This is a genomic window from Kribbella jejuensis, assembly GCF_006715085.1.
GTDB classification, from domain to species: domain Bacteria; phylum Actinomycetota; class Actinomycetes; order Propionibacteriales; family Kribbellaceae; genus Kribbella; species Kribbella jejuensis.
Genome location: NZ_VFMM01000002.1, coordinates 1348041 through 1402121 on the forward strand (window position 1 = coordinate 1348041; position 54081 = coordinate 1402121).

Consider the following 54081-nt stretch of genomic DNA (forward strand, 5'->3'; position numbering starts at 1 on the left):
GACGCGTCCGGGCGACCGGACAGCACGGCGGCTTCGGCGCGCAGAGCGACGTACCAGTGGTGCCAGATCCAGGTGATCCACTTCCACACCTCCTCCGGCCGCGGGCCGAGCCGCTGCATCGCCTCCGCCGCGTGCCCGTGGTGCAGCAGGACGATCGCGTCGAAGATCGCCTTGTAGCCGTGGACGAAGTCCGGGCGGTCGAGTTGCCCGACGATCTCCAGCCACTCGCGGCGCGCCTCGTCCTCGCCGCGGAGGCCGTGGATCATCGCCACCGCCGCCGCGGACGGACCGAGGTGGTTGCGGCTCGGGCTGCCTGCCCGCCGCCAGGCGTCGATGAACCGGAGGCTGCCGTCGAGTACGGCGTCGGCGTTGCCGGCCAGCGCGTCGACCATGAGCGGCACCCGGTGCCCGACCTCGGTCAGCGCCGGGTGCGTGGCCAGCCGGTGTACGGCGTCGCGCGCCCCGGCGATGTCGCCCGCGCCGAGGCTGGTCTCGACCGCGATCCCCAACGCGTCGATCAGCTCGTGGGTCGCGGCGGGCGAGCTCGGGACCGAGGCCAGCAGCCTCAGCCGCCGCTGCGTCAGCGCGGCGGGCGCGAAGGTGTCGCCACCCCAGCTGTGCGCGCAGGTGAGGGCGTCGAGCGCGGCCGACTCGGCGAGCGGGTCACCGGTCCGGTGGGCGAGCTCGACGGCGCGTTCGGCCCGCGCGATCGTCTCGGAGACGTCGTTCTCCTCCGGTCCCTGGACGGCTCCGAACGCGTCGGTGAGAACGGCTGCCTCGGCCAGCGCCAGCGCGGCCCCGGCCGCTGGGTCGCTCCCGGCCAGAGGCCGTGCCCGGTCGATCAGCTCGACGGCCTCCGCGCGGGAGGGCGGATGCACGAACGTGCTGGAGAAGCGGAACGCAACGGTCGCCGCGGTGGCCAGGCCGACCGCCGGGGCATCGCCGGTCTCGGCCGCGGCGAGGTGCAGGCGGTACATCTCCTCGCCGACGGTCCGGCAGCCCGCCACACCCGCCGCGAACCGCAGCATCGACGCCTTGCTCGCCGTGTCGGGCGCAAGCTCCGCGGCCTGTTCCGCGCGTTGCTGCGACTCACGGGTCAGATTCCGCCTCAAAGTCAGCTCGGCAAGCCGACGGGCAAGCTCGTACGCCGTTGCCGGCCGGTCCGTGGCCGCCCAGGTCAGGGCGGCGCGCAGATCGTTGGCGACCAGGTCGAAGCGGGCGCGCCACTCCGGGTCCGAACTGCTCAGGGCGGCGGCCTGGCCCAGGCACCAGCGCGCGTGGCGAAGCCGCGTCTCGGCCTCTTCGCCGGCCTCGCAGAGCTTCTCCACGGCGTACTGCCGGATGCTTTCCAGCGCCCGGTACTTCGTCGTTCCGTGCGTCGGCGTCGCCGTCAGCAGGCTGTGCTCGGTGAGCTTGGCCAGGCTGTCGACGACGTCAGGTAGGCCCGTGACCTGCTGCGCAGCGGCCGCGGTGAAAGGGGCGACGAAGACCGAGACGCGACGCAGCAGCACCTGGTCGTCCGGCTCGAGCAGGGCGTGGCTCCAGTCGAGTGTCGCCCGTACCGAGCGGTGCCGTTCGTCGGTGCGGGACCCACCGGTGAGCATCCGGAGTGGATGGGACAGGGCGGCGGTGATGCCGTCCAGGCCGAGTGCCGGGTACCGGGCCGCGGCCAGTTCGATCGCGAGCGCCATACCGCCCAGCCGCTCGCAGATGCCGGCGACCTGGTCCCGCAGCGGCGCGTCGAGGGGCCAGCCGACGGCCGCGGCGCGCTCCAGGAACAGCGCGACGGCGTCGCCGGTCAGCGAGAGGGCGGGCACCTGATAGACGCGTTCGAACGGCACCATCAGTCGCACGCGGCTGGTCGCGAGCACCGTGATCCGCGGGCACTGCGACAGCAGCCGCTCGAGCAGCGGCGTCACGCCGTCGAGGACGTGCTCGCAGTTGTCCAGCACGAGCAACGCCTGCCGGTCCGCCATCGTCTGCACGATCGAGGTGACCAGATCGCGACCGGGCTGCTCGCCGAGACCGAGGGCCTCGGCAAGCGCCGCCGGCACCAGCGCGGCGTCGGTGACCGGTACGAGGTCGACGAACCGGACCCCGTCGCGATAGTTGCCGGCGGCATCCGCTGCGACGGCCAGCGCGAGCCGGGTCTTGCCGACGCCGCCGGGGCCGGCCGCGGTCACCTGGCGGTTGGTCGTGAGCAGCCCGGCCAGCTCGGCGCGTTCGGCCGACCGCCCGACGAACGACGTCAGCGGCGCGGGCAGCACCGGCGCCGTACCGGGCGTTCGGGTGACGCGGCGCGCGAGGGAGCGGCGGTCCGGTGCGTCCAGTTTGCGCAGCAGCGCGGCCACGTGGCTTTCCACCGTACGGACCGAGATGGTCAGCTGCGCGGCGATCTCGGCGTTGCTGAGCCGGGCCGCGAGCAGGTCGAGCACCTCACTCTCCCGACGCGAGATCTCCACCACGCCGGCCATTCTGCCGCACCCGGCCGACAGCAGAATCAGTAGTTTCCACGGATGTGCCGCTGCCTCGTCCACAGCGAGGCTGTGAGGGTCGATCAACCCAAGGAGTGATCATGAACGACGGAGTGAAGACCCTGCTGCACCCGGTAGCAGACCTGGACCGTTCCAAGGCCGTCTACGCGGCCCTGCTCGGAACCCAGCCGCAGAACGACTCGCAGTACTACGTCGGCTTCGACGTGGCCGGTCAGCACGTCGGCCTCGTCCCCGGCGGCGGCCCGCAGAAGATGACGTCGCCGGTCGCGTACTGGCACGTCGGCGACCTCGAGTCGAAGCTCACCGAGCTGACCGCCGCGGGAGCGGCCGTGCTCGAACCTGCCCACGACGTCGGCGGCGGCCGGTTGGTTGCCACCGTCACCGATCCCGACGGCAACGTCCTCGGTCTCCTGGAGGACCGGTCATGACCACCATCACCCTCGACGTGTCCGACCCGACGGCCGCCACGGCCTTCTACGAGTCCTTCGGCATCGCGCACTACCTGACCGTTCGGGCAGCCGACGTACCGGCGTCGTACGGTCGCAGTTTCATCCTGTCCCTCGTCGTTCCGCAGCCGAACACGGTCGACCGCTACGTCGCGGCGGCGGTGGCGGCCGGTGCCACCACGCTCAAACCCGCGACCAAGAGCTTCTGGGGTTACGGCGCCGTCATCCGCACCCCTGACGGCGCCATCTGCAAGATCGCGTCGTCGGCCAAGAAGGACACCGAGCCGCCGACGGACCGCATCGACCAGGTCGCGCTCCTGCTGGGGGTGTCCGACGTGAAGGCCAGCAAGCGGTTCTACGTCGAGCAGGGGCTGACGGTGGCCAAGAGCTTCGGCGGCAAGTACGTCGAGTTCGAGGGCTCGTCCGGCGTAACGCTGGCCCTCTATCCCCTCCGCGCCCTCGCCAAGGACGCCGGCACCACGCCGACCGGCCCTAAGGGCCTCGCGCTGGGGACCGAGGCCACGCCCTTCACCGACCCGGACGGGTTCACCTGGGAGACGGTCTCCGCACCGCATCCAGCCGTCTGACAGCCCGCGGCTGCTTCTGAGTCGTGCTGACATGGGGATGCGCCGTGGTGACATGTTCGTGCGAGTCGGGGCGCTCCAGACTGTCCAGCGCGGGGAGGTCCCGCCGTACTGGAGGAGTGAGATGAACGGACTGCGCGTAGCGTCCTTGCTGGTTGCCACCCTGCTGACCGGGCTGATGGCCGGGGTGTACGCGATCTATGCGAATGCCTTCATGCCCGGTCTGGCCAAGACCGACGACAAGACCTTCGTCAGCGCCTTCACGGCGGTCGACCGGGCGATCGTGAACCCGGTGTTTCTCGGGCTCGGGTTCCTCGGCGCGCTGGTCGTCACGTTGCTGGCCGGCGTCCTGAGCCTGAAGGAGAAGGCGCTGCCGTGGGTCGCGGCCGCGTTCGTGCTGACCCTGGCCGCGGTGATCGTCACGATGGCGGTGAACGTGCCGCTCAACGACGCGATGAAGGCGGCCGGCGACCCGGCAACGATCGACGTGCACGCGGTCCGGGCCGCGTTCGACGAGGCGCGCTGGCGCACCTTCAACCTGGTCCGGACCTGGCTCCAGCTCGGCGCCTTCGGCCTCCTCGCCTGGGCGCTCTACCTGACCGGCAGGTCGGCCGCCCAACCGTGACCTGAGCCAGGCCTGCGAGAATGCGGGTGTGCCACCAGTACAAGCGCCGCCGTCGCAGCAGTTGCCCGCCGTTCAGAAGTTGCGGGTGCGCTTCGCCAAGCGTGGGCGGTTGCGATTCACCTCACACCGCGACTTCCAGCGGGCGTTCGAGCGGGCCGTCCGGCGGGCCGGTCTGCCGGTCGCGTTCTCGCACGGGTTCAGCCCGCATCCGAAGATCTCGTACGCCGGTGCCGCGCCGACCGGGGCCGCCTCCGAGGCGGAGTACTTGGAGATCTCGCTCACACACGAGCGGGACGCCGAACAGGTCCGGGCCGCCCTCGACGAGGCGCTGCCGCCCGGGCTCGACGTACTCGAGGTGGTCGTCGCCGGGCCGGGCGCGCTGGCCGAGCGGCTGGAGGCCAGCGAGTGGCGGATCGCGTTGCCGGGCGCGGATCCCGCGGCGGCCGAGGCCGCGGTCGAGGCGTTCCTCGCCCGGGACGAAATTCTGGTCGAGCGCATGACCAAGCGCGGTCTTCGCTCGTTCGACTGTCGGGCTGCCGTTCTCCGACTCACCGTCGCGAGTGAACCGGGGCCGGTTGAGACGTGTGCGATACTGCAAGTGGTGTTACGGCACGGAACCCCGGCCGTGAGACCCGACGACGTTCTCGCCGGTGTGCTCGAGGTAGCGACGCTGACGGTGACGGGCCCGGCGCTGTTGACCAGGCTCGCCCAGGGCCCGCTCACCGCGGACACCGGCACGGTGGAAGACCCGCTCGCTCGTGACCGCGACGCCAACCAGGCGACCGCGACCGGCCAGGCAGGTCCCCGCCAGACGCACACAGCGGAGGGCGACGCCGCCGCTCCCTCTGTGCCCTGAGCGCGGGGCGGGGCGGATCCAGCAGGCTTCCGCTACACCGCCGGCACTGGTGCCGGGTGTGGCGAACCGTGACCGCCTTACGGCCGGCGCCCGGGACCCGTGACAGGGGTCGGGGATGCGCCGCAGGGCTTGAGGAGACCGCACTACATGCTCGACAACGAGCCGACCAACGAAGCAGCCGGCACGGCTGCCCCCGCCCGCAAGACTGCCAAGAAGACCGCAGCTGCGAAGAAGACCACCGCCAAGAAGGCCGCCACCACGCGCAAGCGCACAGTGCAGCAGGCCGACGTCACCCCGACCCAGTCGGACGACCTCGCCGCCGACCCGGTGCCCGCGAAGAAGGCTGCGGCCAAGAAGACGGCCGCCAAGAAGACCACGGTCAAGAAGGCGGCCGCGAAGGCGCCGGCCAAGAAGACCGCCAAGCGCGCCACCAAGCAGGCCGACATCTTCCCCCAGGCCTCCGACGAGCCGACCTCCGTCGCGGACGCCGGCCCGGTCGTCGAGAGCGCGCCCCCGGTGAAGAAGACCACCCGCAAGCGCGCCACCAAGAAGACCGCGAACACCGGCCTGACCGCCTCCGACACCCCAGTAACCGACGGCCCAGTCGCCGACGCCGTCAGCACCCCCGCAGACGCCCCACGCGCCGCTGCCGGTGCCGTCGCTGACGTAGACGCCCCCGCGTCCACCGCCGGTGCAAACGCCGGTGCGTCGACCGCTGGGACGGACGCCGCCGGTGCGGACGCTGGAGCCCCGGCCCGCAAGCGCACCTCCCGCCGCCGCACCGCAAAGACGGCCGAGGCCGACAACACCACCCCGGCAGACGCTTCCGCAGCCACCGGCACCGCGGGCGCCGACCAGCCGGGTGGATCCGCTTCCGCGGGCGCCGGCCGGACCGGTGGGTCCGCATCCGCGGATGGCTCCAGCGCGTCCGACGGTGCGGGCACGGCTGGCGACCCGGTCGCGGAGGCGTCAGGTACGCGTCGTAGTCGGCGGCGGCCTGCTCCGGCGGCGGTGTTGTTCCAGGCGCCCGACGTACCGAGCGCGCAGGCGCCGGCCGCGGAAGCCGAAGTACAGACTGCATCCCCGTCCGTTCCGGAGCCGGGCGCCGACGAGCAGCCGTCCGGCACCCGTCGCCGCCGTAACCGCCGCACTCGCGACGCCGAGCCCACCGAGGACGCCCGGCCGACCGCGAACGCGACCGACGAGACCGACACGACGGCGGACGCCGAACCTACATCAGGCACCCGCAGCCGCCGCTCCCGTTCCAACCGGACCGCCGACCGGCAGGCCGCCCACACCGACGCCACCGCCCCCGTCGAAGCCGACTCAGCGGCCGACGATCGCGCCGGATCCGACGGCCGCATCGCGGCAGACGCCGACGGTACTTCGAGCACCCGCAGCCGCCGCTCCCGGTCCAACCGGACCGCCGACCGGCAGGTCGCACAGACCGACACCACCGCCGCCGCCCTCGGCGAAGCCGACTCGGCGACCGACGCCCATGCCGGGCTTGACGTGAGTGAGTTGGTCGACGAGGACAGTGAGCTCGACGGCGAGGGTGTTGAGGCTCACGGTGACGACGGTGAGGAAGGCGGCGAGGGGACTCGGCGCCGCCGCCGGCGTCGGGGTGGGCGTCGCCGTCGTAAGAGCGGTGATGTCGACGGTGCGGACGACAGCGCCGACGAGCAGTCCGACGACGAGCAGGACGAGGACGCCGACGCGCACGCGGACGACGCCGACACCGACGGTGCGGCGGACTCCGATGACGACGAGGCCGCGGGCGGTTCGTCCCGCCGGCGCCGGCGCAGGCGCCGCCGCAAGGGCGAGGAGAGCTCCGGGTCCGCGGACGACCCCGACGAGATCGTCGTACGGGTCCGGGAACCCCGCAGCAAGAACACCGCGAACGAGATCACCGCGGTCGAGGGCTCGACGCGCCTCGAGGCGAAGAAGCAGCGCCGCCGTGAGGGTCGCGCCGCCGGCCGCCGCCGCGCGCCGATCGTCACCGAGGCGGAGTTCCTGGCCCGCCGCGAGTCGGTCGAGCGGACGATGGTGATCCGGTCCCGCGAGGACGTAACCCAGATCGCGGTGTCCGAGGACAACGTCCTGGTCGAGCACTACGTGACCACCGCGGAGCAGACCTCGCTGATCGGCAACGTGTACCTCGGCCGCGTGCAGAACGTACTGCCCAGCATGGAGGCCGCGTTCATCGACATCGGCAAGGGCCGCAACGCGGTGCTGTACGCCGGTGAGGTGGACTGGGCGACCCTTGGTGGTGCCAACGGTCCGCGCAAGATCGAGCAGGTGCTGAAGTCCGGCCAGTCGGTCCTGGTCCAGGTGACCAAGGACCCGATCGGCCACAAGGGCGCCCGCCTGACGAACCAGATCAGCCTGCCCGGCCGGTACGTCGTGTACGTACCGCGCGGTGGCAACGGCGGCATCAGCCGCAAGCTCCCCGACACCGAGCGGAACCGGCTGAAGACGATCCTGAAGGACATCGTCCCTGATGAAGCCGGCGTAATCGTGAGGACCGCGGCCGAGGGCGCCTCGGAGGAGGAGCTGACGTCGGACGTCAGCCGCCTGCAGGCCGCCTGGGAGGAGATCGACAAGAAATCCAAGAACGGCCAGGCGCCGCAGCTGCTGTACGGCGAGCCCGACCTGCTGATCCGCGTCGTCCGCGACCTGTTCACCGAGGACTTCGCCAAGCTGGTGATCTCCGGTGACCGTGCGTACGACCAGGTCCGGGAGTACGTCGAGGGTGTCGCGCCGCACCTGGCCGACCGGGTCGAGAAGTGGACCGGCGACGGCGACGTCTTCGCGAACTTCCGGATCGACGAGCAGATCAAGAAGGCACTGGACCGCAAGGTCTGGCTGCCGTCAGGTGGCTCGCTGATCATCGACCGGACCGAGGCGATGACGGTCGTCGACGTGAACACCGGCAAGTTCACCGGTTCCGGCGGCAACCTCGAGGAGACCGTCACCAAGAACAACCTGGAGGCGGCCGAGGAGATCGTCCGGCAGCTCCGGCTCCGCGATATCGGCGGCATCATCGTGATCGACTTCATTGACATGGTGCTGGAGTCGAACCGGGACCTGGTGCTGCGCCGGCTGGTCGAGTGCCTGGGCCGCGACCGCACCAAGCACCAGGTCGCCGAGGTAACGTCGCTGGGCCTGGTCCAGATGACCCGCAAGCGGATCGGTACCGGTCTGCTCGAGGCGTTCAGCGAGAACTGCGACCACTGCGGTGGCCGTGGGCTGATCCTGCACGACGAGCCGAAGGAGTCCCGCCGCAACGGCCGCAACGGCCAGCAGAGCGGGAACGGGCAGCAGAACGGGCAGCAGAACGAGCACGACCACGCCAAGCCCGCCGCCCAGGCGGAGGACAGCGGCCGGAAGAGCTCGCGCCGCCGCCGCGGCCGCGGCCGGGGTGACGACGAGCAGGCCCACGAGCCGGAGGCGCCGCACCACAACGGCGACGCCGCTCAGAAGCTGGCCCAGATCGCCGCCGCCACGGTCAAGAAGGACGAGGAGACGGGTACGCCGGAACCGACCGGCTACCCGATCTCCGCCGAGACCGAGGACCACGTCAGCCCCGAGGCCACCGGCTTCCCGGCCCCGCCCGCGGAGGTGGCGGCCGAGGCGGTCGTGGAGGTCGACGCGGCGGAGGACGGCCAGAACGACGCCCCGAAGACCCGGCGGCGGCGCAGCGCCCGCAGCCGGAACAAGACAGCGACGGAGGGTGACGCGACGGCTCCGGCCGATCTCGTCACCACCGGCAGCTAAGCCGATTTCAACTTTGCAGGCTCAACCCTGTAAAGTTGAGCGGGTGCGCTTGGCGCACCCCACTCGTGTCGGTGTGTAAGTGTGTGAGGAGTTGTCCTCGCGACGACCTCACACCATCACACCCGTAAAGTTTTCCGATCCAGCAGAGAGTGAGATCCACGGTGTACGCGATCGTGCGCAGTGGCGGCACCCAGCAGAAGGTCGCCGTCGGCGATGTCATCGAGATCGACAGCCTGACCGACCAGGTCGGCGACACTGTGTCGCTGCCCGCGGTCCTCGTCGTCGATGGCGACACCGTGACGGCCGACGCTGCGGCGCTGGCCAACGTGGCCGTGTCGGCCGAGGTCCTCGGCCGCACCAAGGGCCCGAAGATCACCATCCTCAAGTACAAGAACAAGACCGGTTACCGCAAGCGCCAGGGTCACCGTCAGCACTACACCCAGGTCAAGGTCACCGCGATCGACGCGAAGAAGTGAGCTGATTACCAAATGGCACACAAAAAGGGAGCGGCCTCGACCCGCAACGGTCGTGACTCCAACGCCCAGCGCCTCGGCGTGAAGCGGTACGGCGGTCAGCTGGTCAACGCCGGCGAGATCATCGTCCGGCAGCGCGGCACGCACTTCCACCCGGGCAACCTGGTCGGTCGTGGCGGCGACGACACGCTGTTCGCGCTGGCCGAGGGCCACGTGGAGTTCGGCACCCGGCGCGGTCGCCGCGTCGTCAACATCGTCCCGGCCCCGGCGGAGTAACACCGCCACCCGGTTCACGAAGCTCTGCACAAGGGCGGGTCGCGGAATACCGCGTACCCGCCCTTTTGCTGTCTCAGTAGTAGTAGTTGGCTCCTCCAGGAAGTAGAGAACACCGATGGCTATCCCCAGTTTCGTCGACCGCGTCACGGTGCATGTCGCCGCGGGCCGCGGCGGGAACGGGTGCGCCTCGGTGCACCGCGAGAAGTTCAAGCCGCTCGGTGGCCCCGACGGCGGCAACGGCGGCGACGGCGGCAGTGTGATCCTGCGCGTCGACCCCGACGTCACCACGCTGGTCGACTACCACCGTTCCAGCCACCGCACCGCCACGAACGGTGCCCAGGGCAAGGGTGACCACCAGGCCGGCAGCAACGGCAGTGACGTGGTCCTCGGCGTCCCGGACGGCACCGTGATCAGCACGCCGAGCGGCGAGGTGCTCGCGGACCTGGTCGGTCCGGGCGCGGAGTTCGTCGCGGCGCAGGGCGGCAAGGGCGGCCTCGGCAACGCGGCGCTGGCAAGCAGTACCCGCAGGGCGCCCGGGTTCGCGCTGCTCGGTGAGGACGGCGAGGAACGTACTCTCGTCCTCGAGTTGAAGGTCGTCGCGGACGTCGGCCTGGTCGGGTTCCCGAGCGCGGGCAAGTCGTCGCTGGTCGCCTCGATCAGCCGCGCCCGCCCGAAGATCGCCGACTACCCGTTCACCACGCTCGTCCCGAACCTGGGCGTCGTCGTTGCCGGTGACACCACGTTCACCGTGGCCGACGTACCAGGGCTGATCGAAGGTGCCAGCGAGGGACGCGGGCTCGGTCACGACTTCCTCCGGCACGTGGAGCGGTGCGCGGCGCTCGTACACGTCATCGACTGCGCGACGTACGAGCCGGGCCGTGACCCGGCCAGTGACCTCGACACGATCGAGGCGGAGCTGGCGGCGCACGGCGGGCTCGAGGACCGGCCGCGACTCGTTGCCCTGAACAAGATCGACGTACCGGACGCCCGGGAGATCGCGGACATGGTGCAGACCGAGCTGGAGCAGCGTGGGTACCGCGTGTTCCCGATCTCGACCGCGTCGCACGAGGGTCTCGAGGCGCTCAAGTTCGCGATGGCCGACATCGTCGTCCGGCGGCGCGCGGAGCAGGAGAAGCCCGACACCACGCGGATCGTGATCCGGCCGCAGGTACAGGGCGGGCCCGAGTTCAAGGTGAAGCAGCTGCCGGACGAGGGCGGCTGGCTGGTGCAGGGCCAGAAGCCTGAGCGCTGGGTGAAGCAGACCGACTTCGCGAACGCGGAGGCGACCGGCTACCTCGCCGACCGGCTGAACCGGCTCGGCGTCGAGGAGGAGCTGCTCAAGCTCGGTGCGAAACCGGGCGACGCGGTCGTGATCGGCGACGGTCCGAACGCGATCGTCTTCGACTTCGCGCCCGACGTCCAGTCCGGTGCGGAGATCCTCGCCCGGCGCGGTGAGGACCACCGGCTCGAGGAGGTCCGCCCGGCGGCGCAGCGGCGGCAGAAGAAGGACTCGGAGTACCACGCCTTCCGCGAGGGGGAGCGGGCCGAGGACTGGTCGGAGTACGGCCAGAACTGGGACAGCGACGAGGTCGACCTGTCCCCGGCCGAGGCGAAGCGGGCGGCACAGGCGGCGGCGAAGCAGGCGCGCAAGGAAGCGCGCGAGCTGGCCGCGGCGGAGGATCTCGACCAGAACGGTTGATTTCATGAAAGATCGCGCGGAGGCCACCCAGGCCACGCGAATCGTCGTGAAGGTCGGCTCGTCGTCGCTGACCCAGCGGGGCAAGATCGACCTGGAACGGCTGCGGCTGCTCGTCGACGCGATCGCCGCGCGCCGGGTCGAGGGCACCGAGGTCGTCCTGGTGTCCTCCGGCGCGATCGCGGCCGGCCTGTCGCCGATGGGCCTGCGTTCGCGACCGCGTGACCTCGCGACGCAGCAGGCGGCGGCGTCCGTCGGTCAGGGCTTGTTGATGGCCCGGTACAGCGATGCCTTTGCCGCACACGGTTTGCGAGTCGGGCAGGTGCTGCTGACGGTCGACGACGTCACGCGCCGCTCGCACTACCGCAATGCGTACCGCACGTTCGCGCGGTTGCTCGAGCTCGGCGTCGTACCGATCGTGAACGAGAACGACACGGTCGCGACCACCGAGATCCGCTTCGGTGACAACGACCGGCTGGCCGCGCTGACCAGCCACCTCGTCCACGCCGACCTACTGTTGCTGCTGTCCGACGTGGACGGCCTGTACGACGGGGATCCGCGCAAACCCGGTACGTCGATGGTGACCGAGATCCGCGGCGCCGCCGATCTCGAACCGCTGGCGATCGGGAAGACCGGGGCGTCCGGCGTCGGTACGGGCGGCATGCACACGAAGGTCGAAGCGGCCGCAATCGCTACGGAGGCAGGGATCCCGGTGATCCTGACGTCGGCCGCGCGGGTCGGCTCGGCACTCCGCGGCGAACCGGTCGGCACGCTCTTCCATCCGACCGGCCGCCGGCGGAAGACCCGGCTGCTATGGCTGGCCCACGCGACGTCCGGCCAGGGCATCCTGCACTTGGACGAGGGCGCCGTCCGGGCGCTGACCCAGCGCCGCGCCTCCCTCCTCCCCGCCGGCATCACCAGCGTCGAAGGCACTTTCTCCGCCGGCGACCCCGTCGATTTAGTTTCGCCGTCGGGGGTGACCATCGCTCGCGGCCTGGTCAACTACGACGCCGCCGAACTACCCGGCCTGCTGGGCCGTTCCACGCGGGACCTCGCCCGCGAGCTCGGTTCGGCGTACGAGCGCGAGGTCGTCCATCGGGACGATCTGGTGCTCCTGTAGGAAACCTCGCCCGGCTGAGACGGCGGGTCGGGGGTAAGTGTGGTGCGCATTACGATGATGGGGTGAGCGAGATCATCGAGTTGGCGCGGCGGGCGCGTGAGGCGTCGTACGCCCTGGCGGAGGCTTCCCGGGCGACCAAGGACGCGGCGTTGCACGCGATGGCGGCGGCGCTGCGCGCGAACACGGATGCGATCGTCGCGGCGAACGCCGTCGACGTCGCCGCGGCCCGCGAGGCCGGTACGCCGGAATCCACCGTCGACCGGCTCGCGCTCACCCCGGCGCGCGTCGACGGGATGGCGGCCGGGCTGGAGCAGCTCGCGGGGCTGACCGATCCGGTCGGCGAGGTCGTCCGCGGGTACACACTGCCCAACGGTCTCGAGCTCCGGCAGGTCCGCGTCCCGTTCGGGGTCGTCGGGATCATCTACGAGGCCCGCCCGAACGTGACCGCCGACGCCGCCGGCATCTGCCTGAAGTCCGGCAACGCCGTGCTGCTGCGCGGTTCGTCCTCGGCGGCATCCTCCAACGAGGCGATCATCGCCGTACTGCGGGACGCCGCGGAGTCGGCAGGCCTACCGGCGGACGTCGTACAGGGCGTACCGACCGACCGAGCCGCGGTCAAGGAACTGATGCAGGCCCGCGGTCTGGTCGACGTACTGATCCCGCGCGGCGGCGCCGGGCTGATCAAGACCGTGGTGGGGGAGTCGTCGGTGCCGGTCATCGAGACCGGTGTCGGCAACTGCCACGTGTATGTGGACGCGGACGCCGATCTCGACCTCGCGCTCGACATCCTCCTGAACGCCAAGACCCAGCGCCCCAGCGTCTGCAACGCCGCCGAGTCCCTTCTGGTCCACGCGTCCGTCGCCGACGAATTCCTGCCCCGCGCGCTTTCCGCTCTCGCCGAAGCCGGCGTCACAGTCCACGGCGACCCCGCGGTGGTTGCTGCAGGCAAGGATGTCGTCGCCGCAACCGAGGACGACTACGCGGCGGAGTACAACTCGCTCGACCTCTCCGCAGCGGTCGTCGACTCGCTGGAGGCGGCGGTCCAGCACATCCGCCGCTACAGCTCCGGTCACACCGAGGCGATCATCACCCGCTCGCAGTCCGCGGCTCGCCGCTTCACCCAGGCCGTCGACTCCGCGGCCGTCGTGGTGAACGCGAGCACCCGCTTCACCGACGGCGGCGAGTTCGGCTTCGGCGCCGAGATCGGCATCTCCACCCAAAAACTCCACGCCCGCGGCCCGATGGGCCTCCCGGAGATGACGTCCACAAAGTACATCGTCACCGGCGAGGGCCAACTCAGGACCTGAGCCGGCTCGGCCTCGTTCGGGCTAGCTCAGCGCCATGCCAGGGATGCGGGCGCGGATTGCTTCCAGTTCCGCCTCGTCGGAGACGCCTTGCCAGTCGTAGCGGGGCGTGTACGGTCCCTCGAGCGCACGTACCTCGTCGTCGGTGAGTTCGATCTCGAGTGACGCGACGGCATCGTCGATCTGCTGGATCGAGCCGGCACCGACCAGCGGCGCGGTGACAACAGGTTGGCGGTGCAACCACGCAAGGGAGATCTGAGCGCGGCTCACCCCGCGAGCCTCGGCGATCCGGCCGACCGCATCGATGATGGAGTGGTTCGAAGCCTCCTCGCTGGGCGCGTACAGCGCGTCGGCGTAGGCGCCGTCGGTCTCGGCACGTGCCGTCGCCCTGGCGTCCTTCCAGGAACGCGCGAGGCGACCGCGAGCCAACGGCGACCAGATGATCGTGCCGACACCTTCGTCGAGGCACAGCGGGATCATCTCGCGCTCTTCCTCGCGGGCCAGCAAGTTGTAGTGGTTCTGCATGGAGACGAAGCGGGCCCAGCCGTGCTCACGCTGCAGATGCAAAGCCTTGGCGAACTCCCACGCATGCATCGACGATGCACCGAGGTAACGGACCTTGCCGGCCTTGACCAGGTCGCTCAGCGCCTCCAGCGTCTCCTCCAGCGGCGTGCTGTGGTCGTTGCGGTGCACCTGGTAGAGGTCGATGTAGTCGGTACCGAGCCGGCGCAGCGAGTGCTCGACCTCGGTCATCACGGCCTTGCGCGACAGGCCGCGGCTGTTCGGGCCGAGACGAAGTGGATGGCGCAGCTTGGTGGCGACGACCACGGCGTCGCGGTCCGCGAAGTCCTTCAGCGCCCTGCCCAGGATCTCCTCGCTCGAGCCGTTCGAGTACATGTTCGCGGTGTCGAAGAAGTTGATCCCCGTCTCCAGCGCATGCCTGATGAGCGGCCGGCTGTCCTCCTCGGGCAGTGACCAGACCGGGTGGCCGCGGTCGGGTTCGCCGTACGTCATCGCGCCGATCGCGATCGGAGAGACATCGAGGCCGGTGCTGCCGAGCTTCACGTAGTCCATGGGGCCTTCTCAGCTAGGATCGAATTGCGGAGGATCCTCCGTGTGTTCGAAACTAGCGGAGGATCCTCCGCGAGTCAAATAGAAGGCATCATCGAGTCATGACCGACGAACCGCCGGCCACCTACGGCACCCAGCGCAAGGCCGCCGCGCGCAATCGGGTGGCGATCATCGAGGCCGCCCACGAACTGTTCGCCGAGAATCCCGCGGTGACCCTCACCGAGGTCGCGAAACGGGCCGCGGTGGGGCCGGGGACGCTCTACCGGCACTTCCCGACCCGAGAGGACCTGATCCTTGCCGCCTACGAGCACGACATCGAGCGTCTGACGACCGCTGTCGACGAGGTGCTCGCCCGGCAGACTTCGGCGAAGGCCGCGTTCATCGAGTGGTTCGAGACGCTCTGTGCGTACATCCGCATCAAGCACGGTCTCGGCGAGGCCCTGCACAGTGCGGCGGCCCAGGAGGCGATCAGCGCTTCGTGGGCTCCGACGACCGCGGCGGTCCGCAAGCTTGTCGAAGCCTGCGTCGCCGAGGGCACGATGGCGCCGGGGCACGATCCCGTGGACATCATCATGCTGATGAGCTTTCTCTGGCGGCTGCCGGCCGGCGACGCGGGCGTGGTCCAGGGGCGACGCATCATCGAGACAGTGTTCAGCGGACTGCAAGCCGAGCCGCCCAGCGGTGGGGTCAGCTGAGGAGCTGTGTCGAGTCCCCCACTCGCAGGACCGGCCGCTCGGCTGACCGGACCGCGAGGGCGGCCCGATGATTCGGGCCTACATCCACTTGCACCACCTGAATACCGTCAGGCAGTGAGGCTTTGAGATCCCCGCGCAGCCCCTCGCCGGTCGCCTTCAGCGCGGCTTCCTTCCGCGTCCAGGACTCCGTGAAGGCCCGCACCTTCTCGATCCCGGTACGGCGACTCAGCTCGTGCAGCTCGTGCGCGCCCAGTACGACAGCGGCCACGCCGTCGACGTCGAGTTCCGGGTCCACCCGCTCCACATCGAGACCGACCGGCCGATCCGCGACCGCTATCCCGACCAGGTCGCCGGAGTGCGTCACCGACAACTCGACGCCGACCGCACGCACCTTCCCGTGCGGCTTCCCGCAGTCCGGACAGCTCCGATCGAGCCTGACCTTTGCCGCTGGCAACGAAAATCGCGCGGCCAGCACCCGGCGTACCATCGTCACGCCCAGCAGAAACCGCGCTTTGTCGACCTCCCGGACGTAGGCTGCCAGCCGCCCGCGCTCCACCTCGTCCAGGTCGTCGACGAACTCGTCCCGAGCCTGATCGACACCTGCCCACCAGACGGCCACAACCGCTCCTCGCGACTCCATCACACCGGGCCGGGAATCCAGCTCAGCGTGCCGGAGGCCAGGTCCGCGAGGACCCCGTCGATCCACTCGGCCTCCGCGACCGTGGCGGCGAGCTGGTACTCCGTCTCCAGCAGCGCGAACCGTGGGATCGGCTTGCCGTCCACCTTCGTGTCGAGCTCGTCCTGGAGTTCGGCGATCCGCTTCGTCAGGGACTCCCGCCGCTGACCCAGCAACTCACCCGCGGCCTCCGGCGGCAGCAGCATCACGAACGACAGCCCGGCCGGAAACTCCGGGAACTCGTTCCGCGGCGTCGTGAGGATCTCCGCCAACCAGGTCCGGCACACCTCCCGACCCTCGTCGGTCAGGTGGTACACCGTGCGCTCCGGGTACCGCTCGTCCCGCTCGGTCGCGCCGGCCGTGATCAGCCCGGCCTCCTCCAGACGCACGATCATCCGGTACAGGCTTGTGCGCTGCCCGACGTTCACCACCTGGTCCTTGCCCCACTGCTTGATCAGCCGCTGCAGCCCGTACGGATGCATCGGCCCGTTCTCCAGCAGGCCGAGGATCGCCATCGCCAGTGTCGAGCGTCGAAAAGTCACCCTCTCACTCTAAGGGGCAACGAAACTAGTTGCAATGTAACTAGACGCCATGTAACTATCGATCTCATGAAAACAGCAGAACTGACCCAAGGCGCCGTCACCTCGCCCGACGGCACCGAGATCGGCTACTACAAAACCGGCCGGGGCCCGGCCGTCGTCATCCTGCACGGCAGCATGGAGTCCGCCCGCAGCCACACCCTGTTCGCGGCGGCGCTGGCCGACGAGTTCACCGTCTACCTCCCGGACCGTCGCGGCCGCGGACTCTCCGGCCCGCACCGCCCGGACCACGGCGTCGCCACCGAGGTCGAGGACCTGAACGCCGTCCTCACCGCTGCCGGAGCCGAGCGCGCCTTCGGTGTCAGCGCCGGGGGAGCGGTCGTCCTCGAGGCCGCCCGTACGTGCAAGAACCTCAAGCAGATCGCGCTCTACGAGCCTGCGATCGCCGCCGACGGTGCACCGCATCGCGAGTGGCTGACCCGCTTCGACCAGGAGGTCGCCCGGGGCGATCTGGCCGGCGCGATGGTGACGAGCATGTTCGGCTTCGAGATGGCGCCCGCGTTCCTCAAGGTGATGCCGCGCGGCCTGCTCCGCTGGATGACCGAGAAGATGATGGCGAAGGAAGAACGCCGTGCGGCCGCCGGCACGATCACGATGCGCCAACTGGCGCCGACGATCCACGCCGAGGGCACGATCGTGGCCGAGCTCGGCGGCACCTTCGACAAGTTCCGCGCGGTCGAGGCCGACGTACTACTCATGGGTGGCACCAAGGGTCTGTCCGGTCTCAAGCCCGGCCGCGCAACGCTCGAGCAGGTGCTCCCGCACGTCCGCCGGATCGAGTACGACGGCTACGACCACGGCTCGTCCTCGGATCCGGGCGGCGTCAACCCGACCGGCACGCCGGATGCCGTGCGCCGCATCGCCGCAGACGTCAAGGCATTCTTCAAGCAGCAGTGACCGCAGCCGTCGTGAACGCCCAGTCGACCGCGTCCGCGATGTCCGTCACCGGATACCGCACCGCCTGCACGACGCGGTCCGCGCCGACGACCAGCACGACCCGCTTCAACCGCTCGTAGCCACCCGCGCGGAACGTCGGCAGGCGCAACGCCGCCGCGAGTTCCAGGTCGAGGTCGGACAGCAGCAGGTGCGGGATGTCCTCCGCGTCGGCGAACGCCAGCTGCTCGTCGGGGCGCTGCGTACTCACCCCGCGGACGGCGATCCGCTGGTCCACGAACTCGCCGTACCGCCCGGCGAACAACCGGTTCTCCAAAGTGCAGCCCGTCGTACCCGCGATGTCCTCCCAGCCGTCGGGCAGGCGCGTCGGCCGCCCGGTTGCCGGATACCCGAACAGCACGGTCGTCCTCGCGTCCGGATCCACGACGTCGACCGTCGTACCTGCGGTCGACCGCAGACCGACGTACGGCAGGCGCTGTCCGACGAGCTCGTGCAACCGCTGCGCCGGCGGCTCGTCGACGGTGTTCGTACCGGTCAGTGATCCGTCGCCGAGCAACCAACGATCGCCCCAGTCCTGCAGCGCGACCAGCACCGGCAACAGCGCGCGCCCGCGGGGTGTCAGCTCGTACGCGTACCGCGTCGGCCGGTCCTGGTACGCCGTCTTGGCCACGATCCGACTGTCGACAAGCCCGTTCAGCCGCTCGGTCAGCACCTTCCGGGAGATGTGCAGCGACTCCGCGAGCTCGTCGAACCGGGACAGCCCGCGGGCCAGATCGCGGACGATCAGCAGCTCCCAGCCGTCACCGATGACGCCGAGGGACTGCGCGATCGCACAGTCCGGCTCCGGCGAGAAGCTGCTCCGCCGCATCTGCGCACCTCTCCGATTCCGGTTGCCACCCGGCGGCCAGGCCGGGTAAGTTCCCAACAGGAACTCACTCTACCGCAAGGGGGTGGACGTGTACTGGCGCCGGATCGCGGAACTTCCCACCTGGCTCAAGGCCGTCATGGTCGGCCAGCTGGTCAACGGCGCCGGCGCGCTCGCCTGGGTCTACCTGACGCTGTACCTGGTCGAGGATCGCGGCATGTCGGCGCAACAGGCCGGCTTCGCCGCCGCGGCGTACGGCGTCGGCCTGGTCGGCGGGAACCTCGGCGGCGGGTGGTTCGGCGACCGTTTCGGCCTGCGTACGGCGGCCCTCGCGAGCCAGCTGCTCTGGGCCGTCAGCTGTATCGCAATGCCCTTCACGCCAGGGATGGCGATCGCCGTGGTCGCCGCGCTGGCCGGCCTGTTCGGCGGAGCCGACCGCCCCAACCTGAGCGCCCTGGTCGCGATCTCGCTCCCGCCGGAACGCCGCCGCGAAGGCATCGCCCTGTCGCGCACCGCGACCAATGCGGGCTTCACGATCGGCCCGCCGCTCGGCGGTCTGCTGGCGACGTACGACTTCACGCTGGTCTTCGTCGTCGACGCGGTCACCAGCCTGATCATGGCCGCGATCGTGTGGCGCTGGGTCCCGAACGCGCGGCGTACGGTCGGAGTCTCGGTCACCGGGTTGTGGACCTCGGTACTTCGTGATCGTGCGGTACTGGTCGTGCTCGCGACGATCGTGGTCGTCGACACCGTCTACCGGCAGATCTTCGCGACGATGCCGCTCCTGCTGCGCGATGCCGGTACGCCGGCCGTCGCGTACGGCGTACTCCTCGGCGCAAGTTCCGTGGTGATCGTGCTGTTCGAGGCGCCGCTCGCCGTACGTCTGCGCGGTCACACCGCGACCCGCGTGATCGCAGCCGGTTTCGCCTGTATCGGCGTCGGCCTCGCGGTCATCGGCGTCTGGCCGGTCCTCGCGGGCGCGGCCGTCGCGATCGCGGTGATGACCGCGGGGGAGATGCTCTACAAGCCGACCGCCACCGCGCACGTCGCCGACGCGGCGCCGGAGGGGATGGTCGGACGGTACTCCAGCCTGTACGCGGCCGCGTCGATCAGCGGGATGTTCCTCGCGCCGGCGATCGGCGGTACGACGTACCAGCACGCACCGCGACTGCTCTACCCGGTCGCTGCGGGCCTTGCGCTCGCGGCTGCCGCCGTACTGCTGGTCACTCGGGCAGCGGCGCGGGACGTCCTTCCCAGCGAGTCGACAGCACAACCGTCGTCCGCGTCCTGACCACACCGTTCACGCGGCGCAGTGAGCCGACGACCGCCTCCAGTTGCGTGACGTCGGCGACCCGGACCTTGACGACGAGCTCCTGGTCACCGGCCACGAACCAGCAGTCCTCGACCGCGGGGATGTCGCGGACCTGGTCGACGATGTCGTCGGTCTCCACGTCGTCGCGCTGGAACAGGCCGATCAGCGCGCTGGTGCCCAGGCCGACCTGGTCCGGGGCGACCACGGCGCGGTAGCCGAGCAGTACGCCGCGCTCCTCGAGGCGCCGTACCCGTTCCTGGACGCTCGGACCGGACAGGCCGACCTCGCGGCCCAGTTCGGCCCAGCTGGAGCGCCCGTTCAGCCGCAGCGCCTCGATCAGCTGCCGGTCGATCGCGTCCATGTTGCCTCCTGTTTACCGCAGATTCCAAGGCTAGGAATGCTCTGGGCCTTTAATTCGTTTGTGAGAGCGTAGTGCTTAACGTATAAATTGAGGTACCGGGGCGAGTCCACCCCGGTTCCGCCGTACAACCCAGTGAAGGAACCATGATCACCCCCGATGTTGCCCGCGCCCGTATCGACGAGCGGCACCGGCTGGCCGCGCAGGCCCGCCGTGCGCACGCCGTCCCGTCTGCCTGGCGCCGGCTGCTGACCCGCACCGCCCGCAACCGCTGACCGATCTTCCGCGACCGGTGTGCCCCGTGAGTGTTCCGGTGCCACCGGTCGCTGTCGTCTCCGCCGGCACGAGATAAGCTCTGCCTCATGCTTTCGTACCTGGTGCCGCTGATTGCGGTCGCTCAAGAGGCCGCGGTCGACGCCTCGCACATCTCGAAGTGGTGGTTCGGCGTCTTCGCGATGGTCGTGTTCCTGCTGCTGCTCGCCGTCACCGTGATCATGGGCAAGGGCCGGCCGCACAGCTGAGCGGCTTGCTGAAGGGCTGACGTGGCTGCCGTGGAGCGAATCCGGCGTATCGGCGTGATGGGTGGCACGTTCGACCCGATCCATCACGGGCACCTGGTCGCGGCCAGCGAGGTGCAGTCGTACTTCGACCTCGACGAGGTGATCTTCGTACCGACCGGCCAGCCCTGGCAGAAGTCGGACCGGAAGGTCTCCCCGGCCGAGGACCGGTACCTGATGACCGTGATCGCGACCGCGTCCAACCCGCGGTTCTCGGTCAGCCGCGTCGACATCGACCGGCCTGGGCCGACGTACACGATCGACACCCTGCGCGACCTGTCCCGGCTGTACCCGGACGCCGAACTGTTCTTCATCACCGGCGCCGACGCGCTCGCCCAGATCCTCACCTGGCGGGACGTGGACGAGATGTTCAAGCTCGCCCAGTTCGTCGGCTGTACGCGACCGGGGACCGACCAGCTCGAACTACCGCTCGACCAGCTGCCGATGGACCGGATCACCCTGCTCGAGGTGCCGGCGCTGGCGATCTCGTCCACCGAGTGCCGCGCCCGCGTCGCCAAGGGCAATCCAACCTGGTATCTGGTGCCCGACGGCATCGTCCAGTACATCGCCAAGCGAGAGCTCTACACCAACCGTTAGGACCTCAATGCCTGCCAGTGAACGCGCCATCGAGCTGCTGACCGCAGCCGCGGAAGCCGCCCACGACAAGAAGGCCGAGAACGTACTCGCCTTCGACGTGTCCGAGCAGCTCGCGATCACCGACGCGTTCCTGGTCGCGTCCGCCTCGAACGACCGCCAGGTACGCGCGATCGTGGACGCGATCGAGGAGAAGCTCCGCGTCGACTTCGACGCCAAGCCGGTACGCCGCGAAGGCGCGCGCGAGGGCCGCTGGGTGCTGCTCGACTACCTGGACATCGTCATCCACGTCCAGCACGACGAGGAGCGCGCGTTCTACTCATTGGAACGACTGTGGCGCGACTGCCCAATCATTCCCCTGCCTGCCGCTGACGGCTCGCTCACCGACCTCGGCCCGACTCCGGCGTCTGGCTCGGCCTCGGTGTCCGGCTCGGCTTCGGCTTCGGCTGAATGAGCGCGGGACGGCTGATCGTCTGGCGGCACGGCCGGACCGAGTGGAACCTGCAGGACAAGATCCAAGGCCAGGCAGACATCCCCCTCGACGAGGTAGGCATCGCCCAGGCCCGAGCCGCCGCCGCGCGCCTCGCCTCGCTCGCCCCCACCCGCCTCTTCGCGAGCGACCTCCAACGAGCCGCCGCCACCGCCGGTGAACTCGCCGCCCTGACCGGCCTGAAGATCGAGTATGAGGAAGCCCTCCGAGAGATCGACGTCGACGACTGGGCCGGTCTCACCATGACCGAACTGGCGGCGATCAACCCAGAGGCGGCCGCCCGCATCCGCAACGGCGAACCCCAACGCCGCGGCTCCAACGGCGAAACCGTCGAAGAAGTAGCCACCCGCTTCGCCGACGCCCTCACCCGCATCTCCGCCGAGGGCACCTCCGAAGACACCATCGTCATCGCCACCCACGGCCTCGCCGCCCGCGTAGGCATCTGCCTGTTCCTCGGCATCCCCCAACCGAACTGGCCCGCCTTCGGAGGCCTCTCCAACTGCAACTGGGTCTCCCTCCTCCCCGGCCGCCACGGCTGGCGAATCGAAGAATGGAACGCCGGCTCCCTCCCCGAACCAGTAATGAGCGACGACCCCCAACGCTGACGGGCGACACCATCCAACGGACACCGCCCAACGGACACCGCTACGCGGCGGCTGTCTTGTTGGCCGCCTCCGGCGGCGCGCGAACTGTTTGTACCGGCCCGGCAGCGGCGAAGTGGCTCCTACCGCACACACCGTCCAAAGGTCACCGCTTCGCGGCGGCTGTCTTGTCGGCCGCCTCCGGCGGCGCGCGAACTGTTTGTACCGGGCGCGGGCACTGGCGAAGTGGCGGCTCCTACCGCGCGGACCCTCCAAAGGTCACCGCTTCGCGGCGGCTGTGTTGTTGGCCGCCTCCGGCGGCGCGCGAACCGTTCTACCGGCCACGGGTACCGGCTAAGTGGCGGCTCCTACCGGGTGCACGCTGGAAGGTCCGCCGCTTGGCGGTGCCGTGTGTTGGCCGTCTTCGGCGGCGCGTGTACCGGTTCTATGGAGCATGGGCACTGGCACCATCGCGGCCTTCGGCCGACCGTTCCAGGCTGGCGTCCCGTCGTACCCGCCAAGTGCTCCTTCCGGCTAGTGAAGGCCCAGCTGCCTCGATCTGAACCGTCACAGCGACCTCGCCTGGCGTCTTGTTCCGCGGCTGGCACGTTGCAACAGGCCACTCGTGCAACAACCCGCCAGCCGTCGGCGCTCGGGCGGGCACAGCGGCCACCGAACGACGAAAACCTCACCGCCGCGAGGCCCCCTGAGGTGTCCACAGCGGACCATGCACTGAGGCGACGTACTGTGACCAGAAGGCCTACTGACACCAGTCACCGAGGTGTCCCGGACCACATCAGCCACACGAGGGAACCGATTTTTCTTTGCAGGCACTCATCCGCTAAGCTTTCGGAGTCGCAAGACACCGCGGGGCTTTGGCGCAGTTGGTAGCGCGCTTCCATGGCATGGAAGAGGTCAGGGGTTCGAATCCCCTAAGCTCCACCACTGTGATCTCTCAAGAGATCCCGGACGGACCGGACCCCTGATTGGGGTCCGGTTTTCTGTTTTTGGGTGGTGGGCCTGGGGGGCGGCCGAGGGGTTGGTAGTCGCGGGTGGGGTCGAGGGTGAGCTCGCGGAGGAGTTCGCCGGTGGCGGCGTTGACGATGCGGATGTGGAGGTCGTCGACGAGCTTCAGGACGGGGGTTCGGGCGTGCTCCGTGCCGAGGCCGATGTGGTGGAGGCGGCCGGCGCGGCGGAGGGTGAGTTTGCCGGCTGGGTCGGCGATGTCGTGGAGCACGCGGTAGTGGGTGTCGGTGGAGCGGTCGGCGCCCGGGGCTGCTTTGGGGCGGGCGTGGTAGGCGGTGGCTGGGGTGGCGCGGTGTGGCAGCGACCGGTGCGGCCGCGTGTGGTTGTAGATCTGCACGAAGGTGTCGAGGAGTGTCTGGAGTTCGTCCAGGTCGGTGGGTTGTTGAGGTTGCGCGGTCAGCCAGTTCTTCATCGTCTGCTGGAATCGTTCGACCTTGCCGCAGGTGGTTGGGTGGTTGGGGCGGGAGTTCTTCTGGACGATGTCGAGTCGGCGGAGTTCGGTCTCCAGGCCGTTGCGGCCGCCGCGGCCGCCGGCGAAGCGGGTGGTGTAGACGAAGCCGTTGTCGGTGAGTACGGAGGCGGGATAGCCGTGCTGGGTTGCGGTTTGGGTGAAGGTGTCGAGGACGATCGGGCCGGTGATGTGGCGGTGGGGCGAGACGTGGAGGGCGTAGCGGGAGTGGTCGTCGAGCCAGGTGATGGTCTCGGTGTCTGCGCGGGTGTTGGTGCCGTCGGTGAGTGGGTAGTGGGTGTAGTCGGATTGCCCAGGTTTCGTTGGGTTGTTCGGCCTCGAACCGCAGGTAGGAGCTCTTCGGGCGCTTCTTCGGCTGCGGCACCACTAGGCCTTGGCGGGTCAGAGTGCGGGCGATGGTGCTGACCGAGACGGTGACCTGGTGGCGGTGCCGCAGATGCCAGGCGATCGTGTCGGGGCCGGCGTCCAGACCGGACTCGGCCAGCTGTTTGCGGATCGTGATGATCAGGTCGACCGTCGACTGCGGGATCGCGGTCGGGCTGGTCTTGGGCCGGCGTGAGCGTGGCTCGAACGCAGCTTCGCCCTCGGCGCGGTACCGGGCCAGCAGTTCGTAGACCCACGACCGGGACACGCCGTACGCGGCCACGACCTCGGCGACGCTACGTCCTTCGATCTCGATCGCGGTAACAACCAGCCGGGCTTTGGACACACCCGCAGCCTCAACACCACTGCGGCCAAACCCTCAGATTTCAGTCCGGGATGTCTTGAGAGATCTGTCCGGTATGTCCTGACGGAACACACCCTAAGCTCCACGACAGCTCAGAGGCCGGTTTCCCGAGTGGGGGACCGGCCTCTGTATGACCTGAGTGTCTAAGAAAGTGTCGAACCCCGGTGTCCACCGCGATCCGTCGTGCCGCCGGTCGCCATGGGGCGACGACGCACTAGCCTGCGGTGCGCGGGTGAGCTCGATCCGATGCGGCGGCCAATGCGCGTGGGTGTTGACGCCAGAGTGCTCGGAGGTGCGGACCGCGGACTGCTGCCTGGTGCGGTACCCGGAGCCCTTCGCTGATCCGCTTGCAGGTCGCGGGTGCAATCTGCGCGGCCGGCCAAGGCCGTGCTGGAGGGAGGAGCCTCTCCGGCGAACTGGGAGGACTTGGACTCACCCGGGACCTCGTGGTGTCAACGAAGACCCACGAAGCGACAGGGACTGGCGGCTGTTCCTTTTCTGCCGTCTCAAATGCGTCTAGTACCCTCGTGTTCACCACTCATGGCTGGGGGGCAGATGGACGAAGAAGCAGACCTCGAAATCGAGGCAATGGGCAAGGTGTCAAAGGCGCTCGGGGGCCTAGACGAGGACGCTCGGGGACGCGTCATCCGGTGGGTCGCGGAGCGGTACAGCGTCGCGCTGGATCAGGCTCCTAAGAAGACCAGTCCGACCGGCGGATCCAGCGGAGGTGACGAGGAAACCGACGAGGACGAGATCGACGAGGAGATCGACGACAAGGCGGGTAACTGGGAGCACTTCGCGGAGCTTTACGACGCCTCTGGGGCGTCGACTCACCCGGAGGGGATGCTAGTCGCGGCGTACTGGGTCCAGGTACTCAAAGGGCAGAGTTCGTTCGGGTCCCTTGAGTTGAACAAGCTGCTCAAGGACCTCGGACACGGGGTCACGGGGACCGCCAAGGTCATGTCAACACTCATCGCAAAGAAGCCAGCGCTCATTCTCCAGCTAAAGAAGTCGGGCAAGTCGCAGCAGGCCCGCAAGACCTATCGGTTAACGGACGCCGGGAAGAAGTCCGTCGAGCAGATGATCGCGAATGGCGCTTGATCCGAAGCGCGCGTTTGACGCACTCCCGGCGACGCTCGCTGCTGACTTGCTCGACACGTTCCAACAAGTAGTCAAGAACTTCGCAGAGCATCGCTGGGAGCCCTCGGAGCTTAACGGCGGGAAGCTGTGTGAGGCGGCGTACACGATTCTAAAGGGGTACTTCGCGGGCATCTACGATGCGCGTGCCCACAAGCCTGCCAACATGGTCGACGCCTGTAAGAAACTCGAGTCGGAGAGCGGACCCCGGTCGGCACGGATCCAGATTCCCCGCATGATCGTTGCGCTGTACGAGATCCGGAATAACAGGGGAGTTGGACACGCTGGCGGGGATGTCGACCCGAACCACATGGACGCCACTGCCGTGGTCTATATGAGCAAGTGGATCGTGGCGGAGCTCGTGCGACTACTTCACGGTCTGACCACCGACGAGGCTACCGAACTGGTCGACGCGCTGGTCGAGCGTGAGGTCGCTCTGGTGTGGCGCAGTGGTGACAAGCGGCGCGTGCTTGCGACCGGGCTTACCTTGCGTAAGAGGACCCTGTTGCTGCTGTCGGGGGTCACCGAAGCGCCCGAGGCGGACTTGTTGTCGTGGCTCGAACAGAGGCGCCCGAGCGATTACCGTGCGAAGGTGCTTCGCCCCATGCACAAAGAGCGTCTGATCGAATATGACCAGGACGCCGGGACCGTGGCGCTCCTGCCTCCGGGTGTCGACGCGGCGGAGGCGCTCATCCGCGAACTCGACACTCGCAGGTGATCGAGTCTCTGGCGGGGCGTGCGGGCAAGCCTGGTCACCGACGACGACGGGTTGCCGACTGAAATCGCGCGGCGGCTCGGCCGCCCCTCGGTTTGAGCCGGGGTGCCCCGACCCTGGGAAGTTTCAACAGCCGTCCGATGCTGCCGAGTCCTAAAGGTGAGTGACTAACTGAGTGACAACGAGGCGGCACAAAGCCGGACAGCCGCGGATGTTGGCGGATGACGGCAGGTGGCATGGGACGGCCGTCCAGTGCCCAGGTGTGAATGGCATGGAAGAGGTCAGGGGTGGTCAAGTCCTGTGGAGTGGTGTACGAGGGTTGGTGATTCGTCGTTGGTTGGTTAGGCGCTGATCGCGCCGGCGGTCTGGGGGTTCTCCTCCTCGGTGGGGTTGGTGGTGGTGATGAGGACGAGGCGGCTGCGGTGGAGGGCGTCGAGGCCGAGGTAGCGGCGTCCGTCGGCCCATTCGTCGTGTTGTTCGGCCAGGACGGCGCCGACGAGGCGGATGATCGAGGGCCGGTCGGGGAAGATGCCGACGACGTCGGTGCGGCGGCGGATTTCGCGGTTGAGGCGTTCGTTGGGGTTGTTGGACCAGATTTGTCGCCACACGTCTTTGGGGAACGCGGTGAAGGCGAGGATCTCGGCGCGGGCGTCGTCGAGGTGGGCGTGAACCTCGGGCAGCGTCTGCGCGACCTGGTCGAGGAGTTTGTCGTACTGCGTGTGCACCGCGGCGGCGTCGATCTGGTCGAACACCGAGTGCAGCATCGCCTTCACCCCGCCCCAGGCGTGTTTCGGGCAGGTGGCCATGAGATTGGCGGTGTAGTGGGTGCGGCACCGTTGCCAGGACGCGCCGGGCAGGTTCGCGCCGATCGCGTCGACCAGCCCGGCATGCGCATCAGAAGTCACCAACGCGACGCCGTTCAGGCCGCGGGCGACCAGGTCTTTGAAGAAGCTGTTCCAGCCGGCCCCGGACTCGGCGGTGGAGGTGGCGACGCCGAGGATCTCGCGGAACCCGTCGGCGTTCACGCCGGTGGCGACCATGACCGCGATCTTGATCACCCGGCCGCCCTCGCGGACCTTCATCGTCAACGCGTCCGCGGCCAGGAACGTGTACGGTCCCTCGTCCAGCGGCCGCTCCCGGAAATCGCGGACCAGCTCGTCGAGATCCCGGGCCATCACGCTGACCTGGCTCTTGGACAGGCCGGTGATGCCCAGCGACTGCACCAGCCGGTCCATCCGCCGCGTCGACACCCCGAGCAGGTAACACGTCGCCACCACGCTCGTGAGCGCCGCCTCCGCGCGCCGGCGCCGCTCCAGCAGCCAGTCCGGGAAGTACGAGCCTTCGCGCAGCTTGGGCACCGCGACATCCAGCGTGCCGATGCGGGTGTCGAGTTCGCGGTGGCGATACCCGTTGCGGGAGTTCACCCGGCCCGGATCGCGTGTCCCGAACGCGGCACCGCACACGCTGTCGGCGTCCGCGGACAGCAACGTGTTGATGAAGCCTTCCATCAGCTCCCGCAGCAGATCCGGGCTGGCCTGCTCGAGGTGCTCGTGCAAGAACTCGGCAGGGTCGATACTGGGTGATGCGGTCATCGCAGTGCTCTTCTCTTCGAGTGGGTTGTGAGAGATTCCTCGAAGAATCACGCGGTGACCGCACCCACGTCCATGCCTGGGCCAGCCACCACCTCGCCGTACACCACTCTGCTGGACGCAACTTCAGGGGTTCGAATCCCCTAAGCTCCACCACAGCTCAGAGGCCGGTTCTCCGTTGGAGAATCGGCCTTTCGCTTGACCTGGGTAACTATCGGTCGCGGGCAGCAGCTCGTCATCGCTTGACCTCCCTCAGTCCGCACTGGCCGGAGCTGGTGACAGTAGACCGTCTCCGTCACCTGCGTGCTCGTGTGGCCAACCACGAGCGAGATCTGTTCGAGTTGTGGCGTCGGTGGTCAGTTCCACCTCTGGAACTCATGGGAGCCAAAGCTCGCGGTGCCGGCCCTAACCGCTGCCCAGTCGGAAGAGGCCTGACACCACAACAGGCTCTGGCAAGTGACTTGCTCGAACTTGCGCGATACCGGGACTAAGGGTTGGCTACACGCGATAGTCCGCTCGATGATAGGCCCGCACCGTCCGCGCATTGCCCAATACGGGAGGTCATCATGGCGATAGAGTTCTACGGCAAGGACCCCAACTGCCCTGGGAATAACTGTCCGGCGGTCTTTCGGGACGAGGAGACCGGGGATCTCTACTTCCAGGGCGAGACCGTCATCGACCCAGAGGTACTGGCCAGACTGTCGAAGGACAGTGGGCTGTCCGACTCAGAGTCCGTGGTGAAGCTGCCCGCCCACATGGCGGAGATGATCATGGAGGCCAGTCGTGCCGGAGCCGTCGTTCGCTGAGCTGCTCGCCAGCTGTAACCGGACTGCACTGAAGCTCGAGTTTCGCGACCAGTACATGACCGACGACCCGGGCTACATCGCCTGGCAGTCGGGTGACCTCGACCAGGCCGTGCGCGAATACACCGACTGGACCGAGACCGCCCGCAGCGCCACGGGGCGAGGCGTCCAGATGAAGCGGGTCCGGGTCATCAGCGAGCCCGTGTCGGAATACATCGCTTTCGAGTATGCCGTGACATCGCGTGCCAACGTGGCGGCCGGGGAGCAGATTCGCTGGCTACCTCGCGCCCGCGCTTCGACGATTGCCCTGCCCGGCAATGACGTTTGGATCTTCGATGAAGCCACGCTGCAGTTCATCTTCTTTGCTGGGGACGGGCGCTTCGTCGGCAACGAAGTCGGTACCGACCCTGACGTGGTGAAGCTCTGCCTTCAGGCTTTCGAGGCGGCCTGGGAACGTGGCATCGACCACGCCGACTACGCCCTCACACTGTAACCGTCGACTTCTCCTCGTTAACGAAACTGGATGCCTGCTTCGCAATCCTCAAGTGCCCAAAGCGCCCGTCAGGCGCTTGCCAACCGGCTGCGGGATGTCAGGCTCGACGCGGGACTCACCGCGCGGGCGCTGTCGACCGCGGCCGGCTGGCATGAGGCCAAGACCTCCAAGATTGAGAATGGCAAGCAGCAGCCGTCCGAAGCCGACCTCCGCACATGGTGCGCGGTCTGCGCCTCGACCCGGCTCCTCCCCGAGCTGATCGCCGAACTCCGATCCGTCGACTCGATGTGGCTGGATTGGCGGCGGGCCGAACAGACCGGGCTACGCCACCTCAACGTTTCCGTGCGGGAGCTCTACGACCGCACCAAGCAGTACCGGTCCTACTGCCAGAGCATGATCCCGGGGCTCTTGCAGACCGCGGACTACACCACCGCCGTACTGACGTCGCTGCGAGACCGCCGGCGCGTACCCGTGGACGATGTTGCCGCTACTGTCGCCGAACGCGTCGACCGTCAGCGCATCCTCACAGAGGGCGGACACACCTTCGCCTTCGTCCTCGAAGAATCCGCCCTGCACTACCAAGTCGGCGGCCCAGAAGTCTTGGCCGGACAACTGCGGCACCTTCTCGATGTGGCGCGACTTGCCTCCGTCAGCCTCGGCGTGATCCCGGCTGCGGTTGATCGGACGCCGCGCTGGCCGGTCGAAGACTTCTACATCTTCGACCAGGCCCAGGCCAACGTCGAGCTCGTCTCCGGATTCCTGACCATCACCCAGCCGCGCGAGATCGCCATGTATGCCGAGACCTTCACGGCGTTCTCGAAGCTCGCCCTCTACGGATCCAAGGCCCGCACCCTGATCCGGACCGCCCTGGCCGAGCTGCCCGTGTAGTTCTTCACGCGTCAGAAAGCGCGCGCAAGTTGGCGCAAGTTCATCGATCCGGCGCACTTCAGGTCCATACGGTCAAGGGGTGACGACGGGGTTTGACCATCAGGCGCCTGCGGACACGCGTACGGCGCACAGACGACCGGGCAGCCGGACGGCCGCCTCTCACGTTTGCGACGCGCCGCGTTGTAGCTGTGGTTCCGAGGACCGCCGCCAACCAGCTGTACGCCCACGGGCCTACGCCTATCTGCGCGCCCACCTGCTGGTGTCTACCTCCGAGGTCAACCGGACCAAAGAACGCTTGACCGCGTTCGCTGCCGCGTCCGGCTTCGAGCTCGCGGCAACGTTTGTAGAAGACGATCCCGAGCGACCGTTACTGGGCTTTGAACGGTTCTTTCAGGCCGTCATGCGCGACCAGGTTTCGGTGGTGCTCGTGCCGAGCCTGCTGCACCTGATGATGCTGGGATCTGCGCGCGTGAAGGAGTACTTCGAGGCCGCGACCGAAGCCCGAGTTGTCTCCGTTGACAAGGCCGTCCGCCACATCGACAAGGCAGCGTCTTGATCTTCCTGCGTCGAGGTCATAGCGCCGTTCCGCCACCACGGAGGTCCCTGTCCGAGTTGCTCGAGTCCCTGCAGTCCCTGGCGGCTCGGGCAGGGAACCCATAGACCGGCTGGCTTGGTGTGGTGAGGCGAGCCCGCACCGAGCCAGCCGTTCCAACCAGTTCGCCCCGACCGACACCGAACAGTGAGGCCGCGATGTCCCAGATCGAGCAACTCAAACTCCAGCTCCACAGCCTGGCCGACCAGTCGCGCAGCGGAGCGGGCAGCCTAGCGGGATTCAAGCAGCGCTTCGAGCAGGCCAGCCAACACGTCCAGGCCTTGATCTCCGGTTCTGCCACCGGCGCCGACCGCGACATCTCTACGGTTCTCGAGGCGGCCGGGAAGTCAGTGGAGCAGGCCGTGCAGGCGCTGCAGATTGCCGAAGCCGGGTGCCGTAGCTACGCCAACCAGATCTAGCCGGCGCTCCCACTGCCGATGCCCTCCGAACTGCAACGCGTTGCCCAGGCCTTGCTTGCGGCCATTGACGAGATTCCTCGCGTAGTGGCCTACCTGCATGACCAAGCCCGGAAGTACCGCGAAGCCGCAGGTTGGGTCGGAGGTGTGAGCAACAACCCGCAGGCCCGGATGGCCGCCATGCAGCTGGATGAAGCGGCCCGGCGCTGCGAGGAAGCCGCCCACTACCTATCGCTGGCCCCGCTCCGCGCCCGCGGATGGGCGGAGCAGATGGTGAGTGCCGAGCGCAGCGCCGAGCCCACGGGCGGCAGTACCTCGCACCCGAACGGCGCAGCCGGGAGTACGTCGCCCGCGGACGGCCGGCGAGGCGGTGCCTCGTCCAAGCCTGGCGCGCCTAAGCCCGATGACAACGGGGGTGGCGAACTACCTGACTTCGATCCCGAGCCGTTTCGGCAGAAGCTGCCAAAACGGGTCGTCAGCCGGGGCTACAGTCCGAAGACCCGGGGTATCTGGGTCGATGACGACGGCAACGAACATGACCTCATTAGCGGTCGTCACGATCCCCAGTACCAACAGGCCCAGCGTCACGCGGAAAAGCTCGGATTGGTCACCGAGCCTCACAAGCTGTCGACTGCCGCCGATGTCGAGCTCAAGTTCGCGATGAAGATGCGCCGCGAGGGCATCCGGCGAGCCCGCATCGTCCTGAACAACCGTCCCTGTCCTGGCGCGCTGGGCTGTGACGAGCTGCTGCCCAGATTCCTGCCGCCTGGCAGTCAGCTGACGGTCTACGGACCGGATGGTTTGAGAAGATCTACCACGGAGAAACGGAGACCCCATGACTGTCGTCAAGGCCTACTACAAGCACGTACACGGCGAAGCGCCGCTACGGTTGGAGACGCCCGCGCATGTTGACGAGCTGGTAGATGGGCTGCTCGCCGAGGACTACAGCCACTCGGTAGCCGCGCTGTACGTCGAAGGTCGGGTCAACGCGGTGGGCGCGCCAGATCATGAGTTACTGGTGGCGATTAACAACGAAGACGGCGACGTCGGCGCGCTGCGGTACATGGGTGGCGGTGGCACCTATTACAGCCTGGGCGAGGCTGGCGGCGACAAGGAGATCACCTACTAGTACACCGGCAGCGACCGCGAGTTCCCTGCAGACTCGGAGATCTCGATTGAGCGGATCCGGCAAGCGGTGACGGAGTTCTTGGCCAGCGGCGAACGGCCTGCGTCAGTGAGGTGGCAGCGCGAAGACAAGCTTCGATGACAAGAGCGGAGGATTGGAGGACCTGGCGATACGCGCCCAGGTCTGCAACATCCCTCGAGGGAGGCGAGGCGGCGTTACGGCAGCGCGCGAAGCGACTTCGGGTCGATCGCTGACATCAGGCAAGAGGCTTCCGGTTCCCCGCGAGTTTTAGGTCCGATGCTGCCTCGGTACCCGCTTCATTGTCCTGAGACTGACTCGGTATTCCGTTGCGATCTTGTGCTTCGCTAAGCCCAGCACTTCGAGCATCGGCTTGAGTAAGGTCTGGGTGGTTGGAGTAACGCCTCGCCACCTCCACCACAGCTTTGAGGCCGGTTCTCCGTTGCCGAATCCGCCTTTCGCTCGATCGGGGTCACGAGCTGTTTCGAGGCCCGATTCCGTGTATGCCCTGCGCATCTCGTTCGGGAGCGGCCGGAGCTGCGAGCATCTGGGCCATCTGGGCGCGGAGGCCGTGGGTCTTTGGCCGGGCGGATTGGTTCGTGGCTACGGCGACGACAGGTCACCGAGGGGTTGCGAGCACCTTGGCAACGGCGTGCCACGCGTAGGTCGCGAGCGCTGGGTTGCTGTTCTTGAAGTGCCGTAACACGATCAGGGCCTGGGACAGCACGCGTCCGCGTCCGCGGAGCCATGTTGCGTCGTCCACGTCCAGGGCAGCGCGGAACTCGTTGTGGACGTTCGTGGGCAGCAGGTACCACGCGGGAAACAGGTCGCACGCCGGATCGCCGAGACCGCATGTCTCGAAGTCGAGCACCGCGGTCAGCCGGCCCTCCGGCGACACGAGCAGGTTGCCCGGCGTCAGGTCCGAATGCACCCACACTTCGCGCCCGTCGTACGGCGCCGCGAGCGATTCCTCCCACGACGCCAACGCTGCGCGAGTGTCGATGAGACCGTCCAGTTCGCCGATCGCCTCCCGGGTCGAGGCGTCCATCGCGCCCATCGGAGCGCGGGTGCGGCGCTCGCCCAGATACGCCGGCGGCCGGTCCGGCAGGTCGATCCGCCGGAACGCGTCGACGAACGCCGCGAGGTCCGCCGCCACCCCGCGTGGATCGGCGAGGGCGTCGGGAGATGGGTGTGTGCCGGCGAGCCAGCGGTGGACGGACCACTCGCCCGGGTACGCGTCGGTGGGTGAACCGATCGCCTCGACGGAAGGGATGGCCACCGGCAGGAACGGCGCGAGTGCCGCGAGCTTCTCCTGCTCCCGGTGCACGATGCCGATGGTCGAGGGCCGGAGCGGCAATCGTACGGACAGATCGGTACCGAGGCGGTAGATCGCATTCACCAGCCCGCTGGAGTCGACCGGCTGCAGCGGCAACGCGGCCCACTGCGGGAACTGCGCCGCCACCAGCTCGCGGACGAGCGGTGTGTCGACATCGGCCTGGACCTTGCGGGCACTCACGAGGCAATCCGACCGATCGGATTTGTCTCTGTCAACCGAGTATCCAGATCGTGCCGGGCGTAGGTCCCCACGACGGCGATGATGCTGTGCTCCTCAGATGAGAAGCCCGTTTTCCTTCGGAGACGGGGCTTTGCATGACCGGGGAAGCTAAGCCTTCGTGAGTTCTCGCCTTCGAAGGGGCGCTCGGCGAGGAGGGTCCTGTGCTGCCCGTGGGCGGGCGACGGCGCCTGCGATTCAGTGGGCGCGGCGGTAGTGCATGGCTACTGCGCCGTTGTGGAGTGGGTTTGCTGAGAGGAGTTCGAGGTGGCGGGTGGTGGGTAGGCCGCTGTGGTACAGGGTTGGGCCGTGGCCGGCGATCATGGGGTGGATTAGCAGCCTGTACTCGTCGATGAGGTTCAGGCGGTCGAGTTCGGTTGCGAGTTTGCCGCTTCCGAGGAGTACTCCGGCGGGGGTCGCGTCCTTGAGGTTCTGTACGCCTTCGCGCAGGTCGCCGGTGATGTGGTGGCTGTTGGTCCACGGGAAGTCGGTGCGGGTCGAGGACACCACGTACTTCGGTTTGGCCTCGAGCTTGGTCGCCCATTCGCGCAGGGCTGGAGGTGCCTCCTCGTCGCCGCGGGCGACGGCCGGCCAGTAGCTCTCCATCAGCTCGTAGGTGGTGCGACCCCACAGCATTGCCCCGGCCTCGTCCATGAGACGGGTGTAGAAGGCGTGCGTCTCGTCGTCGGCGATCCCCTCCTGATGGTCGACGCAACCGTCCAGGGTCAGGTTGAGGCTGAAGGTGAGGAGTCCCATGGCCGGCGAGTCTAGTGCCACTACGGCCGCACGTCCGTCGTTCGCCGCACCGCCTCGGTGGGGCCAAGTCGAGGAGGCAGCAACCCACGAGCCAAGCTCAGCGTTATGACTTCAGGTAGGTGTCTACGTCGGGTAGTAGGTCGGGCAGCGGGCGGCGCATGTCCAGTTGGAGATAGTTGGTCGAGGGGCGTTGGACGCGGTTGGTCGCGTCGCGGAAGAACGCCTCGCCGTCCACCAAATCGTCGCCGAGGTCTACTGGCGGGTGGTTCACGCCGCGTCGATGGGTTCGTAGTCGTGGTCGCTGAGTCAATCTCTCGTCGAGCAGTTTCAGGTCATTGAGCTGGCACTCGACGTATTTGTAGGTCGCGTTGTGTTGTCTGGCGATATCCATGCCCTCGGTCAGGATTCTTGGCCAGAAGCATGGGCTGTCCACGATCACCGAGTGGCCTTGAGTGAGGATGTGGCGAGCTTCGGCGTACATGACTTCGTACGCCGCTTTCGTGCTCGCAGTGAGGTCGAAGCCTGCGTCGAGAATCGCGGACTTGATGACGTCGTAGTCGACGGAGACTGCGCCGTGTGCGGCGACGACGTGGGCGGCCACGGTGGACTTGCCGGAGCCGGGAACACCTGACATTTGGAGCAGGAACACTACGGTTCCAACCTCCAATCGTCCGTGGCGCGGAGTCCCGGCAGTAGGCGCAGCTGGCTCATGTGAGGGCGTCTGTTAGTTGGTGGATGGCGTTCAGGGCGGTGACTGAGTCGGCGGTGAGGTTGCGGCGGGTGGCGAGGGTTTCGGGGGGTTCGTAGGTGAGGCGGGTGGTGCCGTTGTCGTCCCAGATCAGGAGTTTCAGGGGGAGGTCCAGGGCGGCCAGGGGTGCGGCGGACATGATGGGGGTGCCGGCGGCGGGGTTGCCGAAGATGATGAGGATGGTGTCGCGGAGGGTGAGGCCGGCGGAGCGGGCTGCTTCGGCCTGGTCGATGGTCGCGAAGACTCTGATCTGTTTGGCGTCGAGGAGGGCGCGGAAGCGTGCGGCGACCTCGGCGACGGTGCCGGGTGCGGTTTTGGTGATGACTTCAGCGGTCACGGTGACGATCGTACGGCGGGGCGTACCGTGGGGTGAGAGTCGCGCCTAGGGAGGAACGATGACCGAGGAACCGTTCGACACGTCCGAGAACGCTCACCGGGACCGGCGGGAGCACGGTGGTGCGTCGGCGTTGCGGCCGGACGACGACGAGCTCGCTCGCCGTACCGAGGAGGAGCGGGTCGAGGCCGGGGTCGACGCGTACGACCCGGACGACGTACCGCCGGCGACCGACGAACCGGTGCCTACCGATGTGACTCAGAGCGCCGAGTACCAGGACGCCGAGGCCGAGCTGCGGCGGGAGGAGTCCGAGGGCGAGATCTACCCGCTCACCGAACGGCACCCGTTCCCACCGTCCCACTACGACCGCTCGTAAACCCCAGCGCGTCGCCGGTGGCCCTACATGCGGGCGCGGAGGACGTCGAATTCGGCGCCGGGGGTGTTGGGGTCGAAGCCGTGTTCGATGAGCCAGCGGGCGGCTTTGAGGCTGCGGAGGGACCACCAGGCCTGGATGACCTCGACGTCTACGTCGGTGCCGTAGCCGGCCAGGAGGTCGTCCAGGCATTCCTCGTGGCCCAGTGTGAGGACGGCGAGGTCGTTCAGCGGGTCGCCTTGGCTTGCTTCGGACCAGTCGATGATGCCGGTGACTTCGTCGCGTTCGGTGAAGATGTGGGTGATCTGCAGATCGCCGTGCGCGAACACCGGCGTCCACGGGCGGAACACCAGTTCCGCGAGCTCGCGGTTGCGGGTGACCAGGTCGGCCGGGAGTACGTCGTTCGCGATCAGCCAGTCGCATTCGCGGTCGAGGCCGGCCACGATCTCGTCGTTCGACGGAGCCGACCACGGCGGTAAGGGTGCCTCATGCAACTTCCGTACGGCGGCACCGGCCGCGGCCCAGGCGTCCGGCGACGCGGGCGACGGCCGGCCCAGTACGCCGAGCGCAGTCCCCGGTACGGCGGCCAGCGCGAGGACGTGCGGTTTGCGCCAGAGGATCTCCGGCGTCGGTACCGGTGCCAGGCCGATCGCCTCGACCTCCACCTCGAGGTTCGCGTCGTCGGCGTCGACCTTCAGGAACGTGTCCCCGACGCGCAACGTCGTCCGCTCGCTGTGGGCAACAACAACCCGAACCTCATCCACACCGGTCATTCTCCCGGCACCGGCGGTCGCCGTCACGTGGTTTAGCGGCGGCGGAGGGCGGGGTCGGTGAGCGACGGGATGACGGCGTGCTTCTCGGCCGGGGAGAGGTCGATGCCGGGGGCAATGATGTTGTCGATGGCGTCGAGGACATCAGGCGGGAGAATCGTGTCGGCCGCCTCCAGTTGAGAATCGAGGTGGGCCAGGGTCCGTGGGCCGATGAGGGCGCTGGTGACCGCGGGGTGGTTGGTGACGAAGGCGAGGGCCAATTGGATGAGCGTCAGGCCGGACTGCTCGGCGACCTTGGCGAGCTTCTCGACGGCGTCCAGTTTTGCGGCGTTCGCGGGGATGCTGGTGTCGAAGCGGTCGGGCATGAAGGCGGACCGGTTCGTCGTCACCTCCTGTCCGGCACGGATCGCGCCCGAAAGCCAGCCGGAGGCTAGAGGGCTCCAGGCCAGTACCCCCAGGCCGTACTGTTCGGCGACCGGTAACGTCTCTGCCTCGGCGCCTCGCCCCAAGAGTGAATAGCTCAGCTGTTCGGTCGTGAAGCGGCCGAGGTGATGGCGATCGGCGGTCCACTGGCTTTCGACCAGGCGGTACGCCGGGTACTCCGACGTACCGAAGTACCGGATCTTCCCCGCGCGTTGGAGATCTGTCAGCGCCGACAGGGTTTCCTCGTCGCTCGTGGCCGGGTCCCAGCGGTGGATCTGGTACAGGTCGACGTATTCGACGTTCAACCGACGGAGGCTGTTCTCCAGGGCGGTTGTCAGCCATCGGCGGGATGCGCCGCGGTGGTTGCGGTCGTCGCCCATCGGCAGGCCGGCTTTGGTGGCGAGTACGACGTCGTCGCGGCGGCCGGCGATCGCGGCGCCGACGAGTTCCTCGGACTGGCCGTTGGAGTACATGTCGGCGGTGTCGATCAGGTTGATGCCGGCGGCGAGCGCGCGGTCGATGATCGCGGTCGCCTCGTCCTGACCGGTGCGGCCGATCGTGCCGAAGTTCATCGCGCCGAGGGCGAGCGTGCTGACCTGGACGCCGGTACGTCCGAGCGTGCGGTACTGCATAAGGTCCTCCGAAGGGATGTCATCATGGGGAGCAAAGCGGAACGCTGCTCCGCATTCGACAATACGGAACAACGTTCCGGTTTGCAAGCGAGGGAGGACGGGGTGCCCAAAAGGCGGGCCGACGTACAGCGGAACGAGAAGGCCCTGCTCGACGCGGCCGCCGCGGCGTTCGTGGCGGCGGGGGTCGACGCGCCGGTGCGGGACATCGCCGCGCGGGCCGGCGTCGGTGTCGGTACGGTCTACCGGCACTTCCCGAGCCGCGCGGACCTCGTCGTGGCGGTCTACCGTCACCAGGTCGAGGAGCTCGCGCGGCAGGGCCCGGAGTACCTCGAGTCCGAGCCCACGCCGTACGCCGCGCTGCTCCGCTGGGTCGACGGATTCGTCGACTTCCTGATCACCAAGCACGGGCTGCCCGGTGGTGACGCGCTGCTGCACAAGTACTTCCTGGATCAGCTGCTGCCGGTCTGCGACGAGCTCCTCGCCGCGGCCGGGATCAAGGACGTACGGGCATTCGAGCTAATGCTTGCGATAGGCAACTTGTGTATCGGCCCAAGCGACAACGACCGGTACGACGCCCGCCGCATGGTCGGGTTCCTGATGGCCGGCCTCACCGCGTGACGTGCACGGTCGGCCGGTAGATCAGCTCCTGCGTGTTGCCGTCGAGGGTGCGCGTTTCGAGCAGTTCGAGGTCGAAGTCGAGCGCTCCGCCGAAGATCGGGTCGGTCCCGGTTTGCCCAGTAATCACAGGGAAGACGGTCACCTGAATCCGATCGACGAGGCCTGCTGCCAGCAGTGCGCGGTTGAGCGTCAGGCTGCCGTGCGATCGCAGCGGTACGGCGGACTCTTCCTTGAGTCGGCGTACCACGTCGACCGCTGAACCTGCGGCGACGGTCGCGTCCGGCCAATCGAGCGGTTCCTGCAGCGTGGACGAGATGACGGTGGTGGGCAGTTCGCGCATCCGCCGTACCCACGGGTCGAAATCCTCATCGCTGCCGTTCAGCAGCATCGCGTTGACCCGATGGGTGGTGGCGCCGAGAACCATGCGCTGGTCGGCGCTGTACTGCGCGAGCCGGTGCGCCAGGAACTCCGGCCCCTGCTTGCCCCAGTACCCGCCCCAGTCGCCGCGGTGCGAGCCGAAGCCGTCCAGGCTGCTGAAGACGTCGAAGGTGTACATGCTGATCGTCCTTCCGGAGTCGGTTCTACCCCTCCGACGAACGCCGGCCGGCCGATTCGACAGCGCGGGCGCGGACGTATTTCGAGTAGCGCACCGTGAAGACGGCGGGGACGGCGAACGACGCGATCCGGAGGACGACGATCGGTGTGACGACGTGCGGCGCGGCCGCGGTGATGACGGCGGCGGCGATGCCTTCGACGGTGAAGCTGATCGCCCAGACCGCCGTGATGACGACGTTGGTACGCCGGAACACCGGGTTGTCCCAGATCTCCCGCGGGACCATCGTGCGCGCGATGCCGAGCGTGAACGGCTGCCGGATCGCCAGTGAACCCCACGCCGTCAGGGCGAGCCAGGCCGATGACAGGGCGAGCAGGTTCTCGTGCAGCGGCGCGTCGGGGAGGACGAAGGCGATCAGGCTGACCAGCGCGAAGAACGCGACGGCGCTCACTTCGATCACCATCGAGTCGAGCCCCTTGGCGGAGGAGAGCTCCCAGGCGACGAGGGCGACCGCGATGACCAGGCCGATCAGCGCGCACAGCCGCCAGTCCAACGTGGTGGTGGCGACCGCGTAGATGATCCACGGCGCGAAGCTGCGGAGGTAGTTCATCGGGACTCCCCTGACGTTCCAGTAGTGACAGGTCGAAGGTAGACACTCAGCTCTAGACATGTCAACACTGGAATGTCATGATCTGAGCATGAGCCTTCGACATGCCGTACTCGGGCTGCTCGTCGAGCATCCTGCCAGTGGGTACGACCTGCTGCGCCAGTTCGAGCAGTCCCTGGCGAACGTCTGGCCCGCGACCCAGAGCCAGTTGTACGGCGAACTCGCCAAGCTGGCCGCCGACGAACAGGTCACCGTCAGTGCGGAGGGTCCGCGCGGCCGCAAGGAGTACGCGATCACCGACGCCGGCCGCGCGGAGCTGCGCCGGTGGCTGCTCGAGGAGCGACCGAGACGGCGCCGCGACGATCTGCTGCTGCGGGTGTTCTTCCTCGGCACTGTGACGCCCGAGGAGGCCCGCGGCTTCATGGAGCGCGGCGTCCGGCAGATGGACCAGCTCGAGGAAGAGCTGCGCGCGGTCGAACAGCACACCGACTGGGGCGACAACGACCTGTCCGTGTACGGCCGGATCGCGCTCGAGTGGGGCCTGCGCTACGCCGCGATGCACCGCGAATGGGCCCGCTGGGCCGAAAAACAGCTGCGCTAGGGAGGGTCGACCACCCGGGAAAACTGCTCCTGGTTCCGTGCTCAGGGTTGGAGTAGTGCCTTGATCGCGTGGCGCTGGTGCATCGCCTCGTAGGCCTTGGCCGCGTCTTCCAGTGGGAGGGTGAGGTCGAAGACCTTGCCAGGGTCGATCACACGGCGGGAGATCAGGTCGATCAGGGTCGGCAGGTACTGCCGGACGGGCGCCGGTCCGCCGTGCAGGTGGACGCCGGAGAAGAAGAGCTCGTCGCCGGGCAGACTCACCTCGTGGGCGACACCAACGTATCCGACATGACCGCCGGGGCGGGTCGAGCGGATCGCCTGCATCATCGACTCCTGCGTACCGACCGCCTCGATGACGCTGTGCGCGCCGTAGGAGTCGGTCAGTTCCTTGATCCGGGCAACACCCTCGTCGCCGCGTTCGGTGACGATGTCTGTGGCGCCGTACTCCAACGCCAACCGCTGTCGCGGTTCGTGGCGGCTCATCGCGATGATCCGCTCGGCGCCGAGCTGCTTCGCGGCCAGTACGCCGAGCAGCCCGACCGCCCCGTCGCCGACGACCGCGACCGTCTTGCCCGGTCCGGCCTCCGCGGCGACGGCGGCGAACCAGCCGGTGCCGAGTACGTCCGACGCGGCCAGGAACGACGGGACCAGGTCGGCGTCCGGCGTACCCGGTACGGCGACCAGCGTGCCGTCGGCGAGCGGTACCCGGGCCAGCTCGGACTGGGTGCCGATGGCACCCATCGGCTCGGCATGGACGCACCGCGACTGGTATCCGGCCCGGCAGATCTCGCAGGTGTTGTCGGAGGCAAAGAACGAGCCGATGACGAAGTCGCCAGGCTTCAGGGTGGTCACTGCGGACCCGATCTCCTCGACGACCCCGACGTACTCGTGGCCCATCGGCGCCGGCCCGTCGAGCTGGTCCTGTCCGCGGTACGGCCACAGGTCCGAGCCGCACACACAGGTCGCGCTCAGCCGAATGATCGCATCGGTCGGTTGCTCAATGACCGGATCGCGCCGCTCCTCGACCCGGACGTCGCCGGGTCCGTACATCATGACTCCACGCATGGGAGAGAACCTCTCTGGTTGGTGATCAGTACGACTGTGGTTAGAACCGTGGTGGTGAGGGCCGGTTCGGCGGTTGCGCGCTGGGTCGTCAGGGTCATGTGGTTCCTCTCTTGCGCTTCCATGCAAGCGCCGGGAGGAACGGTGGAGAAGACCCGCTCGAGAGGTGTACCAGCAGTACATCCTTCGGCGGGTCGGGCGCCGGTACTGTCGATGTCGTGGACAACAAGGCTGAGGTGCGGGAGTTCCTGACCTCCAGACGGGCGAAGCTGACGCCGTCGGAGGTCGGGCTGCCGAACGTGGGCCGGCGGCGGGTGCCCGGGCTGCGGCGGAACGAGGTCGCGATGCTCGCCGGAGTCAGCATCGAGTACTACGCCAAGCTCGAACGTGGAGCGATCGCCGGGGCCTCGTCCGCGGTCCTCGAGGCGATCGCCCAGGCGCTGCGGCTCGACGACACCGAACGCGCGCACCTGCTCGACCTGGCGCGAGCCGCCGACGGCATCCCGACCTCGGGGCGGGCCCGGCGCCGCCCGACCACGCAGACGATGTCGCGTCCCAGTCTGCAGTGGGCGCTGGAGGCGATCACGGACGGCGTCGCGTTCGTCCGCAACCCGGCGCAGGATCTGCTCGCGACGAACGCGCTCGGGCGGGTGTTCTACTCGCCGGTGATCGGGGCGGGCGGCCGGACGCCGAACCTGGCCCGGTTCCAGTTCCTCGATCCGGCGTCGCGGGACTTCTACCCGGACTGGGACCTGTTCGCGCACATGTGTGTGGCGATCATGCGCGCCGAGGCCGGGCGCGATCCGCACGACCGTGCGTTGCAGGACCTGGTCGGTGAACTGTCGACCCAGAGCGAGACGTTCCGCCGGCTGTGGGGATCCCACGACGTCCGTACCCACGGCACCGGTACGAAGCGGTTCTGCCACCCAGAGGTCGGGGAGCTCACGTTGGCGTACGAAGGACTCGCGGTCACCGCCGAGCCCGGCCTGATGCTGATGCTCTACACAGCCGAACCCGGCTCGACCTCCGCCGAAAAGCTCCGCCTGCTCGCCTCGCTGGCCGCGGAGGTCACGCCCGCGTCAGGGTGATGTTGCCGCCGTGGGTGCGGGCTCGGACTGTGACGGTGCGGGACGCGGCTTCATTGATGTCCAGGTGGTTGAAGACGCGGCCGACCGAGCTGCGGGCGTCCAACGCGGCCGCCGTACCAACCGGGACCGTGACCGCGACCTCACCGGTCGCGGTGTAGAGGTCGACCGGGCCGCCGCCGAACGCGCCGACCCGGATGTGGCCGCTCGCCGTGCGGACGTGGAGCTCGGCGTCTGCCCGATCGACGGTGATGTTGCCGGTGGCCGACTTGGCGCGGACGTTGCCGGTGGCCGCGGCGACGTGGATGTCACCGTTCGCGGTCTTCAGCTCGCAGGCGCCGACGCGACCCTCGACAACGTAGTCGCCCTTCGCGGTGTAGCCCTGCAGCTCGGAACCCGTCGGTAGCTCGATCACGACCTCGACAGCGCCGTACCGCTTGCTGAAGATCGACCGCAGCTTCGGGTGCCTGACCTGCAGTTTCCCGTCGGCGTACGCGACCACGACCTGCTCGGCGGCCTGCACGTCGAGGTCCCACGACGGATCGGCCGGGCGGACCTCGACGGCGGTGTCGGTACGGTCGCTCGCCCGAACGGTGATGTCGCCGAAGATGATGTCGACCGCCGCGGAGATCGGTACCGGAGTGCTGAACGTGGACATCTGACTCTCCTCTTCTCAGGTGTCTGCAACTGTCGCCGAGCCCGCTGACAGGCCGCTGCGCCGAGCACTGACACGGTGTAGGCGGCGTGTCAGGTGCGTGTCAGGGGTGCTGCCGACAGTGGAGCCATGACAACTTCGGCGATCGCGGTCACAGGACTGCGCAAGGCATTCGGCGACAAGACCGTGCTCGACGGCATCGACCTCGACGTTCCCGCGGGCACCGTCTTCTCGCTGCTCGGCCCGAACGGGGCCGGCAAGACGACAACGGTCAACGTGCTCACCACGCTGACGAAGGCCGACGGCGGTACGGTCCGGGTGGCCGGCCACGACGTCGCGTCCGAGGCGAAGGCGGTCCGGTCCGCGATCGGCGTCACCGGCCAGTTCGCGGCGGTCGACGAGCTGCTCACCGGCCGCGAGAACCTGCAGCTGATGGTGGACCTGACCCGGGCGAAGGCCGACCAGCGAGTTGTCGGCAACCTGCTCGAACGGTTCGACCTGGTCGAGTCGGCCGACAAGGCCGCCGCGACGTACTCCGGCGGTATGCGCCGCAAGCTCGACCTGGCGATGACGCTGGTCGGCGACCCGCAGATCATCTTCCTCGACGAGCCGACGACGGGTCTCGACCCGCGCAGCCGGAGGACCATGTGGACGATCATCCGCGAACTGCTGGCCGACGGCGTGACGATCTTCCTCACCACGCAGTACCTTGACGAGGCCGACCAGCTGGCCGACCGGATCGCGGTACTCGACAAGGGCCGATTGGTTGCCCAGGGCACCCCGGAGGAGCTCAAGCGGCAGCTGCCCGGCACCCACGTCCGGTTCCGGTTCGGCTCGGTCGAGGAGCTCGGCACCGCGGCCCGGATCTTCCCCGACGCGACCCGCGACGACGACGCGCTCGCGCTGCGGGTTCCCAGCGACGGCGGTACCCAGTCCGTCCGCAAGCTGCTCGACCGGCTCGACGAGTACTCGCTGAACGCCGACGAGTTCTCCGTCAACACCCCTGACCTGGACGACGTATTCCTGGCCCTGACCGGCCACGACACCGCGGAGGTAGTCGCGAAATGAAGAACCCCTCGATGGTGATGCTGCGCCGCAACCTCAAGCACATCGCCCGCAACCCGACCTCGGTGTTCAACGCCGTACTCATGCCGGTCGTGGTGATGCTGATGTTCGTCTACATGCTCGGTGACGCCTTCAGCGTCGGCGTACCGTACGTCGACTACGCAACGCCCGGCATGCTCCTGCTCGCGGTCTGCTACGGGCTCGGCGCTGTCGCGACCGCGGTGAACTCCGACATGACCAAGGGCATCATCAACCGCTTCAAGGTGATGGACGTGCCGCGTGGCGCGGTCCTCACCGGGCACGTGATCGCCAGCGTACTGACCAACTTGATCGCGATCGCCGCGATCATCGGGGTCGCGTTCGCGCTCGGCTTCAACCCGTCGGCCAGCTTCGCGCAGTGGCTCGGCGTGATCGGTCTCGTCGTACTGCTCGGCATCGCGACCGCGTGGCTGACCGTCGCGCTCGGTCTGTTCGCGAAGAGCCCGGAGACCGCGGGGCTCGCCTCGGTACCGCTCGTGATGCTGCCGTTCTTCAGCAGCGCGATCGTGCCGGCCGACAAGATGGGGCCGGGCGTGAAGCAGTTCGCGCAGTACCAGCCGTTCACGCCGATCATCGAGTCGCTGCGCGGCCTGCTGAACGGCGCCCCGCACACCGGCGACCTGATCGCGGCGTTCGCCTGGTGCCTCGGGATCGCGGTCGTCGGGTACGTCTGGTCGACCTCGACGTTCACGAAGCGAGCGTGACCTCGACCAGCTCCCGCCAGCTGGCCTGCCGGCCCTCTTCCGTCGCCTCGGTGAACTTCGTGTCACCGAGGCGGCGGCGCGTTTCCTGCTCGCCGCGCGCCACGTCAGGGTTCGAACGATCGGGCAGCCCTCGTACGGCGGCACTCGCGGCCAGCAGTCGCGCGGCCTGCTCGTCCTGGTCGGTCCGCAGTGCGAGGTCAGCGATCCCGACGAGCATCTGCGCGATCCCCGGCACGTGCCCGCCCTCGGCCGCCGCCTGGAAGGAGGCGCTCCGGTGTTGCCAGGCCTCGTCCAGATCCGTCGTCAGATAACCGAGCTGGTCCTCGATCATCGCCCGCAGGTTGGGGCTTTCCGCCTCGCGACCGAGCATGGTCGTCGCCCGGCCGAGCTGCCGGCGCGCCTCCTCGGTATCACCTTCCCAGCGCGCGAGCTCCGCCTTGGACAGCGCCAACTCGACCAGCGCCTCCGGCCAGGCGACCCGTTCGGCCTTCTGCTGCGCCTCGTCCATCGCGGCCGCACTCGCCTTCCGGTCGTCGGCCAGCCAGTACAACTGCGCCTGCCGCGAACGCATCCGTACGACGTCCTCGGTCGCACCGACTTCCGCGGCGACCGCGATCGCCTGCTCGTAGTACTCGCCGGCCTCGGCGAACTGCCCGCGGACGGCGAGCCGGTCCGCGAGCTCGGTCAGCGCGAACGACGTACCCCACCGTTCGCCGAGCGCGCGGAACTCTGCCAGCGCGGTCTCCAGCGCGAGGTCCGCGTCGCGATCGCCGTCGCCGAGCATGATCCGCATCTTCCCGGTCTGCAGCCGCGCCAACGCCCGTACCCACGGATCGTCCTCGCTCAGCAGCTCCTCGAACGCGCTGACGAACGAGTCGGGCCCGTCCAGTAGGCGTACCAGGGCCTGCGACATCGTCACGGCCGGGTGCGGGTTGTCGATCCGGCGACTGATCTCCGCCGACTTCCGGATCCATTCTTCCGCGTTGTACTGGTCGCGACCGCGACCGGACGACATGATCCCGGTGACGAACGCGTACACCACGGCCCGGATCTCGTCCGGTACGTCGCCCGGTAGCACCGGCGCCGCGAGCAGGAACTCGTTGCCCTCGACCTTGTGCCCGGCGAACCACCAGTACCAGCCGGCTGCCGCGGCCAGCCGCATCGCGCCGGGCGCGTCCCCGGCCGCGATCGCGGCCCGCATCGCCGCGGCGATGTTGTCGTGCTCCGGTTCGAGGATCGCGAGCCACTCGAGCTGCTCGGCGCGGCGCAGGTGCGGGTCCGCGGTCTCCACCAGCTCGGTGAAGTAGGCGAGATGCGTACGGCGGGTCGCGTCGGTCTCGCCCGCCTCCTCGAGCCGCTGCTGGGCGTACTCCTTGATCGTGCCGAGCAGCCGGTACCGCTGGTCGTCCTTCGTCACCACCAGCGACTTCTCGGTCAGAGCTGTGAGCAGGTCCAGGACCTCCCACGACTCGACGTCACCGCTCGCGCAGACGTGCTCGGCCGATTCCAGGCCGGCGCCGCCCGCGAAGACGGACAGCCGGCGCAGTACGGCTCGCTCGGCATCGGAGAGCAGCTCCCAGCTCCAGTCGACCACCGCGCGGAGCGTGCGGTGCCGGGGGAGCGCCGTACGGCTGCCGCCGGTCAGCAGGCGGAAGCGGTCGTCGAGACGGTTGGCGAGCTGTTCGAGCGACATCGTGCGCAGGCGGGCCGCGGCGAGTTCGATCGCCAACGGCATCCCGTCGAGCGCGCGGCAGATCCGGGCCATCGTCGCGGGATCGGGGGCGAGGTCCGCGCGGACGGCGCTCGCCCGGTCCTGGAGCAGTCGTACCGCCGGGGATTCGCCGATCTCGGCCGGGTCGGCCGTTTCCGTTGGCAGCACCAACGGTGCGACGGGCCAGAGCGCTTCGCCGGTGATGCCGAGCGGTTCGCGACTCGTGGCGAGGATCCGCAGCCGCGGGCATTCGCCCAGTACGCGGTGCGCGAAACGGGCGGCCGATTCGATCACGTGCTCGCAGTTGTCGAGGATCAGCAGCATCGTCCGCTCGCGGACGGCGGCGATCACGCGGTCCGTCGGATCCGTCTCCGGTACGTCGCCGAGCAGCGCGTCCCGCAGCGCGAGCGCGCTGAGCGTCGCCTGCGCCACGTCCCCTTCGGCGCCGATCGCGGCCAGTTCGACCATCCATGCGCCGTCGGGCAGGTCGCGGAGCATGGTGCGGGCCGTCTCGGACGCCAGCCGCGTCTTGCCGGATCCGCCCGGTCCGATCAGCGTCGTCAGGCGGTGATCGCCGATCATGGCGCGGACGGTGCTGACGTCCGCATCCTTGCCGACGTACGTCGTGAGCTCCTCGCGCAGGTTGGTGCTGCGCTTCTCGTCCCGCCGTACCAGCTCGCCTCTCAACAGGGCGACGTGCAGGGCGGACAGCTCGGGCGACGGGTCGACGCCGAGCTCGTCGGCGAGGGTTTCGCGGGTGCGCTCGTACACGCGGAGCGCCTCGGTGTCGCGGCCGGAGGCGACCAGCGCACGCATCAGCGCGGCGACGAGCCGTTCGCGGACGGGGTGCGCGGCGACCAGATCGGTCAGCTCGGAGACGAGTTCGGCGCCGTTGCCGAGCGTGATCTCGGCGTCGTACCGATCCTCCATCGCGGCCAGCCGGAGCCCGTCGAGGCGCGTGACGGCCGCGTCGAACGCGCCGCTCTCGGTGAGCCCGATGTCCTGCATCGCCGGCCCGCGCCACAACCCGAGCGCCTCGCGGAGCTTCTGGATGTCCTGGTCGGTGCGTGCCTGGGTCAGCAGACGCTCGAACCGTACGGCGTCCACGTCGTCGGGGTCGATCTGCAGCCGGTAGCCGTCCGGGTGCCCCTCGACCGGCAACACCTTCCGCAGCCGGGAAACAAGCCGCTGCAACGCATTGGCCGCATCGGCCGGCGGCTGCTCCCCCCAGATCCAGTCCACGAGCGTCCCCTTCGGAACCACCCGCCCAGCCTCCAACGCCAAAGCCACCAACAACCCCCGCAACCGGGCCCCCGGCACGTCGACGGCGCTCCCGCCATCCACCCGCACCTCAAACGAACCCAGCATCCCAATCCACACCCGCCAGATTTTGCCACGCCCGCAGAGCACCACTCGCCCACGCGGAAAACAGCCGACCGGGGCTCGGCCGGGGAACTGCTAGCCGACGGCCTTCTTGACCAGGGCGAGGATCTGCTTTTCGAGGGCTGGGGTGAGTTTGGTGAGGGCGTAGGAGGTGGGCCACATGTCGCCTTCGTCGATTTGGGCCTTGTCGCTGAAGCCTAGGGTGGCGTAGCGGTACTTGAACTTTGCGGCGTCCTGGAAGAAGCAGATCAGTTTGCCGTCCTTGGCCCAGCCGGGCATGCCGTACCAGAGCTTCGGGGTCAGCTCCGGTACCGCCTCGAGGATCAGCTTGTTCAGGCGTTCCGCGATCTCGCGGTCGCCGTCGGCCATCGCCCCGATCTTCGCGGCCTGCGCCTCGGCCGGGTCCTCCTTGCTCTTGAGTTCCTTCGCGTGCTCCTTCATCGCGTCGCGCTCGGCCGCGGTGAACCCGTCGTACGACTTCTTCTTCGTGGTAGCCATCGGACTGCCCTTCTCTTCGTCGGTGCTCCAAACACTAGAAGTCGCGCATCACCCACCGCTTCTCGATTCCTGATCGACCGGAAAGTGACCACCGTCACGTCACGAACCGGATGCCCTGTCCGGTCAGGTGGGCAGACGAACGAGGAGGCAGACATGAAAGCAGTCCTGACCCGTGGCGCCGGTGCCGAAGTACTCGGCACGGCGCCCAACCAGACCTGGCTGATCGCCGACGCCGAGCACACCGACGGGATCATGAACGTCGTCCGTACGACCCTCGGCCCCGGTGTCGACGGACCGCCGCCGCACTTCCACAAGGAATCGCCGGAGATGTTCTACCTGCTCGACGGCGCGCTCCGGATCCTGGCCGGCGACGATGTGCTGACCGTGACGAAGGGCGACTACCTGCTGGTGCCGCCGCTGATGCACCACGCCTGGGGTACGCCGATGGACAGCGGTGCCGATGTCCTGATCGTGAAGGCCCCGGGCACCAACCGCTTCGGGTATTTCCGGCTCGGCGACCGGATCCGCCGCGGCGAGGCGTCCCCGGCCGAGGTGCTCGCGACCGCGGACCTGTACGACAATCATTTTGTCGACAATCCGACGTGGCGGCAGGAGCTGGCCGCCCGGGAGGGGGAGCGGGAGCAGGTCGTCCCGTTCCCGGTCCGATAGCCGACAATCGGATCGTGGACGATGTCGCCGAGTTCGTGCAGCAGCGTCCGCGGCTGTTCGCGATCGCGTACCGGATGCTCGGCGAGGCCTCCGAGGCCGAGGACGTACTGCAGGACGCGTACCTGCGCTGGTCCGGCCGCGCCACGGTCGAGACGCCGGCCGCCTGGCTGACCACGGTCGTCACCAACCTGTGCATCAACCGCCTCACCTCGGCGCGCGCCCGCCGCGAGCGGTACGTCGGCCCGTGGCTGCCGGAGCCGGTTGCCACGGGCAACGATCCGGAGGGCGCCGTGGAACTGAAGGACACGGTGTCGCTCGGGTTCCTGGTACTGCTGGAGAAGCTGACGCCGCCGGAGCGGGCAGTGTTCGTACTGCGGGAGGCGTTCGGCTACACGCACCGGGACAGCGCGGAGGTACTGGGCGTCGACGAGGCGCACGCGCGGCAGTTGTACCACCGCGCACTCGCCCGGATCGGCGACGCGCGCCGCCGGTTCGAGGCACGACCGGCGGACGGTACGAAGCTGGTCGAGAGCTTCATCGCGGCAACGGTCGACGGAGACGTGCAGGGCTTGGAGGCGATCCTGACCGAGGACGCCGCGATCTGGGCCGACGGCGGCGGCAAGGCGATCGCCGCCCGCGAACCGATCTTCGGCCGCGGCAACGCCGCGCACTACCTGGCCGGACTCGCCGCCGGACCGCGCGCACTGACTGCCCGATTGTCGGTGGTCGAGGTCAACGACGCACCCGCCGTACTCGTCCACGAGGCCGGCGAACTCACCGCCGTACTGGTCCCCGAGATCCACGGGACCACCATCACCACCATCCGCGCGATCCTGAACCCGGACAAACTCGCCTACCTCCGCAGCCAGCTGGGTTGACGGGCTCAGCCGTCGGCGTAGAGACAGAAGGGATGGCCTGCTGGGTCCAAGAGCACTCGCACCTGGTCCTGCGGCTGGAATTCCGCGAGCGTGGCGCCGAGCTCGACGGCATGCTCGACCGCAGCCTCGAGATCGCCGACCTCGATATCCAGGTGCATCATCATCTGCTGACGTCCCTCGGCGGCCGGCCACACCGGCCGCGCCCACGGCGCCGACGTCTGCGGCTGGAAAGCCACATACGTGTGTGAGTTGCCGGGCACGACGAGGGTGAACTCGTTCGGCTCGTTCTTGTGGATCTCCCAGCCGAGCACCTGGTGGTAGAACATCCCGAGCGCCCGCGGATCCGGCGCGTCGATCACCGTTCCGAAATAGTGTGCCGTCGATCGTCCTCGAAGCATCGCAGTACCTCCTTCGTGCCCGACACTAGACGGGTGAACCGACAGGACGATCTGATCGCCGACGGGGAGCCGGAGAAGGAGTTCCATGCCGGTATCGCCGCCCGTATGCCGCGCAAGACTGCCGCCGGCGGCGCGCTGATCCGGGACCCGGCCGGGCGGATCCTCTTCCTCGAACCGACGTACAAGCCGACGCTCGACATCCCGGGCGGCATCGTCGAGTACGACGAGTCGCCGTACGACGCCTGCCGCCGCGAGGTCCAGGAGGAAATCGGCCTCGACCTGCCCATCGGCCGCCTGCTGGTCGTCGACTGGGTTCCCGCCCAGGGCCCGTGGTCGGACGCCCTCGCCTTCATCTTCGACGGCGGCGTCCTCGACAGCCCCACTCTCACCCTCGACCCCACCGAGGCCCGAGCCCACCACTTCCTCACCCTGGACGAAGCCGCCTCCCGCCTCCGCCCCTCCATGACCCGCAGACTGACCCTCGCTCAACACTCCCTGACAACCGGCCACCCCACCTACGCCGATTTCGGTCGCCCCCGCTGAGCGGCGCGGCGCGCCAGGCCATCGCAACGGTGCCGCTCCCGCCGCGGTCAGCGTGACGGGAGCGGCTTAGGTGTGATTGTGATGGCCTGATGGTTCACCTAGGTGGTTGCGAGGACGGTCGGGCGGTACACCGTGAGCCCGTCGTCGTCGACCAAGGCAACCCGGACGGACTCCGGCGTGAGGTCCCGGTGCGGTACGGCGAACACCGCGGTCGCGCGGCGGCCGTCGTACCGGGCGGCGTAGCTGACGAACCGCCAGCCGTCGTCGTCCCAGTAGTCATGGATGTCGGAACGCAGCAACCCGTCGACCGCGCGGTACGCCGGGCTGAGCAGCACGCGCCGCTGGGTTGCGACGAGCGGGATGTGGTCGGAGGCGGTACCGGCCAGCGGGTGGCTGAGCCGGATCCGCAGCCGCCGGATCGGGAGTAACCAGTACCGATCGAGCTCGGTGGACAGCATGGCGAAGACGGCTGCCTCGACAACCAACAGCAAGAGTCCTGTGCCGGCCGACCACCAGGCGGTTGTGGCGAAGGTTGCCGACACCGAGGTTGCCAGGAGCAACAGAGCACGGGCGATTGCTCGGGTGCCGACGGGTCGGTGGGACTTTCCCGCGCAGCCGCAGGAGGCCTCGGGTACGACGACCTTCGAGTAGCTGAGGAAGCCGACAAAGCCGATGGATAGTGCGACGGCGGCCACCGCTCCGATTGCCCAGGAACCTAAGAGAAGAAGGGCGATCAGGATTTCCACGACCGCAACAGCTTGATAGGCAAGGACCGCGCGGGGCTCCCCTACGAGTCGGGGTAGGGCTGTGCGGTCGGCTTGGGTGGGGGACTTCAGCTTGGTGTAGGCCGTCCAGAGCAGGATCAGGCCTAACAACAGCGGTTGGGCGGACGTCATGTCAGTTCGACGTGTAGATGGTGGCGACGTCGATCTCGTTGGTACCGGGGCGCCAGGCGCCGATCACCTGGGCGTGCCGGCCGACCTTGAGCATCGAGAGGTCCGTGACCGCGGGCGTGCCGTTGTACACGGCGGCCGTCCTGCCGGCCTGGACGTGCCCGACGACCTTCTGTCCGTGGTGGTCGAAGTGCACCCCGGTGCGGCTGATCGACGTGATCGCGACGGTCAGGTTGACGATGTTCACCCAGACCGACTCGGCGGCGAGGATCCCGTTCGGCAGCAGCACGCCGCGTGCGTACAGGCCGTCGCCGATCTTCGCCTGGTCGATCGTGGTCGGGTGCAGCTTCCAGACGCTGGTACCGGTGGTGAGTTGGATCCGGTGCAGCCGGCCGTCGGATCCCTGTACCTGCAGGAGATCCTGGTTGCGACCGGTGACCACGCCTTCGGCGAAGTTCGGGTCCGGCTGACCGGGGTCGGGGTACTGCGTGGCGGCTGCGAACGCGGTCTCCGGCGCGAGCGAACCCATCGCTGTGGCGGCGACGAGCCCGGTCGCACCGAGCGCGGCGCGGGACAGCAGTGAGCGGCGGTCCATCGTTGTGGTCATCTCACGCACTCCTCAGCCGACGTCGATGTTCGCGGGGATCAGACCGGCGTTCAGGCTCGCGATCGAGGAGAACGCGGCCGGAGTGAGGTCGAGGAGGCGGTTCGCCGCGCAGGTACCGCCGCAGCAGGCGCGTTCGCCGCAGAACAGGTCGGTCTGCGGACCGCAGTCCGCGATCGAGGTGACGACCCGCTTTCCGTTGCACAGGTTGGTGGTGGCGTGCCGAAACCCGCAGGTACGCCGGGTCATCCCGGTGAATCCGCAGGTGTCCGGATGGGTGATGGCGTAACACGCGTCGGACGTGTTCGGCCAGGCGTGCTGGAAGTTCCCCGAGTTACAGGTTCCGCAGGCACCGTGCCCGGTGCTCGCGCAGGGTCCCCATGCGTTCCCGCAACAGAACCACGATGCTTCGCCGTTGAATCCGGCCATGACAGTTCCTCCTAGGCCTAGGGGGCGGACAAAGACCTACAGAAACTGTTTGTACTCCGTTGCGGCGGAATCTCCCAGAGCTCAGCCAGAAATGGAAAGTTTTTGCCTAAAGTCCGAGGATGAAGAGCGCTCCCGCCGCGAGCAGGCCGACTTCGACCAGGATGACGAAGACCCGGTCACTGATCCGGCCCACGATCCGTTTGCCGGCCCAGGTTCCTGCCAACGTCGCCGGCGTCAGCGCGACGCCGTACAGCAGGACCTGCCGGGTCAGCAGGTCGCCCGCCCCGTACGCGGCGATCTTCGACAGGTGCATGGTGACGGCGCTCGCGGCCTCGGTGCCGATGTACGCGGCCCTGGTGAGCCCGTACGCCAGGAAGAAGGGCGCCGTGAGCGGCCCGACCGAGCCGAGCAGGGCGGATCCGAGTCCGGAGGCCGCGCCGACCGCGGTGAACGCCGGATCGCTGGGTCTACGAGGGGTCGGCCGCAGGTGCCGCCAGATCACGACCGCGATCAAGAACACGCCGAGTCCCCGCTTGAGCGCGGTCAGTGGAGCGTGGGCGAGCAGCAGACCACCCACGACCGCGAGCGGTACGGCGCCCAACGCGAACCACCCGACGAGACGCCAGCGAATCTCGTGCCGGTTGAGCCACACGCGCGAGACGTTGCTGGTCAGTTGGGTCAGCGTCAGCATCGGTACGGCGACCCGGAGTCCGAAGAGTGCGGTGAAGACCGGAAGCAGCAGTACGCCGCCACCGAAGCCGGCCACCGCGGACACCATGGCCAGCACGAACGCGGCGACCGATGCCACCCCGAGCGTCTCCCATCCGTTCATCACCAGCACAGCCTGCCATCCTCTAGCACTGCAGGCAGTATGTGGTATACAGTTCCGGAGAACGCTGCGGATCGGACCTGCTGAACGGTGGTATCACCGGGGCAGGTAGACTGGTGGCGTTTGAGGAGGGGAGTATCCCTCTTGGACCTCGCCCGTGTGGTGCTGGTCCGAAGCGGCAGCGTCGTCATCACGGGAGGCCTGGACGGCCGAACCGGTGCTGCCGGCCCGATCGGTCGAGTTCGAGGACCGTCCGGGTGGGAGAGACCTCCGGACCACGCTGCTGTCTGCCGACGTCCGGAGGTTCGTCATGGTCTCTGTCATGCC

The 54081-nt window shown here is 68.4% G+C and carries 62 protein-coding genes, 1 tRNA gene and 2 pseudogenes (2 of these 65 running past the window's edge); 39 read left to right on the forward strand and 26 right to left on the reverse strand.

Annotated elements, in window-relative coordinates; genetic code table 11:
- Nucleotides 1-2465 carry the 5' portion of an ATP-binding protein gene (locus tag FB475_RS26555; RefSeq protein ID WP_202878513.1) on the reverse strand. The gene continues 238 nt to the left of window position 1, outside the view, so only the first 2465 of its 2703 coding nucleotides appear in the window; it begins with the start codon at nt 2463-2465; the stop codon falls past the left edge of the window.
- Nucleotides 2466-2575: 110 nt separating this feature from the next.
- Between FB475_RS26555 and FB475_RS26560 the strand changes: the two genes are divergently transcribed.
- The 10 genes from FB475_RS26560 (at nt 2576) to FB475_RS26605 (ending at nt 13655) form a co-directional block, all read left to right on the forward strand.
- Nucleotides 2576-2923 (forward strand): VOC family protein, encoded by a 348-nt coding sequence (locus FB475_RS26560; protein WP_141859254.1) that lies wholly within the window; start codon nt 2576-2578, stop codon nt 2921-2923.
- Nucleotides 2920-3528 (forward strand): VOC family protein, encoded by a 609-nt coding sequence (locus FB475_RS26565; RefSeq protein WP_141859255.1) that lies wholly within the window; start codon nt 2920-2922, stop codon nt 3526-3528. Before FB475_RS26560 ends, FB475_RS26565 begins: the two co-directional genes overlap by 4 nt.
- A gap of 121 nt (nt 3529-3649) precedes the next feature.
- Nucleotides 3650-4150 carry an anthrone oxygenase family protein gene (locus tag FB475_RS26570; RefSeq protein ID WP_141859256.1) on the forward strand — a complete coding sequence of 167 codons (501 nt, stop codon included), beginning with the start codon at nt 3650-3652 and terminating at the stop codon, nt 4148-4150.
- A 28-nt stretch (nt 4151-4178) separates the two neighbouring features.
- A complete protein-coding gene (locus FB475_RS26575; protein ID WP_141859257.1) occupies nt 4179-5006 on the forward strand; it encodes a TIGR03936 family radical SAM-associated protein in 828 nt (275 codons plus the stop codon).
- 147 nt (nt 5007-5153) lie between these two features.
- Nucleotides 5154-8783 carry an Rne/Rng family ribonuclease gene (locus tag FB475_RS26580; RefSeq protein ID WP_141859258.1) on the forward strand — a complete coding sequence of 1210 codons (3630 nt, stop codon included), beginning with the start codon at nt 5154-5156 and terminating at the stop codon, nt 8781-8783.
- 161 nt (nt 8784-8944) lie between these two features.
- A complete protein-coding gene (gene rplU / locus FB475_RS26585) occupies nt 8945-9259 on the forward strand; it encodes a 50S ribosomal protein L21 (RefSeq protein ID WP_141859825.1) in 315 nt (104 codons plus the stop codon).
- Nucleotides 9260-9271: 12 nt separating this feature from the next.
- Complete coding sequence (gene rpmA / locus FB475_RS26590) at nt 9272-9532, forward strand: 50S ribosomal protein L27 (RefSeq protein ID WP_130381076.1); 261 nt, start codon at nt 9272-9274, stop codon at nt 9530-9532.
- A 115-nt stretch (nt 9533-9647) separates the two neighbouring features.
- Nucleotides 9648-11231 (forward strand): GTPase ObgE, encoded by a 1584-nt coding sequence (gene obgE / locus FB475_RS26595; protein ID WP_141859259.1) that lies wholly within the window; start codon nt 9648-9650, stop codon nt 11229-11231.
- A 4-nt stretch (nt 11232-11235) separates the two neighbouring features.
- Complete coding sequence (gene proB, locus FB475_RS26600) at nt 11236-12348, forward strand: glutamate 5-kinase (RefSeq protein WP_141859260.1); 1113 nt, start codon at nt 11236-11238, stop codon at nt 12346-12348.
- Between the two features lie 62 nt (nt 12349-12410).
- The gene (locus FB475_RS26605; RefSeq protein WP_141859261.1) at nt 12411-13655 is read left to right on the forward strand and encodes a glutamate-5-semialdehyde dehydrogenase; all 1245 of its coding nucleotides are present in this window, start codon (nt 12411-12413) and stop codon (nt 13653-13655) included.
- A gap of 21 nt (nt 13656-13676) precedes the next feature.
- On the opposite strand, the gene FB475_RS26610 is transcribed toward FB475_RS26605, so the two are convergent.
- Nucleotides 13677-14726, reverse strand: coding sequence for an aldo/keto reductase (locus FB475_RS26610; RefSeq protein WP_141859262.1), 1050 nt, complete (start codon nt 14724-14726; stop codon nt 13677-13679).
- Between the two features lie 98 nt (nt 14727-14824).
- Here FB475_RS26610 and FB475_RS26615 point away from each other — a divergent pair, with 98 nt between their 5' ends.
- A complete protein-coding gene (locus FB475_RS26615; protein WP_141859263.1) occupies nt 14825-15418 on the forward strand; it encodes a TetR/AcrR family transcriptional regulator in 594 nt (197 codons plus the stop codon).
- Here FB475_RS26615 and FB475_RS26620 read toward each other — a convergent pair.
- Complete coding sequence (locus tag FB475_RS26620; protein ID WP_185759443.1) at nt 15411-16037, reverse strand: 4'-phosphopantetheinyl transferase family protein; 627 nt, start codon at nt 16035-16037, stop codon at nt 15411-15413. The two genes, FB475_RS26615 and FB475_RS26620, sit on opposite strands and share 8 nt — an antisense overlap.
- Nucleotides 16038-16057: 20 nt before the next feature.
- A complete protein-coding gene (locus tag FB475_RS26625) occupies nt 16058-16636 on the reverse strand; it encodes a PadR family transcriptional regulator (RefSeq protein WP_202878514.1) in 579 nt (192 codons plus the stop codon).
- Nucleotides 16637-16702: 66 nt separating this feature from the next.
- Between FB475_RS26625 and FB475_RS26630 the strand changes: the two genes are divergently transcribed.
- On the forward strand, nt 16703-17590 hold the full coding sequence (locus FB475_RS26630; protein WP_185759444.1) for an alpha/beta hydrolase: 888 nt from the start codon (nt 16703-16705) through the stop codon (nt 17588-17590).
- Here the strand turns inward: FB475_RS26630 and FB475_RS26635 are convergent.
- Nucleotides 17577-18455 carry a winged helix-turn-helix transcriptional regulator gene (locus tag FB475_RS26635; RefSeq protein ID WP_141859266.1) on the reverse strand — a complete coding sequence of 293 codons (879 nt, stop codon included), beginning with the start codon at nt 18453-18455 and terminating at the stop codon, nt 17577-17579. The two genes, FB475_RS26630 and FB475_RS26635, sit on opposite strands and share 14 nt — an antisense overlap.
- Before the next feature lie 82 nt (nt 18456-18537).
- Here FB475_RS26635 and FB475_RS26640 point away from each other — a divergent pair, with 82 nt between their 5' ends.
- Nucleotides 18538-19743, forward strand: a complete 1206-nt coding sequence (locus tag FB475_RS26640; RefSeq protein WP_238332427.1) for an MFS transporter — start codon at nt 18538-18540, stop codon at nt 19741-19743.
- Here the strand turns inward: FB475_RS26640 and FB475_RS26645 are convergent.
- On the reverse strand, nt 19676-20125 hold the full coding sequence (locus tag FB475_RS26645) for an Lrp/AsnC family transcriptional regulator (protein WP_131459275.1): 450 nt from the start codon (nt 20123-20125) through the stop codon (nt 19676-19678). The two genes, FB475_RS26640 and FB475_RS26645, sit on opposite strands and share 68 nt — an antisense overlap.
- A 143-nt stretch (nt 20126-20268) precedes the next feature.
- On the opposite strand from FB475_RS26645, the gene FB475_RS38205 reads away from it, so the two are divergent.
- From FB475_RS38205 to FB475_RS26665, 6 genes are all read left to right on the forward strand, one after another.
- Nucleotides 20269-20397 carry a hypothetical protein gene (locus FB475_RS38205; protein WP_272952100.1) on the forward strand — a complete coding sequence of 43 codons (129 nt, stop codon included), beginning with the start codon at nt 20269-20271 and terminating at the stop codon, nt 20395-20397.
- Nucleotides 20398-20484: 87 nt separating this feature from the next.
- Entirely contained in the window at nt 20485-20643 is a 159-nt protein-coding gene (locus FB475_RS36960; protein ID WP_185759445.1) for a hypothetical protein, read from the forward strand.
- Nucleotides 20644-20700: 57 nt separating this feature from the next.
- On the forward strand, nt 20701-21276 hold the full coding sequence (gene nadD / locus FB475_RS26650; protein WP_238332471.1) for a nicotinate-nucleotide adenylyltransferase: 576 nt from the start codon (nt 20701-20703) through the stop codon (nt 21274-21276).
- A 7-nt stretch (nt 21277-21283) separates the two neighbouring features.
- Entirely contained in the window at nt 21284-21727 is a 444-nt protein-coding gene (rsfS, locus tag FB475_RS26655) for a ribosome silencing factor (RefSeq protein ID WP_141859268.1), read from the forward strand.
- Nucleotides 21724-22368: a histidine phosphatase family protein gene (locus FB475_RS26660; protein ID WP_141859269.1), complete on the forward strand. Its 645-nt coding sequence runs from the start codon at nt 21724-21726 to the stop codon at nt 22366-22368. The genes rsfS and FB475_RS26660 overlap by 4 nt, the downstream gene beginning before the upstream one ends.
- A gap of 845 nt (nt 22369-23213) precedes the next feature.
- Nucleotides 23214-23289, forward strand: a tRNA-Ala gene (locus FB475_RS26665).
- Between the two features lie 10 nt (nt 23290-23299).
- Here FB475_RS26665 and FB475_RS37820 read toward each other — a convergent pair.
- Together FB475_RS37820 and FB475_RS38455 are read right to left on the reverse strand one after the other, a co-directional pair.
- On the reverse strand, nt 23300-24067 hold the full coding sequence (locus FB475_RS37820; RefSeq protein WP_337678224.1) for an integrase core domain-containing protein: 768 nt from the start codon (nt 24065-24067) through the stop codon (nt 23300-23302).
- 214 nt (nt 24068-24281) lie between these two features.
- A pseudogene (locus FB475_RS38455) lies at nt 24282-24548 on the reverse strand (helix-turn-helix domain-containing protein); the annotation flags it as partial.
- A 573-nt stretch (nt 24549-25121) separates the two neighbouring features.
- Between FB475_RS38455 and FB475_RS26675 the strand changes: the two are divergent.
- Nucleotides 25122-25667, forward strand: a complete 546-nt coding sequence (locus FB475_RS26675) for a hypothetical protein (protein WP_141859270.1) — start codon at nt 25122-25124, stop codon at nt 25665-25667.
- A complete protein-coding gene (locus FB475_RS26680; RefSeq protein WP_141859271.1) occupies nt 25657-26421 on the forward strand; it encodes a hypothetical protein in 765 nt (254 codons plus the stop codon). The genes FB475_RS26675 and FB475_RS26680 overlap by 11 nt, the downstream gene beginning before the upstream one ends.
- A 338-nt stretch (nt 26422-26759) precedes the next feature.
- Here the strand turns inward: FB475_RS26680 and FB475_RS26685 are convergent, their stop codons facing one another.
- Nucleotides 26760-28010 (reverse strand): IS256 family transposase, encoded by a 1251-nt coding sequence (locus tag FB475_RS26685; RefSeq protein WP_141854940.1) that lies wholly within the window; start codon nt 28008-28010, stop codon nt 26760-26762.
- 563 nt (nt 28011-28573) lie between these two features.
- Here FB475_RS26685 and FB475_RS26690 point away from each other — a divergent pair.
- The 8 genes and pseudogenes from FB475_RS26690 to FB475_RS38465 all read left to right on the forward strand — a co-directional run.
- Entirely contained in the window at nt 28574-28813 is a 240-nt protein-coding gene (locus FB475_RS26690) for a hypothetical protein (protein WP_141859272.1), read from the forward strand.
- Nucleotides 28791-29303, forward strand: coding sequence for a DUF6879 family protein (locus tag FB475_RS26695; RefSeq protein ID WP_141859273.1), 513 nt, complete (start codon nt 28791-28793; stop codon nt 29301-29303). The genes FB475_RS26690 and FB475_RS26695 overlap by 23 nt, the downstream gene beginning before the upstream one ends.
- A gap of 30 nt (nt 29304-29333) precedes the next feature.
- Nucleotides 29334-30191: a helix-turn-helix domain-containing protein gene (locus tag FB475_RS26700; RefSeq protein ID WP_141859274.1), complete on the forward strand. Its 858-nt coding sequence runs from the start codon at nt 29334-29336 to the stop codon at nt 30189-30191.
- A gap of 79 nt (nt 30192-30270) precedes the next feature.
- Complete coding sequence (locus FB475_RS26705; protein WP_141859275.1) at nt 30271-30747, forward strand: recombinase family protein; 477 nt, start codon at nt 30271-30273, stop codon at nt 30745-30747.
- A 194-nt stretch (nt 30748-30941) separates the two neighbouring features.
- A complete protein-coding gene (locus FB475_RS26710) occupies nt 30942-31202 on the forward strand; it encodes a hypothetical protein (RefSeq protein WP_141859276.1) in 261 nt (86 codons plus the stop codon).
- A 267-nt stretch (nt 31203-31469) separates the two neighbouring features.
- Nucleotides 31470-32111 (forward strand): DddA-like double-stranded DNA deaminase toxin, encoded by a 642-nt coding sequence (locus tag FB475_RS38460; protein ID WP_420359232.1) that lies wholly within the window; start codon nt 31470-31472, stop codon nt 32109-32111.
- Entirely contained in the window at nt 32035-32328 is a 294-nt protein-coding gene (locus tag FB475_RS26720; RefSeq protein ID WP_141859278.1) for a hypothetical protein, read from the forward strand. Before FB475_RS38460 ends, FB475_RS26720 begins: the two co-directional genes overlap by 77 nt.
- A gap of 12 nt (nt 32329-32340) precedes the next feature.
- Nucleotides 32341-32466 (forward strand): annotated as a pseudogene (locus FB475_RS38465) (Imm1 family immunity protein); the annotation flags it as partial.
- A 496-nt stretch (nt 32467-32962) separates the two neighbouring features.
- Here FB475_RS38465 and FB475_RS26730 read toward each other — a convergent pair.
- From FB475_RS26730 to FB475_RS26745, 4 genes are all read right to left on the reverse strand, one after another.
- Complete coding sequence (locus tag FB475_RS26730; protein ID WP_141859279.1) at nt 32963-33859, reverse strand: aminoglycoside phosphotransferase family protein; 897 nt, start codon at nt 33857-33859, stop codon at nt 32963-32965.
- A 234-nt stretch (nt 33860-34093) separates the two neighbouring features.
- A complete protein-coding gene (locus FB475_RS26735; protein ID WP_141859280.1) occupies nt 34094-34651 on the reverse strand; it encodes a dihydrofolate reductase family protein in 558 nt (185 codons plus the stop codon).
- A 103-nt stretch (nt 34652-34754) separates the two neighbouring features.
- Nucleotides 34755-35285, reverse strand: a complete 531-nt coding sequence (locus tag FB475_RS26740; RefSeq protein ID WP_141859281.1) for a P-loop nucleotide/nucleoside kinase family protein — start codon at nt 35283-35285, stop codon at nt 34755-34757.
- A gap of 73 nt (nt 35286-35358) precedes the next feature.
- Nucleotides 35359-35736 (reverse strand): DUF302 domain-containing protein, encoded by a 378-nt coding sequence (locus FB475_RS26745; protein ID WP_185759446.1) that lies wholly within the window; start codon nt 35734-35736, stop codon nt 35359-35361.
- A 58-nt stretch (nt 35737-35794) separates the two neighbouring features.
- Between FB475_RS26745 and FB475_RS26750 the strand changes: the two genes are divergently transcribed.
- Nucleotides 35795-36109: a hypothetical protein gene (locus FB475_RS26750; protein WP_185759447.1), complete on the forward strand. Its 315-nt coding sequence runs from the start codon at nt 35795-35797 to the stop codon at nt 36107-36109.
- A 23-nt stretch (nt 36110-36132) separates the two neighbouring features.
- Here the strand turns inward: FB475_RS26750 and FB475_RS26755 are convergent, their stop codons facing one another.
- Both FB475_RS26755 and FB475_RS26760 read right to left on the reverse strand, forming a co-directional pair.
- Entirely contained in the window at nt 36133-36870 is a 738-nt protein-coding gene (locus FB475_RS26755; RefSeq protein ID WP_141859283.1) for a phosphotransferase family protein, read from the reverse strand.
- A 41-nt stretch (nt 36871-36911) separates the two neighbouring features.
- A complete protein-coding gene (locus FB475_RS26760) occupies nt 36912-37931 on the reverse strand; it encodes an aldo/keto reductase (protein ID WP_141859284.1) in 1020 nt (339 codons plus the stop codon).
- 102 nt (nt 37932-38033) lie between these two features.
- Here FB475_RS26760 and FB475_RS26765 point away from each other — a divergent pair, with 102 nt between their 5' ends.
- The gene (locus FB475_RS26765) at nt 38034-38549 is read left to right on the forward strand and encodes a TetR/AcrR family transcriptional regulator (RefSeq protein WP_238332429.1); all 516 of its coding nucleotides are present in this window, start codon (nt 38034-38036) and stop codon (nt 38547-38549) included.
- On the opposite strand, the gene FB475_RS26770 is transcribed toward FB475_RS26765, so the two are convergent.
- Both FB475_RS26770 and FB475_RS26775 read right to left on the reverse strand, forming a co-directional pair.
- Complete coding sequence (locus FB475_RS26770; RefSeq protein ID WP_141859286.1) at nt 38539-39105, reverse strand: dihydrofolate reductase family protein; 567 nt, start codon at nt 39103-39105, stop codon at nt 38539-38541. The two genes, FB475_RS26765 and FB475_RS26770, sit on opposite strands and share 11 nt — an antisense overlap.
- A 25-nt stretch (nt 39106-39130) precedes the next feature.
- Nucleotides 39131-39712 (reverse strand): hypothetical protein, encoded by a 582-nt coding sequence (locus FB475_RS26775; RefSeq protein ID WP_141859287.1) that lies wholly within the window; start codon nt 39710-39712, stop codon nt 39131-39133.
- An 88-nt stretch (nt 39713-39800) separates the two neighbouring features.
- Between FB475_RS26775 and FB475_RS26780 the strand changes: the two genes are divergently transcribed.
- On the forward strand, nt 39801-40310 hold the full coding sequence (locus FB475_RS26780; protein ID WP_141859288.1) for a PadR family transcriptional regulator: 510 nt from the start codon (nt 39801-39803) through the stop codon (nt 40308-40310).
- A 41-nt stretch (nt 40311-40351) separates the two neighbouring features.
- Here the strand turns inward: FB475_RS26780 and FB475_RS26785 are convergent, their stop codons facing one another.
- Nucleotides 40352-41374, reverse strand: a complete 1023-nt coding sequence (locus tag FB475_RS26785; protein WP_141859289.1) for a zinc-dependent alcohol dehydrogenase family protein — start codon at nt 41372-41374, stop codon at nt 40352-40354.
- Nucleotides 41375-41589: 215 nt separating this feature from the next.
- Here FB475_RS26785 and FB475_RS26790 point away from each other — a divergent pair, with 215 nt between their 5' ends.
- Entirely contained in the window at nt 41590-42459 is an 870-nt protein-coding gene (locus tag FB475_RS26790) for a helix-turn-helix transcriptional regulator (protein ID WP_141859290.1), read from the forward strand.
- Here FB475_RS26790 and FB475_RS26795 read toward each other — a convergent pair.
- Nucleotides 42440-43114, reverse strand: a complete 675-nt coding sequence (locus FB475_RS26795) for a DUF4097 family beta strand repeat-containing protein (RefSeq protein ID WP_141859291.1) — start codon at nt 43112-43114, stop codon at nt 42440-42442. The two genes, FB475_RS26790 and FB475_RS26795, sit on opposite strands and share 20 nt — an antisense overlap.
- Before the next feature lie 126 nt (nt 43115-43240).
- On the opposite strand from FB475_RS26795, the gene FB475_RS26800 reads away from it, so the two are divergent.
- The gene (locus FB475_RS26800; RefSeq protein WP_141859292.1) at nt 43241-44179 is read left to right on the forward strand and encodes an ATP-binding cassette domain-containing protein; all 939 of its coding nucleotides are present in this window, start codon (nt 43241-43243) and stop codon (nt 44177-44179) included.
- Entirely contained in the window at nt 44176-44919 is a 744-nt protein-coding gene (locus FB475_RS26805; RefSeq protein ID WP_141859293.1) for an ABC transporter permease, read from the forward strand. The genes FB475_RS26800 and FB475_RS26805 overlap by 4 nt, the downstream gene beginning before the upstream one ends.
- Here the strand turns inward: FB475_RS26805 and FB475_RS26810 are convergent.
- Both FB475_RS26810 and FB475_RS26815 read right to left on the reverse strand, forming a co-directional pair.
- Nucleotides 44903-47998 carry an AfsR/SARP family transcriptional regulator gene (locus FB475_RS26810; protein WP_272952101.1) on the reverse strand — a complete coding sequence of 1032 codons (3096 nt, stop codon included), beginning with the start codon at nt 47996-47998 and terminating at the stop codon, nt 44903-44905. The two genes, FB475_RS26805 and FB475_RS26810, sit on opposite strands and share 17 nt — an antisense overlap.
- Nucleotides 47999-48088: 90 nt before the next feature.
- The gene (locus FB475_RS26815) at nt 48089-48511 is read right to left on the reverse strand and encodes an iron chaperone (RefSeq protein WP_141859295.1); all 423 of its coding nucleotides are present in this window, start codon (nt 48509-48511) and stop codon (nt 48089-48091) included.
- 153 nt (nt 48512-48664) lie between these two features.
- Between FB475_RS26815 and FB475_RS26820 the strand changes: the two genes are divergently transcribed.
- Nucleotides 48665-49180 carry a cupin domain-containing protein gene (locus FB475_RS26820; protein ID WP_141859296.1) on the forward strand — a complete coding sequence of 172 codons (516 nt, stop codon included), beginning with the start codon at nt 48665-48667 and terminating at the stop codon, nt 49178-49180.
- Between the two features lie 14 nt (nt 49181-49194).
- A complete protein-coding gene (gene sigJ / locus FB475_RS26825; protein WP_141859297.1) occupies nt 49195-50058 on the forward strand; it encodes an RNA polymerase sigma factor SigJ in 864 nt (287 codons plus the stop codon).
- A gap of 5 nt (nt 50059-50063) precedes the next feature.
- Here sigJ and FB475_RS26830 read toward each other — a convergent pair whose 3' ends face one another.
- Complete coding sequence (locus FB475_RS26830; protein ID WP_141859298.1) at nt 50064-50456, reverse strand: VOC family protein; 393 nt, start codon at nt 50454-50456, stop codon at nt 50064-50066.
- A 33-nt stretch (nt 50457-50489) separates the two neighbouring features.
- Here FB475_RS26830 and FB475_RS26835 point away from each other — a divergent pair, with 33 nt between their 5' ends.
- On the forward strand, nt 50490-50999 hold the full coding sequence (locus FB475_RS26835; protein ID WP_202878516.1) for an NUDIX domain-containing protein: 510 nt from the start codon (nt 50490-50492) through the stop codon (nt 50997-50999).
- A 98-nt stretch (nt 51000-51097) separates the two neighbouring features.
- Here FB475_RS26835 and FB475_RS26840 read toward each other — a convergent pair whose 3' ends face one another.
- From FB475_RS26840 to FB475_RS26855, 4 genes are all read right to left on the reverse strand, one after another.
- A complete protein-coding gene (locus FB475_RS26840; RefSeq protein WP_141859299.1) occupies nt 51098-51895 on the reverse strand; it encodes a MauE/DoxX family redox-associated membrane protein in 798 nt (265 codons plus the stop codon).
- A 1-nt stretch (nt 51896) separates the two neighbouring features.
- Entirely contained in the window at nt 51897-52499 is a 603-nt protein-coding gene (locus FB475_RS26845; protein WP_141859300.1) for a cell wall protein, read from the reverse strand.
- Between the two features lie 12 nt (nt 52500-52511).
- The gene (locus FB475_RS26850) at nt 52512-52925 is read right to left on the reverse strand and encodes an RlpA-like double-psi beta-barrel domain-containing protein (RefSeq protein ID WP_141859301.1); all 414 of its coding nucleotides are present in this window, start codon (nt 52923-52925) and stop codon (nt 52512-52514) included.
- A gap of 106 nt (nt 52926-53031) precedes the next feature.
- Nucleotides 53032-53757: a sulfite exporter TauE/SafE family protein gene (locus tag FB475_RS26855; RefSeq protein WP_141859302.1), complete on the reverse strand. Its 726-nt coding sequence runs from the start codon at nt 53755-53757 to the stop codon at nt 53032-53034.
- A 319-nt stretch (nt 53758-54076) separates the two neighbouring features.
- On the opposite strand from FB475_RS26855, the gene FB475_RS26860 reads away from it, so the two are divergent.
- On the forward strand, nt 54077-54081 hold the 5' portion of the coding sequence (locus FB475_RS26860; protein WP_141859303.1) for a TerC/Alx family metal homeostasis membrane protein. The gene runs 982 nt beyond the window's last position; 5 of the gene's 987 nt are visible here — the first part of the coding sequence; its start codon is at nt 54077-54079; its stop codon lies beyond the right edge, outside the window.

Bases quoted from the DNA above. Each gene is read 5' to 3' on its own strand.
- FB475_RS26560 (WP_141859254.1), top strand. From the start codon at position 2,576: ATGAACGACGGAGTGAAGACCCTGCTGCACCCGGTAGCAGACCTGGAC.
- FB475_RS26565 (WP_141859255.1), top strand. From the start codon at position 2,920: ATGACCACCATCACCCTCGACGTGTCCGACCCGACGGCCGCCACGGCC.
- FB475_RS26570 (WP_141859256.1), top strand. From the start codon at position 3,650: ATGAACGGACTGCGCGTAGCGTCCTTGCTGGTTGCCACCCTGCTGACC.
- FB475_RS26580 (WP_141859258.1), top strand. From the start codon at position 5,154: ATGCTCGACAACGAGCCGACCAACGAAGCAGCCGGCACGGCTGCCCCC.
- rpmA (WP_130381076.1), top strand. From the start codon at position 9,272: ATGGCACACAAAAAGGGAGCGGCCTCGACCCGCAACGGTCGTGACTCC.
- obgE (WP_141859259.1), top strand. From the start codon at position 9,648: ATGGCTATCCCCAGTTTCGTCGACCGCGTCACGGTGCATGTCGCCGCG.
- proB (WP_141859260.1), top strand. From the start codon at position 11,236: ATGAAAGATCGCGCGGAGGCCACCCAGGCCACGCGAATCGTCGTGAAG.
- FB475_RS26610 (WP_141859262.1), bottom strand. From the start codon at position 14,726: ATGGACTACGTGAAGCTCGGCAGCACCGGCCTCGATGTCTCTCCGATC.
- FB475_RS26615 (WP_141859263.1), top strand. From the start codon at position 14,825: ATGACCGACGAACCGCCGGCCACCTACGGCACCCAGCGCAAGGCCGCC.
- FB475_RS26630 (WP_185759444.1), top strand. From the start codon at position 16,703: ATGAAAACAGCAGAACTGACCCAAGGCGCCGTCACCTCGCCCGACGGC.
- FB475_RS26635 (WP_141859266.1), bottom strand. From the start codon at position 18,455: ATGCGGCGGAGCAGCTTCTCGCCGGAGCCGGACTGTGCGATCGCGCAG.
- FB475_RS26645 (WP_131459275.1), bottom strand. From the start codon at position 20,125: ATGGACGCGATCGACCGGCAGCTGATCGAGGCGCTGCGGCTGAACGGG.
- FB475_RS38205 (WP_272952100.1), top strand. From the start codon at position 20,269: ATGATCACCCCCGATGTTGCCCGCGCCCGTATCGACGAGCGGCACCGG.
- FB475_RS36960 (WP_185759445.1), top strand. From the start codon at position 20,485: ATGCTTTCGTACCTGGTGCCGCTGATTGCGGTCGCTCAAGAGGCCGCG.
- nadD (WP_238332471.1), top strand. From the start codon at position 20,701: ATGGGTGGCACGTTCGACCCGATCCATCACGGGCACCTGGTCGCGGCC.
- rsfS (WP_141859268.1), top strand. From the start codon at position 21,284: ATGCCTGCCAGTGAACGCGCCATCGAGCTGCTGACCGCAGCCGCGGAA.
- FB475_RS26660 (WP_141859269.1), top strand. From the start codon at position 21,724: ATGAGCGCGGGACGGCTGATCGTCTGGCGGCACGGCCGGACCGAGTGG.
- FB475_RS26675 (WP_141859270.1), top strand. From the start codon at position 25,122: ATGGACGAAGAAGCAGACCTCGAAATCGAGGCAATGGGCAAGGTGTCA.
- FB475_RS26680 (WP_141859271.1), top strand. From the start codon at position 25,657: ATGGCGCTTGATCCGAAGCGCGCGTTTGACGCACTCCCGGCGACGCTC.
- FB475_RS26685 (WP_141854940.1), bottom strand. From the start codon at position 28,010: ATGACCGCATCACCCAGTATCGACCCTGCCGAGTTCTTGCACGAGCAC.
- FB475_RS26690 (WP_141859272.1), top strand. From the start codon at position 28,574: ATGGCGATAGAGTTCTACGGCAAGGACCCCAACTGCCCTGGGAATAAC.
- FB475_RS26700 (WP_141859274.1), top strand. From the start codon at position 29,334: ATGCCTGCTTCGCAATCCTCAAGTGCCCAAAGCGCCCGTCAGGCGCTT.
- FB475_RS26710 (WP_141859276.1), top strand. From the start codon at position 30,942: ATGTCCCAGATCGAGCAACTCAAACTCCAGCTCCACAGCCTGGCCGAC.
- FB475_RS38460 (WP_420359232.1), top strand. From the start codon at position 31,470: ATGGTGAGTGCCGAGCGCAGCGCCGAGCCCACGGGCGGCAGTACCTCG.
- FB475_RS26720 (WP_141859278.1), top strand. From the start codon at position 32,035: ATGACTGTCGTCAAGGCCTACTACAAGCACGTACACGGCGAAGCGCCG.
- FB475_RS26735 (WP_141859280.1), bottom strand. From the start codon at position 34,651: ATGGGACTCCTCACCTTCAGCCTCAACCTGACCCTGGACGGTTGCGTC.
- FB475_RS26740 (WP_141859281.1), bottom strand. From the start codon at position 35,285: ATGTCAGGTGTTCCCGGCTCCGGCAAGTCCACCGTGGCCGCCCACGTC.
- FB475_RS26750 (WP_185759447.1), top strand. From the start codon at position 35,795: ATGACCGAGGAACCGTTCGACACGTCCGAGAACGCTCACCGGGACCGG.
- FB475_RS26760 (WP_141859284.1), bottom strand. From the start codon at position 37,931: ATGCAGTACCGCACGCTCGGACGTACCGGCGTCCAGGTCAGCACGCTC.
- FB475_RS26770 (WP_141859286.1), bottom strand. From the start codon at position 39,105: ATGTACACCTTCGACGTCTTCAGCAGCCTGGACGGCTTCGGCTCGCAC.
- FB475_RS26775 (WP_141859287.1), bottom strand. From the start codon at position 39,712: ATGAACTACCTCCGCAGCTTCGCGCCGTGGATCATCTACGCGGTCGCC.
- FB475_RS26780 (WP_141859288.1), top strand. From the start codon at position 39,801: ATGAGCCTTCGACATGCCGTACTCGGGCTGCTCGTCGAGCATCCTGCC.
- FB475_RS26785 (WP_141859289.1), bottom strand. From the start codon at position 41,374: ATGCGTGGAGTCATGATGTACGGACCCGGCGACGTCCGGGTCGAGGAG.
- FB475_RS26795 (WP_141859291.1), bottom strand. From the start codon at position 43,114: ATGTCCACGTTCAGCACTCCGGTACCGATCTCCGCGGCGGTCGACATC.
- FB475_RS26800 (WP_141859292.1), top strand. From the start codon at position 43,241: ATGACAACTTCGGCGATCGCGGTCACAGGACTGCGCAAGGCATTCGGC.
- FB475_RS26805 (WP_141859293.1), top strand. From the start codon at position 44,176: ATGAAGAACCCCTCGATGGTGATGCTGCGCCGCAACCTCAAGCACATC.
- FB475_RS26810 (WP_272952101.1), bottom strand. From the start codon at position 47,998: ATGCTGGGTTCGTTTGAGGTGCGGGTGGATGGCGGGAGCGCCGTCGAC.
- FB475_RS26815 (WP_141859295.1), bottom strand. From the start codon at position 48,511: ATGGCTACCACGAAGAAGAAGTCGTACGACGGGTTCACCGCGGCCGAG.
- FB475_RS26820 (WP_141859296.1), top strand. From the start codon at position 48,665: ATGAAAGCAGTCCTGACCCGTGGCGCCGGTGCCGAAGTACTCGGCACG.
- FB475_RS26830 (WP_141859298.1), bottom strand. From the start codon at position 50,456: ATGCTTCGAGGACGATCGACGGCACACTATTTCGGAACGGTGATCGAC.
- FB475_RS26840 (WP_141859299.1), bottom strand. From the start codon at position 51,895: ATGACGTCCGCCCAACCGCTGTTGTTAGGCCTGATCCTGCTCTGGACG.
- FB475_RS26845 (WP_141859300.1), bottom strand. From the start codon at position 52,499: ATGACCACAACGATGGACCGCCGCTCACTGCTGTCCCGCGCCGCGCTC.
- FB475_RS26850 (WP_141859301.1), bottom strand. From the start codon at position 52,925: ATGGCCGGATTCAACGGCGAAGCATCGTGGTTCTGTTGCGGGAACGCA.
- FB475_RS26855 (WP_141859302.1), bottom strand. From the start codon at position 53,757: ATGAACGGATGGGAGACGCTCGGGGTGGCATCGGTCGCCGCGTTCGTG.